Raw genomic sequence first — 57,671 nt, 5'->3', positions numbered from 1 at the left:
TAAAATTATTGAATTCAAAATAAAAAGTTTGTTATCTCTATCAACGGAATCTTCGCATTGGGGTTTTACTATGGCTCACCGTAAAAGGAAGAACATTACTGCTTTTATTAGATAAGGAATTTCATGTAAGCGTATTACTATCCATATTTGTTATAATTAGGTATAATTTTGATGCGGATTCATGTAAGCGGTTTAATAGAATTTGTGAAGGGAACTAATTCATGATGAAAAAATTTAATGTTGGTGTTTTAGGAATTGGGGATATTAGTGATGTTTACTTTAATAACTTAAAGAAGTATGACATCGTTAACGTGGTAGCATGTGCAGGGAGGGATCTTGAAAAAGCGCGTAAAAAAGCAAATCAACATAATATTCCAAAGGCATATGCAACTAGCAGAGAACTGATAGAAGATCCTGAAATAGATATTATTCTTAACTTAACTGTTCCAGAAGTCCACGCTCAGCTAACAATAGAGGCTCTACAAGCTGGTAAACATGTTTATACAGAGAAGCCATTAGGAGCAACCCTTGAAGAGGGTGAAAAAATTCTCGCTTTGTCTCAAGAAAAAGGTCTTTATGTAGGTTGTGCTCCTGATACCTTTTTAGGCGGACGTCTTCAAACTTGTAGAAAAATAATAGATGAAGGGAGAATCGGAGAGGTTATTGGAGCAAGTGCCTTTGTTGTTAGCCATGGTCATGAATGGTTTCATCCAAATCCAGAGTTTTTCTATAAACCAGGTGGAGGACCATTGCTTGATATAGGTCCTTATTATATAACGGCACTCTTATCTTTACTTGGACCAGTAAAAAGTTGCTGTGCTATGTCCAGAAGAACTTTTGATCAAAGAACTATTGAAAGTGAACCTAGACGAGGTGAAACCATTAAAGTTGAAGTAGATACACATATAACAGGAAATCTTGAATTTGTGAATGGCGCTATCGCAACGGTTATTACTAGCTTTGATGTTTGGGATTCAGAGCTTCCTAGAATAGAAATCTATGGTACAGAGGGAACAATTTGCATAAATGATATTGATCCTTTAGACGGACCAAACCTTTTTGGCGGACCTGTTCTTCTAAGAACAAAAGAGAACTACAGATGGAAAGGGCTTCCGAGACAAAGCTCATTCAGCGATTGGGAAGAAGTTCCAGTTATTCATCCGTTTAATGAAATCAGCCATCAAGAGAACAGTCGAGGAATCGGTCTTGTGGATATGGCATATGCCATTAGAGATCAAAGGGAAGAACGGGCGAGCGGAAAAATGGCGTTCCACTCTTTAGAAGTTATGGAGGGATTGCTGAAATCTGCAAAAGAAGGTTGTTTTTATCATGTAAAAAGTACTTTTGGGCGACCTGAACCGTTATCTATTGAGTTCCCTCAAAGTGAAGGATAGACAGCTTATCCGATAACACGGAAAACATGTGAAGCATCCTAATTAATGTTTATGTAAGTCACTAACATTATTACTAGGAAGCCTAAAGTGTTTTCCTTTTTTCATATATAAAGAAAGCTCGCTGATTGGCAAGTTGTCAGGCGAAGACAGAGGCGTAGCTGCACTTTATACTTTATTCCTAAAATTGCTCACTACGTCGAACAGTCTCCCCGCCAGAAATTTATGCTTTCTTAAAGCGCAAGGAAGGATTTATATGCTGAAACAGTTGCACTTGTTAAACACAGTGCTATATAATAGTATGGTCTAAAATTTGTGATTGGTAAGGTGCAATCTTGATCCCGCATTAAGATTGTCATAACATACATGGCAAAATCATTGCCAAATCTAGGTTTGTCTGGAGGAACACAATTTGATCCAAGTAAGTAATGTAAGTTTACGATACGGTGATAGAAAGTTATTTGATGATGTAAATATTAAATTTACGCCAGGAAATTGCTATGGTTTGATTGGTGCGAACGGTGCTGGGAAATCAACATTTTTGAAAATCTTATCTGGTGAAATTGAGGCAAATACAGGCGATGTAATTATTACGCCAGGCGAGCGTCTTGCTGTTTTGAAACAGAACCACTTCGAATATGAAGAGGTTGAGGTTCTGAAAACAGTTATTATGGGTCATACTCGTTTATGGAAGGTTTCTCAAGAAAAAGATGCCATTTACATGAAGGAAAATTTTACAGATGAAGATGGTATGCGCGCGGCAGAGCTTGAAGGTGAATTTGCTGAGCTGAATGGATGGGAAGCTGAGTCTGATGCAGCCATTCTTTTAAAAGGCTTAGGCATTGGCGAGGATCTTCACTATAAAAAAATGGCTGAACTGTCAGGTGCAGAAAAGGTAAAGGTATTGCTGGCGCAAGCTCTATTTGGTAAGCCGGATATTTTACTTTTGGATGAGCCGACGAACCACTTGGACATGAAGGCTGTTCGTTGGTTAGAGGATTTTCTGTTAAACTTTGAAAACACAGTAATCGTTGTGTCCCATGACCGTCACTTCTTGAATAAGGTGTGTACACATATGGCAGACCTTGACTTTTCTCGTATCCAAATTTATGTAGGTAACTACGATTTCTGGTATGAGTCCAGTCAATTGGCACTTAAAATCGGACAGGATGCCAACAAGAAAAAGGAAGAGAAAATTAAAGAACTTCAAGCGTTTATCGCACGCTTTAGCTCAAATGCATCAAAAGCAAAGCAAGCAACGTCTCGTAAGAAATTGCTTGATAAAATTACACTTGATGATATTCGACCATCCTCTCGTCGCTATCCGTTTGTAGGCTTTACGCCAAACCGTGAAGTCGGAAACGATTTACTGCGCGTAGAAGGCTTAACGAAAACGATTGATGGCGAGAAAGTGCTTGATAATGTAAGCTTTACGGTGAATAAAGGCGATAAAATCGCATTTGTTGGCCGCAGTGAAATTGCACATACAACATTATTTAAGATTTTATCAGGAGAAATGGAGCCGGATGCAGGTTCCTATAAGTGGGGCGTGACAACTTCTCAAGCGTACTTCCCACGCGATAACTCTGCTTACTTTGAGAATAGCGAGTTAAACCTAGTAGAATGGCTTCGTCAATTTTCTCCAGAGGATGAGTCTGAAAGCTTCCTTCGTGGATTTTTGGGCAGAATGCTGTTTTCCGGAGAAGAAGTGCTTAAAAAAGCGAGTGTATTATCCGGAGGCGAAAAAGTTCGCTGTATGTTATCGAAAATGATGCTCAGCGGTGCGAATGTACTTCTATTTGATGACCCAACGAACCATCTTGACTTAGAGTCTATTACAGCGCTCAACAACGGTTTAATTAGCTTTAAAGGTACAATGCTTTTCACATCACATGATCACCAGTTTGTTCAAACGATTGCGAATCGTGTAATCGAAATTACGCCAAACGGCATTATGGATAAGCAAACAACATTCGATGAGTATCTAGAAAACAGCGAGTTGCAAAAAACAGTAGAACAAATGTATGCATAGATAGTACAAGATTACAAATCAGAAGAGTGATTCTATCTGAGCTATGTAATTGCAGGAAGGCACCTTATTTATAGGTGTCTTTTTTGCACTGTAGGAAAGTATATATTTCTAGCTAGAAATGATTTGACGTAGTCAGAAATTTTAGGAATACAGTATAAGTAGGGCCTCTGTCTTCGCCCAAGAGCAGGGCTCGCCAATCAACGAGTTTTCTTTGCATGTTCTGAAAGGTATCTATTCCTTTAGCTAAGTAAGTTTGCGCTTATGCCTACCAAACTACAGAAGGTTTATCAGATGAATTTCCCTGCGATTTAAGGAATACATATTATGAGGGTATATGCTTTGATAAGGAGAGGATGGAGAGCGCATGTTGCATAAGGTGGAGGCTGAAATTAACCGAATTGTGAATGTGTTTTTTCAGGATCAATCACCAGATGGATCATGGAACTATCCGTTTGAGACTGGTATCGTATCAGATTGTTATATGATTATCTTATTGCGAACATTGGAAATCAAGGATGAAGAATTGATTAAGGCGTTAGTCGGGAGAATTATGGGCAGGCAAGAACAAAATGGGGCGTGGAAGTTATTTCGTGATGAGGAGGAGGGAAATATAACCGCTACGGTGGAGGCGTATTATGCTCTTCTTTATTCGGGTTATCGAGATAAATACGACAAGAACATGCAAATGGCGAGACAATTTATTTTATCTAAGGGCGGCGTTGCAAAGACGCATATGTTTACAAAAGTTATGTTAGCTATCACCGGACAATCTGACTGGCCGAGTGATTTTCCTGTCCCGATTGAAGTGATACTGCTTCCGGCGTCATTTCCAGTCAGCTTCTTTGATGTGTCTATATATGGCAGGGCAAACCTTATTCCGATTTTAATTCTTGTCCATCATCGATTTAGCATAAAAACAAAGCATGCTCCGGATATATCTGATTTGTTTCAGGAGAGCGAGGTTCTCTTTGTAAAAAATATCGATTGGAATGAAGATCGAGAGTTCAAATGGCAATCTGTTTTAACACTAATGAAACAAGGAATGGGAATATTCCAAAATTTACCGGCGCAGCTCCGCTCGATGGCATTAAGGCGAGCAGAGCAATATATGATAGAGCGAATTGAACCAGACGGAACATTTTATAGTTATTTTAGCTCAACCTTTTTGATGATTTTTGCTTTATTGGCTAGGGGTTATTCAAAAAGTGATCCGATCATCACTCATGCAATTCAGGGATTAAAATCGATGGTTTGTCAAATTAGAGGGGATCTGCACGTACAATATACAACGGCAACTGTTTGGAATACAGCGTTAATCAGTTCTGTTTTGCAAGGAGCAGGAGTTCCTTCTTCAGCAAAGGTGATTCAACAAGCGGATCAATATGTACTTTCCCGTCAGCATTCTAAATATGGAGATTGGGCGATTCGTAATCCCAATACAAAGCCAGGCGGCTGGGGATTTTCAAACATTAATACGATTAATCCTGATGTGGATGACTCAATCGCTGCTCTAAGAGCGATGCGGGTGTTTGCAACAGAACAGGATCCTTATCACGAGTCATGGGACCGAGGGATCAATTGGGTCATTTCTATGCAAAATGATGATGGTGGATGGCCTGCGTTTGAAAGAAATGCTAATAAACCATTTCTTACTTGGTTGCCTCTTGAGGGAGGGGAAGACATTCTGATGGATCCTTCAACGGCTGATATAACGGGGAGGACATTGCAGTTTCTTGGGGATTGCACACTTTTGAACAAAAATCATCAAATCATTAAACGTGGAGTAGACTGGCTATTAAATAATCAAAAAGAAGATGGCTCCTGGTATGGACAATGGGGAAGCTGTTATATTTACGGGACGTGGACTGCTGTAACAGGAATGTCTGCTATAGGTATGCCAGCAGCTGATCCTGCTATTCAAAAGGCGGTGAATTGGCTGCATGAAATCCAGAATCCGGATGGAGGATGGGGAGAATCTTGCAAAAGTGATATAGAAAAACGGTATGTGCCATTAGGGGCAAGTACGCGTACACATACTGCATGGGCGCTAGATACCCTGCTTATGACTTCAACTCAGGTTACGCCTGCAATTGAGCGGGGTGTAAGATTTCTAATAGATGGAAAGCAAGAGGATTGGGCTGCAGACTATCCAAAAGGAAGAGGGGTAGCAGGAATATTTTATATCCATTATCATAGTTATGAATATATTTGGCCGTTATGGACACTAGTTCGCTATAGGCAGAAATATAGTCCGTAACTTAGTTAAATAAAACAAGCATAACTTAGTAGCTATGCTTGGGAACTCTTCATTTTGTATGACTGTTATTTTCGATATCAGTTTCTGGTTGTCCATATAATCCGTTCATGGCTTGCTCATCCATATCCAGACCAATGGCAGCTTCACTTCGATTTCGATGCGGATTTTTATCCTGAGTATCACTCTGTTCTTCTTTTCTAGAGTATGGGTTATTCATAGCTATCACCTCCAATTTTTAAAATGCCCAAACCATGCAATCAGTATGCAAACTTGGCATACTGATCTCAGTAAAGTTCAATGGAGGGGTATGTATAATTTTGAGCATAACAAAAAGGCTTCGGGTGAGGAAGCCTTTTTGTGTAGGGTTATTCAGATAAACAAGGCTGTTCTTTTACCTTATTTAATATTCGCTCGGTTTAATAAGCTAAGCTGAATAACGCATGAATATGTGACATGTAACGAACATTGCTCGCTTCCTTCATTAAAGTTGCTGGAAGTCCTTTGAGCTGAGTGGAACTCGCTCCAATTGTAGCTACAGCATCTTTACGGCCGAGGCTCGCAAGTGTTCCGGAGTTAATTGGGCTAAACTCTTCAAAAGTTTTGTTTTCTAGGTATGCATATAGATTGTAGCCGATTTGTTCTCCCATCTGCCAAGCAATTTGTGCAGTTGGTGGGTATGGACGACCATCTGGAGCAAATAACACAGCACAGTCACCTGCAACGAATACATCTTCATGAGATGTGGATTGAAGATAATTGTTCACAGTTGCACGTCCGCGATTCACTTCAAGGCCAGATTCTCCTACTATAGGGCTGCCTTGTACTCCGCCTGTCCAAACGAAAGTATTCGCTACAATCTGCTGACCATCTTTTAGGTCAACTACATTTCCAGCAACATTTGTAACAGGAAGACCTAATAGGAACTGAACACCGCGTGCTTCTAAGCTAGTCTGTGCACGTTCAATAAGTACATCCGGTAGAACTGGAAGAATTTTTGGACCTGCCTCTACAAGAAGTAACTTCACTTCTTTAGGATCGATTCCGTAGCCTTTAGCAAGCTTAGGAAGCTTGTCCGCAATCTCACCAACAAGCTCAACGCCTGTTAAGCCGCCGCCGCCGATTAAAATAGTAGCATCAGCCTCATTTTTCGTTTTCGCATATTCACGAAGGCGATCCTCGATATGTTGGTAGATGTTGTTAGCATCTTCTACTGACTTTAACACAAGGCTATGTTCTTCAAGTCCTGGAATACCAAAGTAAGCCGTTTTGCTTCCTAATCCGACAACAAGAGCATCGTATGTTAAAGTAGAGCCATCTGAAAGCTTTACCTCTTTTTTATCTACTGAGAAAGAATCCACTTTTGCAATTTTAAGGTCGATATCCTTTCCTTTGAAAAGCTTCTTCAATGGGATAGAGATCGCTGGCTCAGCAATGCTTCCTGCTGCAAGACGGTGCAACTCCGTGATAATTTGGTGTGTTGGGTATTGGTTTACTACTGTAACTTGTGCATCAGCCTTGCTTAAATATTTGCGAACATTTAAAGCTGCTAGAAGTCCGCCATAGCCGGCTCCTAAGATGACAATATGCTTTGACATAGTTTATCCTCCGTCCTTACTGATCAAAATGTAAAAGAATTATTTTTGGATACTTTGTTCTTTGCTAACTTGAAGAAAAGCGTTTACAAAACGGAATAGTTTCTGTACTTGAGGGTCTTTCAGCATTTTTAAAAGACCAAACAGACCAATTACTTCATTGCTCTCTTCAGCACGATCCTTCGCTTCGATAGCAGTAGCTGCAATGTTCTTCACAGTATGTGTTACAGGATCCATAATTTCTTGAATCGCTCCAACTGTATCGCTTTTCAATACTTCATCAGTAGCGACTGATTGGGCAAATTCATAAGACTTAGTCAATATGCCTACAAGTTCAGTCAATTTTGGCAACTGTTCGATTAAAACAGTTAGGGACTGCTGAACCTCTGGTTTTAATAGCTGATCCAGTACATCAAGCTGTTCCAGATTAGCAGATACATTCGGCAATTCTTGTGTTTCTTTTGTTTGAGTCATTGTTCCTGACATATCCGATTCTCCTTTTTAAAAACAATATCGCTTGCATTTGATAATGAAAGAAAAAGACCTATCCCCCGTAGGGCTCCCAAGCTCTTAAGAGTTCGAGATAATTTTTGGTGGTTCAAAAATTTAGAAGCATCAAAATAAATCTTAAAATAAATCTTGCAATAAGTCTACTTTTAAATTTATTATTTCCCGATAAAAATTGAATTATGTCAGATTTTTGAACAAATTGAAAACCTATTGAAAATCGTTAAGGGATACGAAAATCACCTAGCCGTTATTAGAACATAATTTTAATTTAGAGAAAAATGTGCAAGCATATCGAAATGCTTGAGGTGTCTCTTTATATTTTTCCGTATGAACGGATTTATTATTTAGTTTGGATGTTAGTTGATTTTGCACCCCTGTTACATGCCAATCCTCCAGCTTGGTAAATAGTATGCGATAAGTTCTTGATAGGGGGAGCAGACGCCCTGTATATCCAATATTTACCTTAATTAATATAGTATGTTTAATATATAAGATACACGTAACAATCTGTTTTTTACAAAGGTTCGGTGCAGGCGACATTAACGTTTTACAGTCCTTCTACATACAATGGAATCGGAGGATGGAAAGGAGAGGGTGATGGACGTGTCCTGTATGATTCATATTCATTCCATTAAAATCAATAACATGGCCGGCAATTCTTCCCTTAATATTGGTTCAGCTTTTCATAGCAACCCCGCTGCAACGGCTCATAAACAGGCGGATCCAGCTCCTAGTGACCAGTCTCATATAGTCGGGAGTGACAAGAAACGCCGTGAGGAGCTCGTATGGAGAATTGGCGAGGGGTTAGGGATAACGGAGAAACAATAGCGGAAAATCATAGGAAAGAGCAGTGTGGTTTTGAAAAGATACTATCACCTCCTGATGCCCTAATCCAAAAAAAGGCGCAGGAATTTATGTTTGGACGCGACCTTTTTGTGGACTAGCTGCAGAATGATTCGATACATACGGATGATATCAATGTATTCCTAAAATTTCCTAATAGTATGGAGAAAAGAACTTCCTTGTGGAAAGAAGTTCTTTTCTCTTTTACATAGAAAAAGGATGGATGAGACATACTGGAATATACAGAAATTGGATATTTTATACAGGAATAGGAGGGCACAAAATATGAAAGGGAAAAAGTTATTAGCTAGTATAGCTTTAACTTTGGCAGCCAGCCTCGCTTTAGCTGCATGTGGCGGAAACAATGCAGATAAGCAGGAAACGCAGGGAGAGCTAGCTAAAAAGCAAGTGTTGAACCTGTTAGAAGCGTCTGATATTCCGTCGATGGATACTGTAAAGGCGACAGATCAAGTTTCCTTTATTGTAATGAACAATGTAATGGAAGGGCTATATCGTCTCGACAAGGATCAAAAGCCAACACCGGGTGTAGCTGAATCATATACCAAGAGTGAAGATGGAAAGAAGTATACCTTTAAGCTTCGTAAAGATGCTAAATGGTCTAACGGTGATCCTGTAACAGCAAACGATTTTGTGTTTGCCTGGAAGCGTGCGGTGAATCCGGCGACCGCTGCTGAATATGCCTATATTATGTTTGATATAAAAAATGCAAAAGCAATTAATGAGGGAAAAGCACCTGTCGATTCCTTGGGTGTCAAGGCAGTAGATGAGCATACATTTGAGGTGGAATTGGAAAATCCGATTCCTTATTTTCTGGAGTTAACTTCTTTTGCTACGTTTTACCCACAAAACGAGAAATTTATCAAACAGCAGGGGGAGCAATTTGGCAAAAAGGCTGAAACAATTGTTTACAATGGGCCATTTGTACTAACGGATTGGAAAACAGAGCAAGGATGGACTTACAAGAAAAATGTTAATTATTGGGATAAAGACTCCGTCAAGCTCGATCAAATTAATGTTAGTGTCGTCAAAGAACAAGGAACAATGGTGAATTTGTATGAGTCTGGTCAAGTAGACCGCACAGGCTTAACAGCTGAATTTGTGGACAAGTATGCATCTAGCGATGAGTTCCACACATCGAAGGATATGTCTATGTATTTCTTGCGGTTCAACCAAAAGCGTCTTGGGGAAAACACGCCTTTGGCTAACTTGAAGGTTCGGCAAGCGATTAGCTTAGCACAGGATAAAGAAGCATTAGCAAATGTATTGCTAAACAATGGTTCAACAGCAGCTTACTTTTTGGTTCCGGCTGAATTTGTTACAGATAAAAAGGGAAACGATTTCCGTAACATAAATGGAAATATGAATAAAACGAATGTGAAAAAAGCGAAAAAGCTATGGGAAGAAGCAAAGAAGGAGCTTGGTACAGACAAACTTACATTGGAGTTTTTAAACTATGACAGTGACAGCTCCAAGAAGGTCGGCGAGTATTTGAAGGAGCAGCTGGAGAAGAATCTGCCGGGGTTAACGGTAAACATTAAGCCGCAGCCGTTTAAGCAAAAGCTTGATTTGGAAACAAAGGGTGACTATGATTTCTCCTTCTCTGGCTGGGGGCCGGATTATCCAGATCCAATGACATTCATCGATTTGTTCGTAACTGGTGGAGCTCATAATCAAATGGGGTACTCGAATGCGAAATACGATGAACTTGTAGCAGCAGCTAAGGGCGAGCTTCTAACAGATACAAAGGCGCGCTGGGAGGCACTGGCGAAAGCGGAGAAATTATTATTTAAAGATGCAGCAATTTCTCCGTTATATCAAAAAGGTGTAGCTTTCGTACAGCGCCCGTATGTAAAAGGGATTGTAGAACATAATTTTGGCGGTGACTATTCTTATAAATGGGCTTATGTGTTAGAGAAAGAAGAAGCAAAGTAAACAAAAGGCAGAGGACAGATAGGTTGTTCTTTGCCTTTTATATTGCACTTTATCTGGTCTTCACAGCAGTGCAATGCTTTTTCTCACATTTTTTTCTTTTTAGGAATACATATGCAGTAAACCATAGTGAGGAGACTGTATATGTACTCGTACATTGACTTACTTGCCTTAATTGGAGTAGGAAGCGCTCATCCGGGCGGGTTTGCGTTAACGAAGTATTTATTGCAGCATATTCCCGTTCACTCTACAGCTTGTGTATTAGATGCTGGCTGCGGAACGGGACGCACAGCCGCGTATATTGCCAAAACATACGGCTGCTCTGTTACAGGAATCGATAGCCACCCTATAATGCTGCAAAAAGCTGAGAAGCGTATGAATAAAGAAGGTGTTACTGTAAAGCTTGTGCATGGAAGCGTAGAGGAGATGCCTTTTGCATCCCAATCTTTTTCACATGTAATGTCTGAATCAGTCATTGCTTTTACAAATATCAATAAAACGCTTAGAGAGCTGCGCCGCGTTCTTCAGCCTGAAGGTACTGCGGTGTTGCTGGAAATGACTGTAGAACGACCATTATCCACGCAGGAGAAAGAGGATATTGCTTCCTTATACGGCACAAAAGAAATTTTAACCGAGGAAGAATGGATGAGGCAGCTGCAGGAGGCGGGATTCTCGCATGCAGAAATAATGGGAGGCGGAACTATAGAGCAGCAAATGCATTTGTATGCAGACCTGCCTGACTGGGATTTATCGCCGCAAATCGAGCCGAGTGTATACACAGTATGGGCTCAGCATGAAGCGATTATTAGAACGTACGGTCATCTGCTTGGGCATCGTGTATTTCTATGTAAACCTTAGAGTGTTCTTTTGCATTGTTTCGGCTCTTTTTTGTCAGTCTGTCCGTATTTCCCATAAAGAGGGCAGACTGAGCCTGCCCTTTTGCCTAGAAGAAAAATAACGCAGCAAGAGCGATGCCGATAATAAAGCCAAACGCAAATTCGATGACAGCACCTGCACCGAAGTCACATTCATAGTCATAGCCGTAATCGCGGCCGAAATCGTCATAGCCGTTGTAGCCGAAGCCGAGATCGAATGCGCGCGAGTCCATTGGCTCAAGCCATACACTTTCGTCAGTGACGTCTACAACTCGCCCTAGATGGACTTGACCATTAATATCGTGGATGCGGACAACCTTGCCGTGGTATTGGCAGCATAAGCTATAGCATTGCTTAGGATTCATGAGGATCCCCCCTTTTCGTAACAGTATATGAACTTGTACAAGCTTTGCCTGTGCGACTTCACTAGTAAGAAGCTGCCGAACTAGAAAAGAAAGTTTTCTCATATCTTTCAGGGGTGGCGATTCTTTGTTCAGACGAATATCTTCTAGAAAACAGGAAAACCTACCGTTAGAAGAAAAAGGGTAGGAGGAGTTTACAGTGAATGGGTCTGATGTATTTCAAGTATATGAAGTTCCATGGAACGATTTTACCGATGCGCTGCGCAGCGAAATGAAGGAGCAGATTGGCGCTGACATTGTTGACCGGATTGTTTGCGATTTAGAAGACGGCTTTGAAGTATACACATATATTCAGGGGGATTTGGATTTTGATTTGAAAGATGCATTGGAGCGAAAGTATGGCACAGATGCCGCACTTCCAAATGTGTTAACCATTATGCTGTTATCGGAGATTTACAACACACCAGAGGAGAATATTCGTCTTCATGCTGATCATAAGCAAAATCCAGTTGTAGAGGTATACGTGAAACAATAAGAAGCATGAATACGGATGGGTTTGTCTATGAAAGGGACCTGATGGGGGTCACCTTTCTTTTTTGCTCTTCAATTACGTCTAAGCAGAATGATTTTAAGTTTACATAATAAAATTATCGTATATATCATTTCCTGAAAAATACAGGCATGTATCATCAATGAGTTATGTAAATGAATTACAAGATTTAGTGTAGTAGGTGACAGCCATATCTTGATAGTTTATATAGAAAATGTACTTTCCTAAGCTTATTTATGGAGTCTCAGTATGAATTTTAACGAAAATATCTACTGGCTAAGCAAATTTTAGCATGATTTCTTAGAAACGATTTAGTTTTGCGGCTATGTTGGTGTATATCACAGGCTCTTTGTTCGATTTAGAATATATCAGATTATGTAAATACAAAAGCCCTTCAGACCAGTTTAACCAGAGGGCTTTTTTGCATTGTACGAAAGTATAGCATTTTTGAGTGTTTATCATTTTGGATCCGGGTAGTACATCAGTAGAAAAAAGCTTGCTAATTTTTTTGAGGAATTTATATACTTATGTGCGATTGTTCCTGTAAATTGCAGGCCATCTCCTGAAACCAGTTCATGTTGCTCCCCTTCAAGATCAACGGTCAGTTCCCCCTCTTTTATTAATATATACTCTTCTCCTAAATGTGTTTTTGAGTCATGTATGCATCCTGGCTCAAGGCTCACTATGTAAATTTCAAACTTTTTTTCTGGATCATAAGGAAAAAAAGGATAGACAATATACTGTCCTTCATTATCTGTAAGAGTCTCTAATTGTTCCATTTCTAGTGGTTCGGAATATGACTTTACCCCAACCTGTGTTAAAGTGGCTGTCTTACGTACCGGTTTGTATTCTTACAGCTCTTGTAGTAGAGAATTTTATTATTCAAACTGACCATTCTTTAAAAATTAACTGGCCAGTTATTATCGTGATCATCCCTACTCTTTTGATTGCAATCCGAACAAAAAGCTTGTCAATTACTGTCGTTAGTGGTGTCGTTTTAATGGCTGTCTTACGATTTATTGTTTCATAGCAATCATGATAATGTATATAAGCCTCTGATAATAATTTTTAAGTTAATATATATTGATGATAGAGTTTAATATGTAAGCTTTCCGAATTCCCAAAAAAACTAAAATAGGAATTATCATTTCCTGCTATCACTCATTATACTAAAGAAAACTCGCCGATTGGCGAGCCCTGCCTCAGGGCGAAGACAGAGGCGTAGTTGCCCTTATACTTTATTCCTAAAATTTCTCGCCACGTCGAATTGGCTTCCAGCTAGAAATTTATACTTTCTCAAAGTAGAACATAAAAGCCCTTTAGGTTAACCAAAGGGCCTTTAGTATTCTCCTAGATATATTAACTCCCAATAATAAAAAATTATCTCAATTTCACATGCATGGAGTATGCAGGATGCGTTCTTTTTAGTCAATTCAATTATGGACAATAACACCAACTTCTATGAAAATATCCTAAAATAAAGACAAATAAATACGAAAAATAAGTGCATAGTATCAAACGCTATCTACTAAGAAAACTCCTCAAAACATAAGTCATATATCCACTGGGACATCATAGATTTAAACATAGGACTATCCTATGGTAAAGGTGGCGAGCCATCATGAAAAAACAGCTGATAGCCACATGCATCTTATTGTTGTTGTTTTCTCTGTTGCCCATCCAAGGATTAGCAGAGAAGGAGGGACCAAAGAAAAGAGCGGTTGCGCTTGTATATGATGATTCGGGCAGCATGAGAAACGGAAAAGATCGTTGGAAGTATGCGAGTTATGCACTGCAAAGCTTTATTGGATTGTTAGATGAGAGGGATTCTTTTTCATTCATTCCGATGAGTCGGCCTTCCCAGGAAATAACGATGGATCTTTCAAAGGCGAAGAGGCAAGAGGAAATTGACAGCATTCGTCAATGGAATCAGTATAAAAATACACCGTTTACAGCAGTGGAAACGGCGATAGCTTCCATAAAACGACAGGTTGCAGCGGATGCAAATGGCGAATTTTGGTTGATTGTGTTAACGGATGGTGCTTTCAACGAATTGGAGTCGCCCCAAAGTGCGCAATACGATGCAAATAAAAAAAGAATTACTGACACAATGCGGTCTTTTGCGGCGTGGATGGAAGGAAAAAACGCGTCAGTCCATAGCGTTTTAATTACAATGGACCAGGATTTAAGTGCTGAGGAGAAGGCGCAAATGGATGCCTTTCAGCAAATTTGGCAGGATACAATGAATGGGATGGTGCTTACGGCAGGAGAAGAGGATGGAATTATTAAAAGTGTTGATCAAGCAGCAGCATTGATTGCGAATCGAGATCCATTTTCCGGCGCTGAGGATTATGTTCAGGTGAAGCGGGACGGCGAAAAGTTGAAGGTATCGACCCCCTTCCCGCTCAGACGGCTCACGATAGTCCAGCAGACGAACGGGCAGGAACAGCTGCCGCGTCTTGAGGAAGCAAATACACCATCACTTCGAATCGACGGTCCGTTTCAAACGGAGACACCCGAAAATAATATGATTACCGGTTCTATCATTCATGTTGTACCGAAAACCGGAGATGTGATGAAGCCGGGCGATTATGAATTACAGTTTCAAGGAAATGTTTCCTCATCAGTGAGGTGGAAGGTTCTTGCTGAACCTGCTCTTGATTATACAATGCATGTATATAAGAAAGAAGAGAATCGCCTGGTTGAGGCAAAGGATGGGCTGTATGCGGGCAGTACGGTTGTAATCGAGGCAAAACCAAACGATTTGCCTGTAGATGCGCTCTATTTTTCTTCGTCAATTGAGTATAATGGCAATTCTGCTTCTATGAGGTGGAATGAGAAGCGCAAAGCCTTTCAGTACGAAATAAAATTGAGTGCGGCGCCAGTGCGCGGCAGTATCCATATGAATATAAAGGGATTTTACCGGCAGTCAAAAGAGTTTCGTATTACCCCTGTACCGAAGCCAAAGCTTTCTATCGCTGTTCTAACAAATGATTGGAACGAAAGAGTGAACCATTTAACAGAAAGCAAACCGATTATCATCCAACCGCTGTTGAATGGAAAAGAGATGAAAGATACTGAGGTAGCTAGACTTTTAGAATCAGCCTCTGTCACTTTTAATAAACATATAAACTACGAATGGAAGCAGCATGGAAATCAGCTTTATTTATATCCGCGTCCGTATATCTCTGACACGTTAAATTTTACAGATACGGGTTTAGTAGAGGCAACGATTTCGTTACGGGATCCAGCATTCGAGGAGGTAAAACAAAAGGTTACGCTCAGAATCGAGGATGTTTCCTTTTTTGAGAGGTATGCTGTTATTTTTCGTTTTATTATTCCAGTCGGTGCAGCAGCTCTTGTTGTGTTTATCATTTTGGTAGGATGGGTGGTACGGCCGCGCTTTCAAAGGAAGGGATTAATCTATTATGAGTTGGACCAGTCAATCTCTGAGGATTGGATTCACGAGGCGGAGCCGCAGCTTCTTCGCAATCCTTGGTGGCGTCACTATCTAGGGATTCCGTATCGCAGTGAGCGGCGAACTGTCCAATCTATTATCTTCATTGCCAAAAAAGGTACAAAGGCTGTTTGGATTGCGAAGGAGTCACAGGTGGAAGGCATGATGATTGATGGTTCATTTTTAGAGGAGGGGGAGATCGGCAAAGAGCATAAAACCTTGTACCCAAATGAAACGGTTGTGATCGATAAGGGATACGGTAAGGAAGTATACCGCTATGAATGTGACTAAAAGGGGTGTGGTAAGCATGAACATGCAGGTTCCTACAATTCTCATCGGCCTCGGCGGCATCGGCAGCACCATCACTCATAATGTATATGAAAAAATTCCAAGCGATGCAAAGAAACGCGTGGCGATGCACGTGTTTGATACGGATATCCATACTGTAAGCAAGTTCCAGCATATTCGAAAATTCGTGACGCAAACAAGTTCGAGTAAAACACCAAGAGAGTACATTGCGGAGGATCAAACTATTACCGATTGGTTTCCACATGACCCGACGATTTTAGACAAACCGCTTACAGACGGGGCAGGGCAGCTTCGCGTCATTTCCCGGCTTGCGCTGCGGGCAGCAATGAAGGACGATAAGCTAACGAGCTTTTGGCAGGAAATCGAAAAAATTTTTCCAGTAACGACTGACACGACAGAGTATGGGGTCCGAGTTATTATTATTACTTCACTTGCTGGTGGGACCGGATCAGGCATGTTTTTACAAATTGCTTTATATTTACGGGAAATGCTTCGGAAAAAGCTGCATCATAATAATATTCTCATCCGTGGTGCTTTTTTGATGCCGGATGCTTTAGTGAAAACGAGAACAATTAGTGCCAAGGAATATGAATCTGTGCAGGCGAATGGCTATGCATCGTTAAAAGAGCTTCATGCTATTACGCTTGGCTCAACAGGGGAATTATCCCAGCGCGGCGGCGTGACAATTGAATTGGAATATCGTCCTGATCAAGTAGATGAAGAGGGGCGCACCAATCATATTATTACGCAAAAGCATTTGCCATATAATTATTGCTTCTTATACGACTATGAAAATTTGCATGGTCATCATTTACAAAGTCTCTCAGATTATATGGAGCAAATGACAAATACGATTTACTTGCAGCTGTTTAGCCCTCTTTCCTCTAACCATTTTGCGCAAGAGGATAACCAAATTCAGCAGCTCGCCGATTCGAACGGAAAGGCGCGCTATTGCGGGGCCGGGGCGGCAAGGATCATTTATCCGTATGAGCATGTGCTCGAATATAGCGCGTTAAAATGGGCGGTGCAGGGGCTCGATGAGTCATGGCTTCATCTTGATAAGCTGTATGAGGAAAAGAAGCTGCGCTATGAGCAGGATGTGCGCCGCGGCATTCAGCGCGAGAAGCCGGAGCGCGGCAAAAGCTTTTTAGAGGATTTAGAGCATTTAGCAAATCGGCCGGAACGTGCCCATCCGTTTTATCGGAGCATTTACCAGGAAACACGTGAAGGGGCAGAAGCAGGCAAAAGCGGCCTCTCAAAAACAAAACAGTTTTTAGAAGCAGTTGAGAGCTATATTCAGCGTACAATCCAAAAAGATGAGGAGCTAAATCGTCTCCAGCGGGAATGTAAAATTTCGACAGCAAAGCTAAAGATACAGGATCAGATAAAGGGGGAGGTTGCCCGTCTGGATCATGCGGTACGGCTATACGCGTACAGCATTCCGAGTCGTGTGCATGATCATGTTACAACACTTGTGTACGATATGATGGAGTCTGATCAGTTTTCTCCAGTCGGGTCCGAGGGGCAGTCCTATCAGCTGAATACATGGTTTTTGAAACGTCCGTCTCCTGTCCATCCGGTAGCTGCGCGGTTTATGCTGTATGAAATTCGCAAGCTGCTCTCAGAGCGGATGAGACGTCTGCAGGAAAATAACGAACAAAAGCGGACAATGATTCAAAACTATGATAAAAAATTTAATGTTGGAAATATTGATGGGACTGTGACTGCAGTGCGGCGCATTGAGCTGGCAGAGCAGCAAGGGTGGTTTGGTAAGTTGTTTTATAATGAGCAGAGAGCCTTTCGTAAGGAGTTTCAGGACATTATTACGCAATATGTACACAAGCTGAACGAGTACCGAAAGGAAATGCTGCTTGAGCTTGTCTATCAATCGTTATATCAGGCGATTGATAAGATGATTAAGCATTGGGAACGCTTTTTTGATAATTTATATGAGACGAGGGAAAGCTTGCTCTTAGAAATTCAGAAGCGTTCAAAGGAGTTTGAAGGAAAAACAAATCCGACGAATGTGTACGTACTCGCTGAACAGGATATGCAGGAGAAGGTGTGGAAGCAAATTTATCAGAGTGTAGATAACGGACTGCTGCCGCATGAAATTTCTAGTGAAATTTATTTAAGCCTATATCGCGCATATTGCCAAGAGGAGAACGGAGAAGAGAAGATAAAGGAAAAGGTTGAGGACTTTTATCGCATCCATATTCTCTCCTATTGCCGGAAGGAGCTGCGTACGCGTTATCGGGATAAATTGGATTTTACCATTATTGAGGCGCTGCGGAAAGAAGCGGACTTTTATAATGAGGATCGGGAGGAATATGTAAAAAGAAAGATTGACGACCTTGTACATTTAGCGAGTCCGTTTATCCCGAAGGTTCCGCATCATCGTGAGCTGCAGTATTGGGGCATCCATCCGAATGTAAGGCGCGATGTGAGCGATGAGCTGCTTCAGCAGGTGTTTCAAGAGAAGGAAACAGTCGATGCTGCATTTTCACCATATGAAATCATTTGCTACCGCGCTCATTACGGCTTGTCTCTTCAGGATTTCCCCAAGCTGTCGTCAGGGCATTCGCATAATGGGTATGAAGATAGCAAGGGGGACTATTTTCAGGCATATTACCGCCGCATTAACAAGCTGAACATTCGGAAATCAAATTTAACGCCGCATCTTGATAAGTATTGGCATTTACCAGCGTTTATGCCGGATTTGAACGCCACCCAAACGAAAATGGATTATGAAAAGTGTAATCGCGCTTATTTGTATGCATTCATATATCGCTGGATTAGCCTCGTAAGGGTGGAGGAGCAATTTGTCTATCAATATAACGGAGTTGGGCGCAGCTTTCTCATTCAGTCGATGGGGAAAAATGTAACATACGAAGGCTATAAGCTGCATCGGGCCCTTTTGCATAATCCGTTTATATATGAAAACATCATTACCCGCTTTGAACAAGAGCATGAAAAAGCGCTGCAAATGGGAGGTCATTTGTACACACATCCGTTTTTAATCGGAGCACAGGATGTACGATGGCTGAAAAAGGAGTTTATCCATAATATACTCGATGTTGTGTTGATGTACGGAAGCGAAGCAAAGCGGGATGGGACGCTCGAGGAAACATCAGATGAACTGCTGCGATTATTGCTTGATGAGATTGTACAATACTTTAAAGCTTATTACGGGGCAGGCGCCGAAGCAATGGCGAGAAAAGAAGCAGCAATTTTTACGGAGCAGTTATGGAATCGTTCCTATGCAAAAGAGTTTGTCGATGAAAACAGCGCTTCCTATAAAAAATGGATTCATATGCTTGGTGTGCAGGAGGAGATAGTAGAAGAAGAAGAGGAACTTGCATAAAAGCAAGTCTGTTTTGCCACCCTTTTAGATAGAACAACTGAAAGAGGGTGTTTTGTATGGCGTTAGATGATGATAACAATATGTATCTCGGCGGCAGCTTTAATACAGGTCTATTAAATAGTGTTGTGATTCCAAGTGCAATAGATACTAAATTTGGCTTAAACCATGATGCGTATGATGTATATGTAAATGAACGATATATCGGGAAGAAAACACTGCTTGTGCAGGGGGAAAGCATAGGTGATGTAGGGGACTTCTTGCATAGCCGAGGCTTTACTGGGTTCACCACCTCCCTAGATGGAGATCACTATCAAATCCGTACAGAGGGGGATGACGAGCAGGAAATTGTTAATCACATAGAAGTATATCTACAAAACCGATAGCATACAGGATATTCCTGTATGCTTCTTTTTGTGGTATAGTCGTTAGATGCGCAAAGGAGGGGATTGGTGTGATGTGGCTATATATAATCGCCGTGAATATCTTGGCGTTTTCTTTCATGGGAATTGATAAAAGAAGAGCAAGAGCAGGATTGCGGCGCATCCCCGAACGAAGCTTATTTATGACGGCGATAGCTGGTGGAGTATTTGGGATATGGATCGGTATGTACACATTTCGGCATAAAACCCGCAAACGGGCATTTGTAGTTGGAGTGCCTCTTCTTGCCCTTCTTTTTCTAGTCATTGTATTGCAAATGTAAGGCGCATCATTTTTCTTACGCAATATATTTCGCTATAATGAATGCGATGATACTTAGGAGGGATGATGTGTGGAGCAGTCTAAAAAGCAGGAAGTGATTCAGAAGCTGACATCGATGCAATATAAGGTTACACAGGAAAATGGTACAGAGCCACCGTTTCAAAATGAATTTTGGAGCCATAAGGAAGAAGGACTGTACGTGGATATTGTGTCAGGAGAGCCACTGTTTAGCTCGTTAGAAAAATATGATTCCGGCTGTGGTTGGCCGAGCTTTACAAAGCCGCTTCATAATGAACGGATTCAGGAAAAACGGGATCTTAGCCATGGAATGATTCGTACGGAAGTGCGCAGTGCAGAGGGAGACTCTCACTTAGGCCATGTGTTTAACGATGGACCGCGAGATCAAGGCGGTTTACGATACTGCATCAATTCAGCAGCGCTCCGTTTCATTCCGAAAGCAGAGCTCGAGAAAGAGGGCTATGGAGAATATAAAAAGCTGTTTGAATAAGAAAAGCGGACATCGCCCTGAAAAGTTATACTTTATCTTGTAAAGAAAACTCGCCGATTGGCGGGCCCTGCCCTTGGGCGGAGACAGAGGCGTAGCCCTACTTATATTGTATTCCTAACATTTCCAACTACGTCGAATGGCTTCTAGCTGGAAACCTATATTTTCTTAAAGCATAAGAAAATATAGGCACGGCATGCCTTTGCTCCCGTAGCAAAACAACCCGGGTGATTCTGGCCCAGTTGATTCATGAAGTCTTCCGCATGTTCTCCCTCCACTAAAGGCACTTTTTCCTTTATGTGGGGGGAGGGTACTTTATGGAAGGAAGTGCTAGGAAGAGATGTATCCTACTATAACAGATGAAGAGAGTCAGCAAAGAAAAATCGGAGGAGCATAATGGGGAGACAAATAACAAAACAGACAGAAGGTATTTTATACGCTGGTGGAGCATATTTTATATGGGGGCTTTTGCCGTTATATTGGAAGCTTGTACAAGATGTGTCGGCTGAGGAGATTTTAGCGCAGCGTGTATTTTGGTCTTTTATTTTTATGGTGGTTGTTCTGCTGTTTACTGGGAAGTGGGGAGAGTTTATTACGCAATGTAAGAAGCTTCTGCAACAGCCTAAATCTTTCATAATGTTAACTATTGCATCTTTACTAATTAGCATCAATTGGTTCCTTTACATTTGGGCAGTTAATCATAATCATATTATTGAGACTAGCCTTGGATATTACATTAACCCGCTTGTTAGTATTTTGCTAGGGATGGTCGTGCTAAAGGAACGGCTTAATGTGTGGCAGATTGTTGCGGTGTGCCTCGCAGCGGTTGGTGTTGCCATGATGACACTTCGGTATGGTGCCTTCCCTTGGATTGCGCTTACGCTTGCGTTTAGCTTTGGCTTGTATGGCTTGGTGAAGAAATTGATAAACTTTGATGCATCAATTGGTTTAACGTTTGAAACGATCGTTGTTACACCATTTGCACTTCTATACTTAATTAGCCTGCAGATGAATGGGGAAATTGCATTTGGAACGGTCTCTCCTTCTGTTACTCTTTTATTAATAGGAGCAGGGGCGGCAACAGCTGTACCGCTATTATATTTTGCCAAAGGAGCAAAATTAATTCCGCTCACCTTGATTGGGTTTTTGCAGTATATTGCCCCAACTATTAGCCTGTGCATCGGAGTTTTTTTATATGGGGAACGTTTCACAAGTGCGCATGCCGTTGCATTTGGTTTTATTTGGGCAGCACTTCTTACGTTTTCATTTGCTAAAACAAAATTCATGGTTAAGAGACAACCGAGGCTTGGCAAGTAAAAACGGATCAAGATGTCCTAAACATGTAAAGGAAGGTATTTATAAGCTGATGAAACACCCTTTTCTTCCGTTTCAAGACAATGGAAGAAAAGGGTGTTTTTTGTTTAGAAAGAAACATTTGCTATTTTCTCTGTCAAATACTATCATAAGAGGAAAAGTTTTTCGTTGAGAAGGAGGCGTTCCATGGAACACTTGCTTGCCAATGGGCCATTAGTTTGTGCAGTACTTGCGTGGTTTTTGGCTCAATTTGCAAAAGTAATACATGTATTAATTAAAACGAGAGAGGTTAACTTCGCAAAGTTTTTTGCCTCGGGCGGTATGCCGAGCTCCCATTCAGCTACTGTAACAGCTTTAGCTACAGCCACTGGTATTGAACATGGGGTTGATAGTTCTTTGTTTGCTCTGACGTTTATTTTTGCGATTATTGTTATGTATGATGCATCCGGTGTTCGGCTGGCCGTCAGTAAGCAGGCAAAAATTCTTAATGATTTTTTTCATGGGAAAGCAAAGAATTATAAACAATTGAACGAACTAGTTGGACATACGCCGTATCAGGTCATTGTCGGAGCGGCTCTTGGGGTTGTTGTCGCGGGATTTTATTACTAAAGCAGCTCACAGTTAGAGAAAGAAAAACAAGAAGGCCATGCCTTCTTGTTTTTACTTGTTTTTCATTGGCGGCTTGCTCTTCATGCGTTCGTCTGCTGCCTTAGAACGCTCCAATGCTTCTAAATCATCTTGATCGGCCAATTCACGTGAAAATTCAATATCGCGCCCGTCAGACATCTTACTTTGTGAAAAGTTCTTTTTTACCATCATCAACATCTCCTTATTATATGAAATGCAAATATAGCTTTTGTAAAGCTGCTTTGTTTTATGTTCTGTTTTATCAGAAAAAAGAAGTCTTGATGAAGTTATCTTTCTGCTGTTTGTGCATGTATAAAGAGAATAGGTGGGGGAAAGGTAAGAACGGAGGTGAATGAGATGGGAAACAAAAAAGCTGATCCATCCAAATCAAAGCTGAATTCTGCTCATGTGGAAGGTCAAGGCACAACAAATACAGAAACAGGCACGATTAAAGCGGATTCTTCTCGCCATCCGAAAAAGCAGCCGTAAACTCACAGTATATACTGTGGGTTTTTTACTGTAGTTCTCATTAATCTGTTGAATATAACTGATAAACATTATTTTTAAAAAATCCCCCTTTTAAAAGCGGGTTTTTATACACATTATAGGCTTTTCGATTTTAAGGGGGATATAAACTAGGAAAATAAAGAAGCTAGGGAAGCTGTTTACAAAACGATTAACTGGTGGTTGGACAAAGGAATTGATGGATGCCAAATTGATATGATTAATCACATTAAGAAGGAACCAGGATTCCCCAATTTGCCAAATCTAAAACAATTATATGTTGTTCCTTCATGGGATTATAGGATGAACGTTGAGAGAATCAACGACCTTCTTTCTGAGTTAAAGAAAGAAACATTTTCGAAATAGACATCATGACTGTCGGTGAAGCAAATGGAGTGAGAATTGATTAAGCTGCTGATTGGGTTAGCGAGGAAAAAGGGAAGTTTAATATGATTTTCCAATTTGAACATTTAAGCTTATGGGATAAAAGTGAAAGTGGTGCAGTAGACCTTGTTACATTCAAAGCTACAGCTGTAAAAACTACTAATGGTGCAATTGGGGTAGATGTGAATGGAAAACCAGTTCAGAGTGTGTTAGAACTGGCGAAAGAGTCAGGGAGATCAACAGGACTTGTTACAACAGCTCAAGTGACAGATGCAACTCCGGCTGCTTTTGGCGCTCATTGTATGTTCCGGTTTTGTTTGGTGTAAATTCCATAGACTTTTGTACTAGAACCGTATTAACAATTTCTTAATAAAACATCAACATATATCTAATGAATATAGGCTATATTCTACTAGATAAACAGATGTTACAGTCCTATTTAATCTACGAAAGGTGAGGATAATTCATTGAGCCTGAATATTAAAGATATAGCTTTGCATGCGGGAGTGTCCAAGTCCACGGTTTCACGTGTGATTTCAGGGAAGGGTTACACTAGTCAAAAGTCAAGGGACAAGGTATTAAATGCAATTCAAGAACTGCAATATAAACCAAATGGTATAGCTAGGGCCATGGTTTTACAGCGTACCAATAATCTTGGTGTTATTATTTACCGACAACATTATCCAATTGCTTCGCATCCTTTTTACGGGAAAATATTGGATGCTATTCTCAAAAAAGCAGAGCAGCTTAATTATTCTGTTTTTGTAATGACTGATAAGGAAATGTCCCTAAATTCTGCTGATTTTATGTTGGAAAAGAGAGTGGATGGACTTATTCTTATAAGTCGTCTTAATCAAGAAGTGATTGGTTATATTGATAAATTTAATGTTCCTTATTTGATTGTAAATGGTACAACAGATAAGGATGACATCATTCAAATAGTGAATCAGGACCATCAGGGAGGACAACTTGTAGCGGATCATTTAAGTCAATTGGGCCATCATAGAATTGGAGTTATTGCGGGTCCCCAGGAGCATCGCAGTCATAAATTGCGTCTTCAAGGTTTTTGTGAACGTATACTTGAATTGGGAGGAGAAATTTCAGAGGAAGATGTATATTTTTCTCCTACTTCAGCATTTGATGACGGTTATAAGAGTATAGCTGCCAATTGGGATCGTTTTTCTGCCAAGAAACTAACGGCTATTTTTGCTACAAATGACATGCTGGCTTTAGGTGCAATGCAGTTTCTGCTAGGGAAGGGATGGAAAATCCCGAACGATATAGCAGTAGTTGGATTTGATAATATCGATTATGCCAAGATGTCTTATCCTCCTTTAACAACAGTACATGTTGACAAGGTAAGGATGGGAGAAGAGGCGGTTGTTTTATTGGATGGTTTAATCAGGAAAGAAGATATTAATCCTCTATATATGGAATATGAACCAAAGCTTATCATTAGAGAATCTACTAAAGGACTGAACTATGAAAAGTGACTGGACGATAGACCGTGATTATTGGTGTATCGTTTATGCAGCCTATTAAGCCTATTATAGCAGGTGTAATTATAGGGGGTTATTACTCAGTGAAGTCAGTGCAAATGATTGTATTGTAAAGTTGAGTTAAAAACCCTTTTACATTAACTTAAGACTCTCACAATAAATACTAAACATTGGGCATGTATATTAATAACCAGATAGAGAGGGAACGAAATTTAGATTTTAGTAGAAATACTAAAGCCTCCACATAGGTGGTTCTTATCTGGGAACGTTCCCACATTTTCTTAAGCTATATAAACAAAATGGTAGAGGTGGAAAAATGAAGAAGGTTACAGCAGGTGTATTGTCCACGGTAGTTCTGGGAATGGGTATTTTAGCTGGATGTACAAATGGAAATGAGTCCGCAGCAAGTCAAGCAAAGGAGCCTGAAGTTGTTACGATTAAAGCTCAAACAGCTGGGGCGGAAATAACTAGGGTAGATAATCTAGTAGCAGCTTCTGAAAAGTTAAATAAAGAGTTACAAGATCAAGGGGAAAATATCGAAGTTAAGGTTGAAACAAATAGTTTTTCTGGTAGTTGGGACGATTATGCAAAGCAATTTATGCTAGCCTTCCAAGCGAAAAAGGAGCCGGATATTTATGCGACAGGACATGAAAATATTGGGTGGTTAGCTGATGGACATTATATTCTCTCTTTAGATGATTTGAAAAAATCAAAGGAATATAAAGATGTAGTCCCAACTCTTTGGAAGGCAGCAGAGTATAAAAACCATATATGGGGTGCCCTGCAAGATACTGAAGCACGTCCTGTTTTTTACAATAAAGATATTTTAAAGAAACTTGGCTGGAGCGATGAACAGATTAATAGTCTTCCAGAAAAAGTTAAGCAGGGAGAATTTACACTTGAGGATATGACAAATTTGGCTGAAGAGGCAAAGTCTAAAGGAGCAGCGCAATTCGGTATTGTTCACCGCCCGGTAGAGGGTCCGGATTTTCAAGCATTGGCTTATGATTTTGGAGGAAAAGTATACGATGCTTCTGCAAATAAGATTGTATTCGATAAGAAGGCTGTTGCAAAGCAATTGAACTACTACTATGAAATTGCACAAGAGCAATTAATCCCAGATAATTTAACTTCAATTCAGTGGGATAATATCCATAAAATGGTTGTGAATGGACAAACATTATTCTATTATGGAGGAATTTGGAACGTATTTAACTGGAGCCAAGGTAATTTCCATGATCAATTAGGAAAAGTTGATGCTAAGTGGGTTAACGAACACTTCGGTATGATGCTTATCCCTGCAGCGGAGAAGGGTGGAAAACCACTTACTCTTTCTCATCCGTTTGTTTATACAGTTTCAGCACATACAAAGCACCCAGATTTAGTAAAGCGTTTATTGGAGCTTGTAGCTGATCCGGAACTTCAGGCTGATCATGCTATAAAAACAGCCCACTTGCCTGTAACAAAGAGCGGCGAAGAAAATCCGGACTTTAAGGCGGATATAACATTAGGGAATGTGGCATACATGTCTGATTATACGACGTTCCTTCCAAATAGCAATGGTTTCCCAAAATATTCAAAAGCTGTTTTCAGTGCGATTCAAGCTGTAGAACTGGGCAAGAAGAAGCCTGAGGAAGCTTTAAAAGATTTAGAAGTACAGCTGAAAAATGATTTAGGAGATCAATTGCAAATTATTGAATAAGTTAAGAAACGTGAAAACAGCCTGCTTAGTCTGTGAGGGGCTGGGCGCTGGAGCTGGATATGCTCAAAATGTATAAATTCTTTAAAGAAGTGATACCTAGCAATCCTATGCTAGGTATCAACTTTTCAAGGAGGTCTAATAGTGGGTACTGTTTTAAAAAGGTGGAAATTGCCTGCCATTATGTTAGGTCCGTTTGTGATTTTGATTTTCCTGTTCTTTTTTCTTCCCGTCATATTAATAGCAATTATAGCGTTTACGAATATGGATTCAGCCATGAATTGGACCTTTAATGGTTTAACAAATTTTCATAAGCTTGTGACTGACCCTAATATTGTTCAAATTATTAAGAACACTGTTTTATATCTCGGTTTTACGCTATTAATCAATGTAGGTTTTGGTTTGGCCCTAGGCATTCTTACTACTTATTTCGTCCAAAAAGAATCTGTCGGTCTAGTTTTTCGAACAATTTGGATGTTGCCAAGGATCTCTCCGCCAGTTGTATATGCATTGCTTTGGTTATGGTTTTTTGATCCAAGCGCCTATGGTGTGTTAAACAGTTTAAGGGCTCTTGTTCATATGTCACCTGTTGATTGGTTAACAACCCATCCGATGACAGCAATTATTTTAGCAAATGGGGTCATCGGGGCCTCTTATGGAATGATTATTTTTTCATCTGCTATTAAATCTATTCCACGTGATTTATTTCAGGCTGCGATGGTGGATGGAGCGTCTCACTGGGCAATTATCAGGGATATTATTGTCCCAGCTGTCCGTTGGCCGTTGATGTTTGTAACGTTGTGGCAATTTTTGTCATTGCTTACATCGTATGAATATATTCTCCTTTTGACAAAAGGAGGACCGTTGTTTGACAGTGAAGTATTGGCGTTATACTCCTTCCACAGCGCCTTCAAAAATTTTGAATTTGGTTATGGGGCAGCCGTTTCCCTTGTTCTTGTTATAGTTGCTTTGCTGTTCTCTTTTGTTATGTGGAAATTTTTTAGAATGGAAAAAATGCTCGATTCATCAAAAATTGAGTAGAGAGGGAGTTGCTAAAATGGAGGCAACAGGTTATCAAAAGCTAACAATACCCACAATACATCCCGTATCCAAATGGAAAAAGCGAATTCCTTATTTGGTTGCTTATGGAATATTAGGGATTACAACTTTGCCAATCATTCTTATGTACGTATGGCTGTTATTAAGCTCATTTTCTAAGAAAATGAAATTTGGTTTTATTCCTACTTCATTTACATTGGAGAACTGGAGCTTCTTATGGTCCAATGTGGAGCATGGAGGAAGCGAGCTTCCGAGTATTTGGACAGCTACATGGAATTCTTTTGTGTTCGCCGGTTCTCTTACCATATTGGAAGTAATTATCGGAATTATGGCTGGGTACGCGTTAGCTCGAATTAAGTTCACTGGACGCCAGACGATAATGAAAATGACGTTACTTTTACATGCTTTTCCTAGTGTGGCTTTGCTTATTGCTGTATTTTACATCCTTAATTTTATGGGATTGTTTGATTCTATTTGGGGAGTTGTTCTTGTAAAAACGGCTTTGCAAATTCCAATGACAGCTTGGATTGTAAAAGGATTTTTTGATGACGTGCCTTGGGACGTAGAATGGGCGGGAATGATTGATGGCTGCAGTCGCTTCCAAGTATGGTACACCATTGTGATCCCGCTTATTAAGCCTGGCATTGCAGCAATCAGCATTTTTTCTTTTTTATCGGGATGGTCTGAATTTCTATTATTATATACGTTTACTGTTAGTGATAATAACGTTACATTGGCTTCTTATCTCCAAAAATTAATTAGTGATCCTAATATGATTAATTACGGATTATTAAGTGCAGTGTCACTATTTTATATGCTGCCAGTCTTAGTGTTTTTCATTTTCACACAAAAATCGTTAATGCAGGTAAGTGCCGGGGGAGGAAAGCGGGTATGAAAATAGAGCTAAGGAATCTTACTAAATCATTTAATAACAAAAGCAATACGATTAACAATTTGAATTTAACAATTGAAGATGGTGAATTTGTTGCTTTACTTGGACCAAGTGGTTGTGGAAAATCTACAACCATGCTAATGATAGCAGGTATTTATAAGCCAAATAGCGGTGAAGTATATTTTGACGGCCAAATAGTAAATGATTTAGAGCCAAAAGACCGAAATATTGGAATGGTGTTCCAAAGTTATGCTTTGTATCCGCATATGACTGTTTTAGATAATATCGCTTTTCCTTTAAAGCAGCAGAAAGTAGCGAAAGAAGAACGGTATGAACAGGCGAAACAGGCTGCTGAAATGGTTCAGCTGGGACATCTATTAGATCGCAAGCCAGGTCAATTATCAGGGGGGCAGCAGCAGCGTGTTGCCTTAGCGCGTGCAATTGTAAAAAAACCAAAGGTGCTTCTGTTGGATGAACCATTATCCAATTTGGATGCCAGGCTGAAAATTGAAATGAGAGAAGAGATTTCCCGCATTCAGAGGGAATTAGGCATCACGACTATTTTAGTTACCCATGACCAGGAAGAAGCCATGACAATGGCACATCGTATTGCTGTTATGAAGGAAGGACATTTAATTCAATATAGTAATCCTATGGAGCTATATAATAAGCCTAAAAATTATTTTGTTGCTCAGTTTGTAGGTACGCCTCCGATGAACTTCTTAAGAGGAACGCTATCTTCAGTGGATAAGAAATCCAACGTTCGTATAAATGAGTTAATAATTGATGTAACTGATACATTATTAGATTCCTATGCAGGAGAAAAATCGCAGGACGTAAATGTAGGGATTCGACCTCATGATTTGAAGCTAGAGAATGATGGCGATATTTGTATTGAGGGTACTGTAAGCTTAATCGAATCTATCGGACATTCTCAAATGGTTAATGTGAAGGTTGGTAATGAATATATTCGTTGTTTTGTTGAACCAAATATTAAATTGGAATATGGAAGTGCAATTATGTTGACTGCTAACATTGAAGCTATTCATTTGTTCGATGCAGCTACAGGGGAAAGCTTAAAGAAGCATAATGTTGAGACATTCATCTACAATTAACAGAACAGAAATAAAGGATAGGGTGAATATGGAGGTAGTACAACATAGTTTAGAGCAGAGTTTATGTAACTCCGCGATTGAATATGCTAAGCACGCGGGTGTGCTAATTGGGGATCGTTTGGGAAATATGGGAAAGGTTGAACAGAAAAAGAATGCTTCTGATCTTGTAACGGAGGTTGACAAGTTGAGTGAGGATTATATCCGTCATAAGATTCAAACGGAGTATCCCAAGCATTGGATTTTGTCAGAGGAAGACTGTGGTCAGGCGGATTCCTATGAAACTTTTAAAAGTCATAAAACAGGGTATGGCTGGATTGTTGACCCAATTGACGGCACGACTAATTTTATTCACGGGATTCCGCATTTTGCGGTATCCATAGCGGTTGTGAAGGATGGAGAGCCTATCATTGGCGTTGTATATAATCCAATGACGGATGAGTTATATAGTGCAAGGAAATCATTTGGAGCCTATAGAAATGGGCAGCGTATCCACGTAGGAGACGAATCTGTATTAGCCGAGGCGGTTGTGGCAACAGGGTTTCAAGCGAGCGATTTTAAAGCAGGGTCGCGGGTAGTCAAACAAATCGATGCATTGGCTGGAAAAAGCAGGAACATTCGTATGCTAGGAGCAGCAAGCTTAGATTTATGCTTCATTGCGTCTGGCAGGATAACTGGATTCTGGCATGAGGGTCTTAATCCTTGGGATACAGCTGCGGGAATATTAATTCTAGCTGAAGCAGGTGGAAATAGTACCGATAAGGAAGGGAACCCATATTGCCTGTTCCATGATTCCTTAGTCGCGTCTAACGGTAAAATACATGATGAATTCCTAAAGACAATAAAGCCTTGAAGGATAGGTGGTACAGTTGAAAAGACCATTGATAACAGCTCATACTGGATGTATGAATACGAGGCCGAATTCAATCGAGTCCGTGATAGAGGGAATAAAGGCAGGGGCAGATATTATTGAAGTAGATATTCGAGCAACAAAAGATGGGGTTATCGTTCTAGCACATGATGAGCATATAAGTACAGAACATGGTGTTAAAAGAATAGCTGATTTGTCTGTTGAGGAATTGAATAGTTTTACAAAGGATGCCCCTATCATCAAGCTACAGGAAGTTTTAACGTTTATTCGTGAAAGTCATCGAATCATAAATTTAGATGTGAAAGAAGATCTTGCTATCGATCCTATGATCAAAATTATTGAAGAATATAACATGAAGGACTATTCCATCATTACTGGATGTGAGAAAGATAGGGCATTGCACCTAAAGAAACATTACCCAACCTATCAAGTATTATTGAATGCAAGTATGAGCTTGTTTAACCAAAGGAAAGAGAATTATGCCGATTTCGTAAAAGAAACGTATCAGGATGCAATAGCCGCTTCATGCTGTGGAATTAATATTAATTATCACTTATGTCAAGAAGAATTATTGAATGTTGCCGCTAGACGCTGCCTTCCTGTTTTAGTGTGGACCGTGGATGATTCGCATGTAATGGAAAAGTTTCTAGACATGGGAGTGCACTCTATTACTACGCAAGAAGTAAGAATATTGACGGAGCTAAGAGATATGCGCATATAAGTGGAATGGTTAGGGGGGACAGGCATTGATTGATACATTTTTGTATGAATTTAAACAAGGAAACGAAAAAATCACTGATTTCGTAAAGGAAAATAAACTTTCTGGAATTGATTTGTACCAGTTGGCGATTATGCAGCTTGAGCTATTAAAAAAAGCGGATCCGAATCATCCTTCTTATGTATCACGTCAAGCGGAATTCTATCATTTAGATGGCAATTTACGTAGAGCTGGACTGCGATACAATGAGGTGCTGGAGATGGACCCGCTTCTCCCTCTTACAAAAGATGAAGAGAGACTAATTGAAAAATTTTGTCCTATTTTCTTCATTACCCCCAAAGAATGTTTCCCGCTCAAGGATATAGTCGCAGTGCATCATCCAGTAAAACCATTGATTGGCTATCATTTGTTTTGGGAAGATGACTATGATTTTCCAGATGACTATGAACCATGCGATCATGAAGAGGTTTGGGTGGAGTATGACCAGGAAAAAGAAGAAGTGACAAATGTTATGTGTTGGTTTCATTCCCGTGTACTGGAATCGGAGGCAGCAGTAGAAGAAGCACATGCCAATCAGCAGCGGGCGATCATTCGTATTGAATGGGGCAAGCATGGGTCATTACTTTGCGGGTGGGAAAGTATGCAAGAACCGTTAACAGGGGTATTTTTACCAACATGGTTAAGAGAAACTTATGATCATGTGAAAAGTGGAGGTAGGGTATCTGATCATCCGTTAAAGAAATTCTGGCCTAAAGGATTTGACGGGACTTTTGAGGAATACATTGACTTTTCAGTTTTAATAGATCCATTGGAATTATTGCGGAAAAAGCCTCTTCTTTTCAAGACAAGATGGGTAAACGCAGCTATATTTACCCATGCATTACTTTACAATTTTCATCCTAAAATGGAGTGGCCAGATCGATTTTATCAGTCCATAGCACAAGAACTCCAAAGTGATACAGGACTATAGTATAAGTAGGATTAAGTAAGTAACCATTTAGTAAATCAATTCCGATAGTTTTTGAAATGTTTTGTGTGCAGTTTTCGGATTTAAACATTTGCTCCAACAATAAGAATTTGGTTTACATAGAACCAAGGAAGCGGTTGGTGGAAACATTTTCAGTTAAAGAGCTTACATGATGCTAAATAATTCTTTTAGATAGTCCTAATCAGCAGGAGCGATTCCAAAAATATTGAATGTTCCTGCTAATTAGTTTTAGCAAGAGTATAGGTTTTTATGGGAATGGTCTTAGAGCTGCTAACGTTAATGTATGTTACAGCAAACTCCATCACAGGCTAAAAATATCATGCTACCCATGTTTAGTTTTTCTTAGAATAAAAAGGTCCGTTTTCAGGAAGGTTGTAAACTTTCGGAGTAGTGGGACAAGATGATAGAAGCTTGATGGAAGAAACTTGGATTTTTAGATTGCTTTTATTTATTACCTAACCAGACGCAGAAGGGGCAACAAGGGAGAGGAGAAGATAGCCTACATGATTAGCCATGGTATATATGCTTAGGTCTTCTAGGAATTTAATTTAGTTTGTTTGAATGATAATTCATAAATAAAAAGTAAAATATAATCAAATATATTAATGTAGTAATGGTAGTACATATTTTGTTGGAGTTACCTCATCCCCCTTAGAAGAATTTATATATACCTATTATGATTAATAAGCAACTCGGGAGAAAACGCAGTTGGTGCACCCATTTTAGATTTGCAAACTTAGCTCCTGCTAATACTCCTAAATAAACAAAAGTTCCACTCATTATGGCAATGATGATTGGTGTTAATGCAATAGGATAACCCAAGAAGGCAGCTCCAATCCCTGCACCAAAAGCATCTAGTGAGAGTGCTGTGCCTAGCATAGCCGCTTCCCTAATAGAAATCCATCCTGATTGGTCAACATCTGCTTTCATCGGTGTTTCCAAGATTTCAATTATAATTCTTAAGTTTTTGAGTTGAATGGTTTTTTTGGCAGGTTGCTTTCTAGTTATCTGAGAAAGCGAAGCTACAATGGTTTCGTTTATATCCTCATTGTTTGTTTTATAAAAATTATAAAGAGTCCAAAAACCTAGAACGATTAATAATAATCCTCCCAGCATTTGTGCAAAATGTGGAGAAATAAAGCGAGATATTCCGTGGCCGATGCTCATGGATATAAAGAGAACTGTTCCGGTAATAATCATAATTGTAAAGAGCGAACGTGTAGGAATTAAAATTTTTCTAACACCATACGTGAAGCCTACCCCAAAACTATCGATACTCAATACAAACCCTAAGAAAATAATTAATACAAGCAGAGATAACATAAGTATCCCTCCTTTTGTCAAATAACGGCTGATACCCATCTTATGAAAACTTCACAAGGTATATGCGTGTACTCCCTCTAGAATCACCTGTTCTAACAAATGATTCTGGTGCGGAAATTTCATATTAGTTCTTAATTTGTAAATTTTCATATAAACATGATTAAAAAACGTGTAGTATGTAGAACAATGTTTAAATTAGAGCGTTTTGGACAAATTTTAATTATGACATTTTCTTTTAAGGTGGGCGTTTACAGTGGAAACAACGAGTGCAACGGCAAAAATAAAACATCTAGAAGATCCTGTAAACTATAACAATCGTGAGTTAAGCTGGTTGGCGTTTAATCAACGTGTATTAGAAGAAGCGATCGATGGACACAATCGTTTATTAGAACGATTTAAGTTTCTTGCGATCTTTAGTTCAAATCTAGATGAATTTTTTATGGTCCGTGTGGCCGGCTTAAAAGATCAAGTCGAAGCAGGATTTAACAAACCGGAAAATAAAGCTGGCTTGACTCCAAAGGAACAATTATCGCTTATATCCAAAACAACACATGAGTTGGTTAAATTACAATACAACACTTATAAACAATCTCTTCTGCCTAAGCTAGAAAGTGAAGGTGTTTCAATCATCACGATTAGACAAGCAAGTGCAGACCAATTTTCATTTTTGGAAACATATTTTAAAGAAGAGATTTTCCCTGTGTTAACTCCAATGGCTATTGACGCGTACCACCCTTTTCCAATGTTGCTGAATAAAAGTCTAAACCTAGCGATTAGTATTGAAAAAACTACAGAAGAGGACAGTCAAATCAGGCAGTCAAGCAGTAAGTTAGTAATTATACAAGTTCCAGGAGTATTACAGCGTTATGTTGAATTGCCAACTCAGTCTGAAACAAGAACGTTTGTCCTGCTTGAAGACGTCATTGCTGCTTTTATCTATAAATTTTTGAAAGGGTATACGGTCAAAAGCGTTACACCATTTCGCATTACGAGAAACGCTGATATGACCATTCATGAAGAGGGAGCACGCGATTTACTTCGGGAGATTGAAAAAGAGCTAAAGAAACGAAAATGGGGTACTGAAATTCGAGTGGAAATAGATGGCCGGAATTATGATCAAAATGTATTGGAATATTTACAAACAGAACTGGAAATTCATGAGAAAGATACTTATATCATTGATGGTCCGCTTGATTTAACATTTTTGTTTTCTTTTTATAAATGTATTGAAGCAACACATGAATACCTTGTCGATGAAAGACTGATTCCGCAGCGACCGAAAGATTTAGCATCCGATGAAGATATTTTTGAGAAAGCTTTAAAACGGGATATATTATTTCATCATCCATACGAATCGTTTCGGCCAGTAGTCGATTTTATATCTGAGGCTGCGGAAGATCCGGATGTTCTAGCTATTAAACAAACATTGTATCGTGTCAGTGGTGACTCCCCAATTATTAAAGCATTAAAATGTGCGGCAGAAAACGGAAAGCAAGTTACAGTTCTTGTTGAGTTAAAGGCTCGATTTGATGAGGAGAATAATGTCCATTGGGCAAAAGAGCTTGAACAAGCAGGCTGCCATGTTATTTATGGAATGACTCATTTAAAAACACATAGTAAAATTACTCTTGTTGTACGTCGGAAAAACGGACGGATTGAACGCTTTGTCCATTTAGGAACAGGAAACTATAATGATGCAACAGCAAAAATTTATACAGATCTAGGATTGATTACATCGGATGAAAAATTTGGTATTGATGCTACAAACTTCTTTAATTATTTAAGTGTATTTACTGAAAAACCGGAATACCATCATTTATCAGTGGGACCATTTAATATTCGTAAAGATTTTATTGCATTAATTAATGAAGAAATTGCTTTTCATAAAAAGCATAAAAATGGTCACATTATTGCGAAAATGAATGCGTTAACAGATAAATCGTTAATCATGAAGCTATATGAAGCTTCAAATGCTGGTGTGAAAATTGATTTAATTATACGAGGCATTTGTTGTTTAAGACCAGGCATCAAAGGAGTTAGCGAAAATATTAAAGTTCGCAGTATTGTTGGCCGCTTTTTAGAGCATGGCCGTATGTATTATTTTCATCATAATGGTGAGGAAAAAATTTTTTTATCATCAGCTGATATGATGACGCGAAACATGGAAAACCGTGTAGAAATTTTATTTCCCATTTTAGATTCACGTTTAAAGAAACGAATTCAAAATTGGCTATCGCTGATGTTAGCGGATAATGTAAAAGCCCGTGAGCAAGATTCCGAAGGAAATTATCATTATGTAAAGCGTGCAGAAGATACAATAGTTAATAGTCAATTGGAAATATATAACATGATATACAATGCTACACGATCTCATCAGAAAAAGCGGATAAAAAAGTGCCTGCGAGGAAAATGCTGATACCATTAAATCTTTCGAAGTGAGAGACTCCTGGGGGTAGTTTTTTCATTTCTTTAAAAGATATATGTCAAAACAGTTGAAAAAGAACGGTCACGTATTAAACGTTTGCACATAGTAAAATAGTACAGCTGTACTAGCATTTTTTTCTTTGGACATACTAAACAAAAACTAAAGGAGGAATTGTTATGCTTAAAGGTGCACCATTATGGTCAGGAGTTGTAGCCGGCGGAATTTCGCAGGTTGAAGATGTCCAATCTTATATACAAGGGGAGAGAGATGGTAAATACCTGGCTGCCAGTACAGTAAAAAATGTAACAGGAGCAGCAGGAATTATGGCCGGGGTAGAATATGGCGCAATAGCAGGATCGATGATTCTTCCCGGAATCGGTACAGTTATTGGCTCAATTGCCGGATATATGGTCGGAAATCGAATCGGAAGCTCGATTGGAGCTACGGCTGGAAATTTACTATTTAACAGAAACCCTGAACAGCAAGAACAATAAATAATTCAAACAGGGAACTCCAAAAGTAGAGTGTGTTTCTTGTGAGGAGTTCCTTTTTCTGTATGTCTAGTGATTATAAAAAAGCTAATCGTTCATTAAACTGAAAAATGAGAAGACAAACGTTGCAGTTGTAAGCATAAAAGAAAGAGCCTAACTTTGAATCAGTCTCTTTAATATAATTTTTGTTCAATCTCATGTAATTTCATTTGAATGGAATGATCGTCTAAAACATTATAGGCAGTAAACTCTTGGTTAGGAGCCGGCTCTATATCGTCAAATAAGCCTGTAGCAACAGCTTCCTTTGGAGTTTCCATTGCCAGTTTTTTTGTATCTCTTTCTTCGAAACTGTAATTGACCGTTTCATCATCAAATAAACCTCTAACAGAATCTTTTGCAGTATCCATTACCTGTTCCGTTTTTGCAACTCCCTCTTCAAAACTGTGTTTAACCATATTGCCTCCTTTTTTGACCATTTGAGTCATATCAGGCAGCATCATCGTTTTCCTTTCTGCTTTTGCTTCTTCTACAAACGTCCCTAACTGCTGTTGTAGGCCAGTCGTGAGCCCTTTCATTTGATCTCCCAGTGCTATCGCTGCGCCTGCCCCTTTAACCAGCAGCTTTCTAGTTCCTTTTCTTGCCTCTGGAGATACTGTTAATATAAGCACTGCAGAACTGACGATTAGACCAACTGGATTACTAAAAGAAAAAAACTTTTTAAGCATAATTCAACCTGGTTCACAAAACTTACTAAAAGTTACAATTCAACATCGAACTTACAAGCTTTGCATCTCCTTTCGGAAACGTGTGCCTCACAGGATTCGCACACTAGAGGACCGCTCTCGCTCAGTCAATAAGGGATATTCTTGTTCCTTATTATAGGTGTAACCTATCTCTATAAAGATAACCGCAACCTTCTTCACGATGTTCCAGTTAAACGGTAATCTTATTATACATCCTGTATCCACAAGCTATCAATGTCTTTTGTATAATTCTTCCACTTTTAGTGTTGTTTTGCAACCAGTCTTCACCTCCTTGATAATGCGAATTTTACCCAAATTTGGTTACATTTATTTTCATTATCTACAAAAAGTGTGTTTTTAATCATGAATATAATACAAAAAATCCGTCTAAAATATTATTTGTATAAAAAATTAGGATGGCAAGAAGGGAGGTGGCAAGAGAATGCATGAAATATCGTTTAAACCGCGATCTTTTCATATTCTCCCTGGCAGAGCTAGATTTGAACTATTTGGATTACAACATAACCCTGAGATAGCTGAGAAGTTTGAAGAAATTTTCTCTTCTATTGAGGGAGTCACATCTGTTTGTGCAAATAGCGATTCAGGGAAAGTATTGTTAGTGTTTAATGAAAATAAAGTAAGTCTAAACGTTCTTTTGTTATTTATCAAAAAATTTGAAGAAGTTTTGTTTAAGAAACGACACATAACTGAGGAAGAGACTGCACTTGGAAATGAAGAAGAACATGCTGTTATATACAGTGAAGTTGCTGCAACCGCTGAAAGTGCAATCGCACCTTCTTATTTTGAATCTATTCCGTATACAAAAAATACGGCTATAGATGAAGAAAGAGTTCCCTTGCCGCTTACTTTATCGATAGCGGGACTGGGGATTTTAGGAGTTAAGCAGTTATTTTGGGGAAGGTCTGCTTTGGCAAGACATCCTCTTCCTTTTTTCCTTAGCAGTGCGATAGCAATTGGTACTGGATACCCCTTTTTGAAAAAAGGGTTGCATAATATGCAACAAAAGAAAAAGCTGAATGTAGATTTATTACTTGGTGTCAGTTCGTTAGGATTGGCGCTCGTTCGGGAAAACTTAGTTGTTTTAGCCGGCATTAGTATTCTCCAATATTTAAACTGGAAACGCAGACAGGTGAAAACAGATCTATTAGACCAGCCATGCGTATCGCCTCAGATTGAAGCTTACAGCCGACGCGCAAGCAGATTTGGTTTAGTCGCGGCTGGGGCTAGTTTTGCGTTGACAAGAAATCCTATGGCTGCACTAGGTGTTTTATTGGCAGCTAATCCTCGTCCAGTTTTAACCTCCACCGAGTATGCTTGGAAGCAAGCAGAGCATGTTGCAAGGGAACATGAACAGTGTATCCCGGAGAACGGATCGATGTATCAGTTATCACAAACAAAAGCGGTTGTATTTGAAGATGCTTCTTTAATTGCTGATAACGGAACAATAAGACAAGAAGCGGCAGCGTTATTTAAGCGATTGCGTCCTGGAACTATAATAGATGCTAAAACCAATCAGAATGATGTAAATCTAGAAGACTTATCAAGCTTTTTAGCAAAACATTTTAATCTGGAATTTAGAGAAATAACCAGACCTTTCCCAGCCCAAAGGGATGAAATCTTATTTGTTACAGATGATGTATCAAATGGAACAGAAAATATCTTGTCTTTTTACCCTTCTATAAGAATCGGGCAATTGCCAGAACTTGCAAAAAGTTATCAGCATGCCGAACAGCTGGATAATCTTGTCCATACAAATGCAAAAATAACATCTTTATGGAATTTGATTGGAACAGCAATTGCTGCACCGCTATTTGTAGCTGCGCCGGTAGTTAATTTGATTGCGGACACGTTAACGCTAAGCTTCTTAACAAAAATAAAAAAATGGACGGAGCAGCATATCGGGGCAGGAAAACAAGCGAAAGGGCAAGCAAGAGGGAATGGCGAAGGAAAGGCGGATGGCCATCCTTGGCATGCAATGGATGAGAAGGAAATTCTTCATCTTCTGAAAACGGATGAACTATATGGTTTAGATGAACAGCAAATCAAAACAGCTATGCATACCTATGGTTCGAATAAAATCCAGACAAAGCAACGACCTCATTGGATAAAAAGCTATCTAGCCCAATTCAAGGAGTTTACGACGATTATTTTAGGGACAACCGCTTTATTAAGCATCGTTTCTGGACATGTATTTGATGGAGCCGCAATGGGCTCGATTCTTTTGTTAAATGCTGCGATTTCGACGATGCAAGAACGGAAAGCGGAAGGTGCTGTTGAAGCGATGACCCGCTTCGTACCGCCAAATTGTCATGTAATTCGAAAGGGAGAGAAAGCAGAAATACCTGCAGAAGACCTCGTTCCAGGCGATGTTGTAGTGCTCGAAGCAGGAGACCGTGTTCCTGCCGATTTGAGATTAATTCAAGGATGGAATCTGGAAGTGAATGAGTCTTCTCTATCAGGTGAATCGCTGCCTGTTAGAAAGACTGCTGGAAAGCTTTCGAAAGAAGAGGCTCTTTCTGACCGGATAAACATGCTGTATATGGGAACGCATGTAACGAGGGGGAAAGCTCTCGCGGTTGTTGTACAAACAGGAAGAGATACTGAGATAGGTCATCTTATGTCGCTATTAAGTGAGGAAAATGATACAGAGACACCATTGCAAAAACAAGTGACTTCCATTAGTAAAACATTTATGAAGGGTGCTTTAGCAGCAGGTGCTGTTGTATTTGTTGTGGGTTTGCTTAGAGGAAACCCAATTTCACAAATGGTTACTACTTCTTTGGCTTTGACGGCATCGGCGATTCCTGAAGGACTTCCGATGACGATTACGATTGCTTTAACTGCTGGTATATTCCGCATGGCAAAGAAACAAACTTTAGTCCAAAATTTATCTTCTTTAGAGACGTTAGGAAGAACAACGGTTATTTGTTCGGATAAAACAGGAACACTAACGAAAAATGAAATGACCGTCAAGAAAATAGCAACGATTGATACTGAATTCCATGCAACTGGAGATGGATATGCCCCAGAAGGAAAGATTATTGATAAAAATGGAGTAGAAAAAAAATCTAAGGAACTGGATAAGCTTTTGGAAATTGGATTATTGTGCAGTAACACTTCATTGCATTTTGAAAATGAACGCTGGGGAATCAAGGGAGACCCGACTGAGGGTGCCGTTGTGACATTGGCTGCAAAACGCAATTTCCATTTGGAAAATCACAAACATTGGAAGCGCATTCACGAAATTCCTTTTGATTCAAGTTCAGGCATGATGACAGTTGCGTGCAAGAGTGAAGAAGACAAAAGAAAATGTTTTGTTATGTCAAAGGGTTCAGTGGAAAAGATTTTGAACTGTTGTACCCATTATCAGCAACATGGACAAAGATACGTGTTGACAGATGAAATAAAGGAGGCAATTTTACAGCAAAATGAAAAATATGCTGAGCAGTCTCTCCGTGTTTTAGCGTTTGCGTATCGTCCAATTGATCATAACGGCGAAGATACTTGCTTCGATGATATGAATGATAGATTAATCTATGTTGGCATGGCCGGTATGATAGATCCTCCAAAGCCTGATGTAGAAAAGAGTATCCGTGAAGCTCTAGAATTAGGAATTAAACCAATTATGATTACAGGCGACCATCCTGTTACTGCATTGGCCATTGCAAAGCAAATAGGAATTTGCAACGGAGGAAAGAAAGTTGTCGTCGGCAACGAGCTAGACCGGATGTCGGATGAGGAGTTAAGAAACATCATCAACGATATTTGTATCTTTGCAAGGGTCACTCCTGAACATAAGCTTCGCATTGTCACGATGTTACAACAACAAGGACATGTTGTGGCAATGACAGGAGACGGCGTAAATGACTCTCCTGCTATAAAAAGGGCAGATATAGGAATTGCAATGGGGCAAACCGGTTCACAAGTAACAAAGGAAACAGCAGATATGGTTCTAAAGGAAGACCATTTTGGATCCATTGTAGACGGAGTAAAAGAAGGAAGAACCATCATCGGAAACATTCGTAAAGCGCTCGGGTGTTTATTGAGCGGAAATTTGGCTGAAATTATTGTGACGGGTGCCGCTGTAATTGCGGGAATGCCGCTTCCGATTGTACCAATTCAAATCCTAGTAATGAACCTCTTAACAGATGCGCTACCTGCAATGGTGTTGGCTGTTAACCCGGGCAACAAAGCAAAACAGACAAAACGTCAAGAAATTGTGGATGCATCCCTATATAAGCAAGTTGTTACACGTGGAGTGCTATTAGGGGCGGGAGCCTTAAGTCTGTTTGCGTTAAGCTTAGGCCGCGGATCTTCTTTAGCTACAGCTCGAACAATTGCATTTGCAACGTTAGTAGCAGGTCAATTAATCCAAACTTTCTCATGGAGACAAACAGGATCCAAAGAAAGCCTTCGTGATTGGTCAAAAGATCGTTTCTTAGTAGGCGCACTAGGAGTTTCTTGGCTCGCATTGTTATCAACTATTTATATTGGCCCGCTGCATGGTGTATTTAGCACAGTTTCTTTACCGATTATTTCATGGGTTCCAATATTAGCGGTTGCGAGCAGCGCCGCAATTGTAGCAAAGCCGGTTGTAAATATGTTAACTCGTAAAAAAACAAATAGGATTGCACTTCAGGCAGCTGCATAGGTATAAAAAGGAAAAATTTGACCAGACTAAAATAATAACGTTTTTTGTAGGAGGAATATAATGGTACAAAGAGGTATACAGAGAGTGATCGTAGGATCTGCTCTTGTCATCGCTACATCAGCCTTGTTACCGATAGCTAAAGAAGTGTTAAGACCTGTTGCAAGAGATTTATCAAGACAAATGAAGTTTCTTCTTGTATCAGCAAAAGAAGGGATTGAAGATGTCGTTGCCGAGGTTAAATTTGAACGAATGAAGGCACAACTCGATAAGGATATGTTTATCGATTGCGAGGTAGAAATAGTAGAAAGAAACGAAGCGATGTTTCGTTAAAATTGTATATTCGAGAGGAGGAATCGTATGAACGAACAAAATGACATGATTTATCATTTAAGACAAGCACTTTCTCATTTGGACCAAGCGCTGAATATGACTATTCAATCACTGCGTGAACGTCCAGAATTTAAAAAGAGCGCGGGCGCTATTTGGGAAGAATTCTTAGGAACATTTTTTGGAAAGGTTCGGGCAAAAGGGAAGGAGAATAACATCAATCTGTTAAGTCTCATTTCGTTTCCAAAATTAAGGAGATTTTAATTTAAGACTGACTCAAATGGTCAAAAAATGTGGCCTTTTGGAGTCAGTCTTCTCTTTTAAAAGGATTTGGGAATGTGTCTATCAACTCAAAATCCCTTGCCCCACTTCTGAATAATTAAGGTTTCTACCCTTTTTAACTTAACATAAAAAAGGAGCAAGTATCGGCTTTTAGTTTATAGATATTTTTAATTGCTTTACTCCAAAAATTGTTAATATTTCCTCTTTTTTCTGAATACTTTAAAAGTAGCGAAAAAATAGGATGAGAGATGAAACATTCAATATTTTGTATCTTCAAGCGAGACATGTCAATCAGCTAATTACGTTAGAACACAAAGGGTATCTGCCAGAGTGTCAAAATGATCGTACACTTACGAAGTTGAGTCTTAAGGTCAGCTATGGAGCAAGAGGTTTTATCCGATTCCCCTCCGTTTATAGCTTGTCTCGTTACACCACATACAACAATCCTTCTGAAAGCTCCTATATATAAATGAATTCCTTTTCAATACGTTCGTGACCAAAGTAACAGCTTTTGAACTGGATTTATTATATAGTATAATGATTCGTAATATTAGGTATTCCTTATAATTCGTTGTGAAATGAAGTAGGTACAGAATAATAGGGGGGAGAAACATGAGGAAAGGTGATACTGTTTTTTATAATGGGAAACACTATATAGTTGTTCACATATTTGATAATGGATTTGTAGAAATTGGAATTCCTGAGCTCGATAATTGGTTATCAGTTGAAATTGTTCCAATTGTAAAGATTGAGCACATCGTTCGGAGAAAGAAGAAACTCACAAAAAAACTCTAAATATTCACAGATTGGGCGTCTCATTTTTTTGATTGAAAGTGAAAAGGTCACGCCTTATGAGGAATTTATGGAAGTGGTTTGAGCCAAAATCCATTTTAAACTTTTCTAAATGAATGATTCATCTGTGTAAGGGCAATGAGCTGTCTTACCTATGGAGTGTATGAGCGGATTTTGCCAGATTATAAGCAAATTTATGATTAGAGCGCTGGAGAGCAAGTGAGCGGTCATTATCGCCAATTTGACAAATCGTACAGCAACGTATCAATACGAGGGAATTATACTCTCCTCTGATAATCTAGTACTTCAAAACTATCTGATAGAAGAGCGTGAATCTATGGTTTCATTCGACTTAAGACCGTATGAACGTATGTATATGGTCTAAATAAAAAGCAAGGGGGTCTCCTTGCTTTTCATTGTTGGGTATTGATGCGGACTACGCCGCCTTGTTCAAAATGATCTGCTTCTAGCAAATCAACAATTACGCGTGCTACATAGGAAGGGGAGAGCAATTTTCCTTCTTTCTTTAGAGAAAGGAAGCGATCGATATGGATAAAGTCTTCCTTGTCTGTATTCCGAATTTGTTCTTGCATACTTGTGTCTACAACGCCAGGAGCAAAGGATAGGATTTTGGTCGGATAGGTTTTTCCTTCCTCTTCAAGTGCGACGCAGCGAGTAAACATATCAATGCCAGCTTTTGTTGTACAATATGCACTCCAACCAGAATAAGGATTTTTACCAGCTCCTGATGAAATGTTAATGATGCGTTTTTCTAATGGCGCATCCTTTGTGCGTTTTAAAAACTCGGAAATAAGCAGCATTGGTGCAAGGAGATTTACTTCAACATTTTGAACAAGCAGTTCATTCTCGGCACGCTCTACCGGTTTTATCGGGTCGAGCATACCAGCATTGTTCACGAGATAAAGATCAGATGCACTATCTAAATCCATAGCAGCAAAAATTTCCTTCATTACTTCTTCTACATCTTGCAGATTATGTAAATCAAAGCTAAGCGGATAAAATAACACCCCTGCTTGCTTTGCTGTTTCTTCCAACAACGCATTTCGATGACGAGCGACTGAAAACACAATGACACCCTTTTCCAGCAGCTGTTTCGCAATAGCCTCCCCTAGACCGCGGGATGTTCCCGTAACAATTGCATATTTCATCAAAAATCACCTCCTCTATACACAAACATAACATTAAACGAATGAAGTGTAAATTCGGAATATTCTATAAGCAAATGAACGGTTTAAATTTAGTGAGGAATGGAGGCCTTGAAATAAGAGAAAGGTGCATAAATTTTATGGCAATAAGAAGGTCAGCCGTTTGAGGCTGACCTTCTTATTGTTCTTGGAGGCTGTTAACAGTAACTGTCTGCTCCTGCTCTGGATGAGAGATAGGATAAATACGTGCTGTCCCATCCTGCTCATTTACATGTTGAATCATGACCGGCGTCCCTTGAAATGTAACGTGAACAGTTTTTCCCGTTTCAGCAATTTCTTTTGCGCGTGCAATATTCATGAACCTGTCCTCCTGCTAAGTTATTTTTCTTAGCATGGCATAGAAACCAGTATGTTATGCTTATTCTGCACTGTAAAAAACGATAACTTTTCAGCCGGAAGTGAATTTGACACAGTTAGAAATTTTAGGAATATAATATAGATGCAAGTACATCTCTGTCTTCGCCCAAGGGCGGGGCTTGCCAGTCGGCGAGTTTTCTTTACACTGGAGGAAAATATAAATTTCCAGCTAGAAGGTCATTCGACGTAGCCGGAAATTTTAGGAATACAGTGTAAGTGCAACTACGCCTCTGTCTTCGCCCAAAAGCAGGGCTCGCCAGTCGGCAAGTTTTCTTTACACTGTAGAAAGGTATAAATTTCCAGCTAAGAGGTCATTCGACGTAGTCGGAAATTTTAGGAACACAGTGTAAGTGCAACTACGCCTCTGTCTTCGCCCAAAAGCAGGGCTCGCCAGTCGGCGAGTTTTCTTTAGAACGTAAGCATAAGAATATTGGAAACAGGCAGTTAGCAGGTTACCTGTTTCCAATATTTTTTATATGTTTCTACTGCCATGACCATGAAATGACGTGTAAAATGAAGAGAGAAGGTGCAGATGGGGATATATTGGAGCTGAGCAGATGGAGCAATTAAATAAATTCGTAGAGAGAATCGAAACAACGCTACTAAAGGGAGTTCGTCTAGAAAGCGAAAATCCGTATGATCCAGTTGTTGTTAAGCACACTCCAACTGGATGGAGCTGTATAGGAGCAGGAAACTATGCGGCTGTGTTTGCATACCAAGGAAATGAAGAGTGGGTTGTGAAAATTTATGCTAGGGAACAAGAAGGACTGAAAAAAGAAGCAAAGGTATACCGTAAGCTAGGGGGGCATCCTGCTTACTCTGAGCTTATTTATCAGGGAGAGCAATACTTAGTGTTAAAAAGGCTCAGGGGTATTACTTTATACGAAGCGGTTCATAAAGGGATACAAATTCACGAGAGTACTATCCACGATGTAAATGAAGCATTACAATATGCTAGAGAGCGCGGACTCACCCCTTGTGATATCCATGGGAAAAATGTGATGATGAATGAAGGGAAAGGGTATGTAGTTGACATCTCTGATTTTTATAAGCCTGGCGAGGACGAAAAGTGGAATGATTTAGTGAAAGCTTATTATAAATTCTATAAGCCATTTTTTTATAAATATTCTATACCAATCCCTGATTTTGTATTGGATGCTATACGGCACTCATATCGATTTTATCGAAAATGGAGAAAGAAAAGAAAGCAAGTGCAGTTGTATAAAGGATAAGATGTTTCCTTGCTTGTATGAACAAGTCCTTATAATAAAATAATCCTCTCCGATGTGTGTTGGAGAGGATTATTTATCTGTAGGGTATAAGCAGTGTTTGTGTTGTTATTCAAAGTTATCGGTAAGGAATCTCACGGGCTAAATATTCTCCTATTAGATCCTTAATATAAGGAGCTTCTTCTTCCTTGAAGAAAATCATAATGCCTTCTTCGGATTCTTCCCCATTTTCCTTTGTCACAGTATTGCGAAGCAGAACGCCGTCTCCTGTTTCTGGGACAATGCCAAGTTTATAATGAATGTTATACTCTATATCTCCATTAGGAGAGTGCTCTTCAATGTGAGCATATTTATCATTTGTAATCCACTCAATAGAATCATTCTCTTCGACGTCTTCTTCAAAATCATCATCATAGTCATCAAATTCTTCAGGATCATCATCATAGTCATCAAATTTTTCAGGATCATCATCGTAGTCACCAAATTCTTCATCTTCTTCATCGAAATCCGCATCTTCCATTTCATCCAAATATTCATGAAAAGCATCATGGATGAATGCGAGCATTTCATCTAAATTCCCAAACAGAGCCTTTGTTTCAAAAGCAGTATCCTCTTCAGAATGATAGCAATAAAATTCTTGATTGACTGGATCAAAATGGATGAGACAAAAGCTTTCCTGTTCACCCTCATCAAAACCGACAGCAACTGAGAAGATAAACGAAGGATGCTTTGTTGTTGTGTCTGTATCAAATACAATATTAAGTTCATCAAAGCCCTCGCATACGCCAGGAAGGCTTTGTCTTACTGCGTGTTCCATTCTATAAAACCATTCTAAGCTCATATGATCTCCTCCTCGCTATAACGACTACCCCTAAAGGTTTCCCATGTAAGGCCAAAACATGCTATTTACTTAGAAAAATACAAATAAGAGGAATAAAAAAAGGGCAATCACAGAACACTATGATTGCCCTTTTTTATTAGCTTGCTTGTTTTTTGCCTGCGTTAGCCCCGTTTAAGTTGCTGTGTCTGCGTCCGTATACGAAGTAAATAACAAGACCGATAACCAGCCAAATACCAAAGCTAATCCAAGTAACTGCAGGAAGCTGCAGTACGAGATATCCACAGAAGAGAACTGCTAAAATTGGAACTAACGGAACGAGTGGAACCATGAAGCCTCGTTTTAAGTTAGGTTGTGTTTTACGTAGTACTAAAATACCGACGGAAACCATAATAAACGCGAACAAGGTTCCGATGTTTGTTAGTTCCGCTAATTTGCTAAGAGGAAGTACTCCCGCAAAGAATGAAACAACTAAACCAATTAACCAAGAGTTTACCAATGGGGTTTGTGTTTTTGAATTTACTTTAGAGAACACTTTTGGAAGTAATCCGTCACGGCTCATTGCATAGAATAGACGAGTTTGTCCATACATCATAACAAGTAATACTGTTGTAATACCTGTGATTGCCCCTAGAGAGATAAAGCCTGCTATCCAATCTTGACCAATGTAATTTAACGCAAAAGCCACTGGATTTTTTACACCAAGCTCAGTGTAAGGGACAATCCCTGTTAAAATTGCAGAAACGACAATATATAATATAGTACAAATTGCCAAGGAGGAAATAATTCCAATTGGCATGTTACGCTTTGGATTTTTAACCTCTTCTGCAGCAGTTGAAACTGCATCAAAACCGATATAAGCAAAGAATACGGTTGCTGCACCTGTTGCTACACCGGAGAAGCCAAATGGCATAAATGGTGTCCAGTTGTCTGGTTTTACATACCATACACCTACGCCGATAAATAAAAGAACAACTGCTATTTTAATGATTACCATGATCGTATTGAAACGTGCTGATTTTTTTGCGCCTTGTGTTAATAGGAATGTCATAACAAAAACGATTAAAATAGCTGGTAAATCAATAAATGTACCCTTTTCTGGATTATATGCACTTGTTAAGGCTGTTGGGAAATGGATACCAAAGCCTGCAAGCAATCCTTGGAAATAACCGGACCAACCAGCTGCAACAGCTGAGGCTGCAACACCGTATTCCAAAATTAAATCCCATCCTAAAATCCAAGCGATCAGCTCACCAAACGTCGCATAGCTGTAAGTATAAGCGCTTCCAGACACTGGCACAGAAGAAGCGAATTCTGCATAGCAAAGAGCCGCAAATATGCAAGCCAGACCTGAAAGAACAAATGAGAGTACAAGTGCAGGTCCAGCGTGTTCAGCGGCTGCAACTCCTGTTAGTACGAAAATCCCCGTACCAATAATGGCACCGATTCCGAGCATCGTTAAATCGAATGCTCCTAGTTCTTTTTTGAGTCCTACACCTTTATTGTCAGATTCTTTAAGAAGAGTCTGAATAGACTTCTTTCGAAAAAGACTCATATAAATCACCTTCCTAGTTTGCTGAAAAAATTATGTCGAAATATTTTGTTCGCAGAAGTGATTGTATAATGGATATGACAGTTTGTAAAGTTTAAATATTAAAAAAATTATAGAAAGATATGACAAATTCTTTAAATTTATATATAAAGCAACCGAAAAATATAAGGGGTAATTGTTAGAATTTTAGATATATTCTTAACAAGACTAGTTCTTTAAAAGGTTGATAGAATGAGGAAATAAAAGGAATGGAATTATTAGAATAGTTTTTTGGGATCTGGGGAATAGCGGGATAAAAACTTATTTTTATTATTTTAGGAAATAGATGAAGGTTGGATTTATATTGTATGCGGATAAAAGAAAGGCGAAATAGATTGCAACTGCATTCCATTTCGCCTATCGCTTCATTCAGAGCGGCTGAGTCCAGCTTGGAAGGCTGCAAGGTGATTAAGGGAAGCGTGTCGAATGGTTGTCATCGCTCTTTGGACATCTGCAGGGATTCCGGGAGTCTCAAGAAGTTTAGTATACATTGAAATGTGATCTGTTTCTTTCTCGATGCCTACTCTAAAGGCTGCCTTTAAGGATGCTGGCGCTTCTGTAAGATTGGCAGCTTGATTTTTAGGGACAGGGACCTTGTAGGCTTTAAATAACGGTAGTAAGGTTTCAATATGTGATTGCTCGGCCTTTTTAATACGCACAAATGGTTTGACAGCCCCGAATTTTTGAATGACTGCGTCACACCTTGCCTGTGCTGCATATTCATCCTGAAGTGCGTATGTTAATGCCTTTTTTAATGTAATGGAAGAGTCTTGCAGTGCCCCCTTTGCTCCTAGGTTTTGGAGCGTATTTGTTTGAGCGGAAACAGTGTAAGATACTGTAAGGAACAAAATGGAGGCAATCATGCAGCTGATATACTTAGAAACCGAAGTTTTCATGACAAGAAAATTCTCCTTCCGTACTTGTATTACGAATAGCTTATACAATATTTGTAACAATATACAGATAGTATGAACGAAGGATAAAAGATGGTTTTCATTCTTTCAATTCTATGGTATTGTAAGACAATAACGCAAAGGAATGAGAATATTGACACAATTGACACAATTCGAAAATGTAACTATTTCAAAGAAAGCTAATGTGTATTTTGAAGGAAAGGTAACAAGCAGAACAGTAGTGTTCCCTGATGGTACAAAAAAGACATTGGGTATTATGCTTCCGGGAGAATACGAATTCTCTACTTCTGTGAAGGAAGAGATGGAATTCGTAGGAGGGACTTTAGAATATAAGTTACAAGGCCAAGATTGGCAAAAAATCGAGGAGAGCGGCGTATTCTATGTGCCTGCAAACGAGACATTTCTATTGAAGGTTTATACTGTTGCTGATTATTGCTGCTCATATATAAGTGAATAATTATCCATTAACCATGTAACAAATAGAGGGTGTCTCGAACTTCGGGACACCCTCTATTTTTAGTACACGAAGAGTGGGTTTTAAACTAACATACTGATTTTAGATGCTCGATGAGTTTTCTTTAGGTAGATGATAAAGGCTTGTTTCTTTCTTTTAGAATATCTTGAATGATTTCGATGTGAACGGCAGCCCAAGCTTTCTCGTGAAAGTGAAGGATCACGCTAATGGTTAGAAGGAGGATGTAAATAAAAGAGAAGCCAATGACAATTAAACCTCCGTAATTAAAAAGAAATTTTTGCAGTTGATTGGAGAATACTAACAAAATTAACGGTCCCGATGACACAAGGATAGGGATAATTCCTGAACCATTCTTTTCTTTAATCATACGATAATAAATTTTTTTTAACATACGGTCATCAATGGTACTATAAAACTTTTGGATTTCATCAATTTCTGTAAGTTCTTGGATAGATATAAACTGTTGGTCCTTACTCAGTGTTGTTTTTAGTTTTAGATAAAATCTATGAGCATCTCCGCGTGTTGCAAACATATTCAATCCTCCATTATTAAGGAATTCTTAATAGAAGATTTTGCATGAGAGCTGCTTTTTATACGTAGCTGAGGTATTTTAAGATAGGCTGCCTTAGCAGGAGTTGGTAGAATCTAGCTCATAATGCGGAAAAATGGATGTAGGAAAGGCTGGTTCACCATTCAGCCTTTCGCTATAAAGCTGTTCGGTTAAATGTTAGAATATTTTCAAGAATAAACCTCCCGGCTCTCTCCACTCCTCGCTTATTAAGCTCTCGAAATAAACTTTTATAGTCACTGGCAGATAAATCGCCACCAGTATAGCTTTTTTGCAGATAGTCTAATAATTCCGTTGTATGTAAAGGTACTCGTTTGTTCATGAGTATAAATTGGTGTATAAAGTCTTGCAGTAACACTATTACTCAACCTCCATATAACATGTTTAATATACAAAAATCATACCATGGAACCGATTACAAATTGATTATTTTGAAAATTCAAACTTGCGACATTTATCAACAATATCCTAGTTTATTTTTTTGCACTTTAAGAATGATGGGATTTGCTCAAGTAGCCAAACATCAGGAAGTAGAGCGGTATTTCTTAAGGGGAAAACAAATTGTCCAAAAGCATATGGACTTCTTTAGTGAGATTTTAAAGAAAGAAGACCTTTCTGCTCCTATGTCTTGGGATACAGCTGTTAGTAATTCTACAATAAGTCCCTTTTCAGATAAGTTGATGATGTTTCATGTATCCGCAATGACGGCAGCTGGAATAGGGAACTATAGAGTAGCTATGTCTGCAAGTCCAAGGCGGGATATTGGAATGAGATATGCATCCTTACTTCCTGAAGTTTCGTTATATGCAGAAGCTGGGGCTAATATTATGATTGAGCATGGTTGGTTAGAGGAATCGCCCCAAACAGATGACCGGGATAAGCTGGCAAAGGAATAAATAGTGCACGAATGCAAGCGATAAAGCCTGCAGTAAAAATCTGAGCTATTGATACTAATCAGATTTTTACTGCATAAGGTATGAATGCAGTATCGTTAAATTGTAGATAGCAGATGAATTCTTTTTGCTAATTAGTTAACATAGTGTATAATACCTTGTTGGTATAAAGGAGGGGCGGGACAAATGAAAAACAGAACTTCTATTATGATTAGCATTATCCTTGCGATGTTAGTTGCGTCTATGGATTCTACTATCATGAATACGACTATGCCGATTATTGCAAAGGAATTAGGGCGATTTGACCTATATGCGTGGTCATTTGCGTCATATATGATTTTTTGTACAGTTCTTTCGCCAGTTGCGGGAAGAATTTCTGATTTATTCGGAAGGAAACAAGTATTTGCATCGGGAATTATTTTATTCTTAATTGGTTCGCTTTTGTGTGGATTAGCTCAAGGTATGATACAACTGGTTATCTTCCGTGCTATTCAAGGAATCGGGGCGGGTGTCATGATGCCATTCCCTGCGATTATTGCAGGAGATTTATTTCCGATTGAGAAGCGTGGGAAGATTCAAGCCTTTTTTACGGCAATGTGGGGGCTCTCTGCGATATTGGCTCCGATGCTTGGTGCCTTCTTTGTAGAGTATATGACATGGAGATGGATTTTCTTTGTCAATTTGCCGATTTGTATTTTGTCTATTGTTATGCTGCTGCCGTATAAAGAGGTGTATACACCGAAAAAAGCAAGTGTGGATTATCTGGGTGCCGCTTTATTTGCGATTGGTGTCAGTCTGTTGCTGCTTGTGACGGTATTAGAGAGCGAGCAACTTTTATATGGGATTGCAGGAATTATGATTCTCGTTATCTTTTATTTTTATGAGAAAAAGCAAACGTCTCCTATTGTCCCGATATCGATGATTCACCACAAAACGATTAAGTGGATGAATATTAATGGATTCGTAGGATGTGCTGCTTTATTTGGTACATCCAGTTACATCCCTTTGTTTTTGCAGAGAATGGCCCATCAATCGATTTTTATGAGTGGTGTAGCGTTACTAGGTATGTCACTCGGCTGGATGGTGGCTGCTGTACCGGCAGGGAAATGGATCCTCAAATATGGATACCGTATGCTGCTTATTATTGGCAATGTTTTACTTGTTATGTCTGGTATTATGCTCGCTCTGCTGCAAGAAGGAAATGGCTTCTGGTATGTATTTATCGCTATGGTTGTTCAAGGGATTGCATTTGGTCTAATCTCGACCGTCAGCGTCATTGGTGCACAGCAATTTGTAGCACCGCATGAAAAAGGGATTTCGACGTCTTTCCTAATGTTCTCTCGTAATATCGGTACCGCGATTGGTGTAACAATTATGGGTGCTTTCCTGACAAAGGCGTCCATTTTTATGGAAGGTATGCACCATTTGTTTGTATTTGGGTTTGTAGGAAGTTTGCTTGCGCTTTTAACTGCATTCTTTATTCATGATAAATCGCATGAAGAAACAACGAGCGTACAAGTGGTGTAATAGATAAAAAGGATGAAAGTCACAGGCAGGTATGATTCACTCTATACTTGTTTGTGACTTTTTGTATGACGAAAAGGTGAAAATGAATAACGGCTCTTTTATAATCTTGACTACCCAATAACTGTTTTGTGTAATACATTAGATATACTAGAAGTGGCATCAGCAATTGGATTTATATAAATTGGTAATTGCAACCATTTTTTATTGCTTTTTGGCCGTGAATCCTGAATTTTTACATAAGTTTCATGTGAAAGTGCATGATATTAAACTTTATTAACACAGGGACATAACGTGTCCAAGGATTGCTTGTTATGCCCTCTTATAATATAATTTCACTTGGGAATATTAAGAAAAAACAGTTGTTTTTCTACATGACTTTTTTATGTTTGCTTTTGGATTTATAAATTTTTATCGATCCGCTCTCTAATTAAAAAACTCGGCTGAAACAATACCTTCTCATCCTTTCTTTACAGGTATGAAAAAGTTTGATAGAAATATCTTCGAGTTTTTGAGTCATGTTAAATGGAACGGAGGTCATATGAAGTTTAAGACAAAGCTATATGTTGGACTAGGTTCTATATTTGCCCTAATTATAATCCTTTTAGGCATTCTATTGAGTATGCTTAATCAATTAACTGTAAATATGAATGTTGTAGTGAATGAATTGTCTGATAGGGTAAAGCTCACTTCAGCTATTCAGTATGAGACGAATAATATGGATAAAGAATTGCGTGAGGTTGCATCTCATCCTCCTGAGGACATTCGTCCGAAGATTATAAATGATTGGGAACAATCTCGCCTGAATATCAACAAGTCCCTTGCTTCCCTTCAGGAGATAGATAAACGTGAGAAGTCTCAGGAATTAATCGCAAAGTTTAACACTCTGTATCAAGCATATGAAGGCATTGGTCAGCAAGTTATCACCCTTCAAAAGGTTGATCCCAATGCTGATTTGGATACATTGTTATGGGGGGACTTTAAGCTGACGCAACAACGTATGCTGCAACTCGTAGATTTGCTTCATACGTTGCAGGAACAAGAAATGAAAAATGAGCTTTATCGAACTCGACAAACATATAACTTAGCTGTTCAGGTGATTTATGCTTATGCCATCGTAGGGTTTTTAATCGGTTTAGGAATCGCCCTTTGGTTAATAAGAGGCATGATAAGGAATCTAAATCGAGTGACATCAGTGATGACGAGTGTTTCCGAGTATCAAGGAATGCGGTTTCCTCGGATTGAGGTTACTTCTAAGGATGAAATTGGCGCGATTTCCGAAGCTTTTAATGGTATGGCCCAATCCCTAGAGGAATATATGGAGCAGGAGCAGGAATTAAAGAAAAAGGCGGAGGAACATAGCTGGTTAAAGTCAAGGATTGCAGAAATCACTGCTATATATCCTACGGTAGAGGATTTTCAAACATTGGCGAAGTTATTTATTGAAAAGATTACACCGATGGTACGAGCCCAATATGGTACCTTCTATATTAACGAGGGAAGCGGCGAACAGCAGTATCTGAAAAGAATGGCTTCGTACGCATTTATTCCTGACGCGGCTGAGTTCGATGGCTTTCATTTTGGAGAAGGATTGGTAGGTCAATGTGCTATCGAGAAGAAGCCTATTTTAATTACGGAAGTGCCTGACGATTATATGAAAATTACCTCTGGAACTGGTAGGGCAGCGCCGAAGAATATTTTGATCCTTCCTGCTGAGTTTGAAGACGAGGTCGTAGCCGTCATTGAGTTTGCTTCATTTGAGCCGTTTAGTGACCTTGAGCAGCTATTTCTTCATGAAGTTATGAGCCATATTGGAATTACGATTAATAGTATTGGAAGCCGTATGAAAGTGAGAAATTTGCTTCATGAATCACAGGTTCTAACTGAAGAAATGCAGAGCCAATCTGAGGAACTGCAGATGCAGCAGGAGGAACTAAGAACAATGAATGAGCAGCTTGAGGAGCAGTACCAAAACTCAGAACAGAGGAAAGAGGAGCTTGAAAAAATCAGCAGAATGCTCGAGGAAAAGGCTCAGCAGCTTGTCCTTAGCTCCCAATATAAATCTGAGTTTCTGGCAAACATGTCTCATGAGCTTCGAACACCGCTTAATAGCCTGTTGATTCTAGCTCAAATGTTGGCAGAGAAAGATTATGCAAATCTTACATCTAAGCAATTAGAGTATATTCAAACCATTTATTCATCTGGTAATGACCTACTCCATCTTATCAATGATATTTTAGATTTAGCGAAGGTGGAAGCAGGAAAAATAGAAGTAATTCCGACTGCTGTAAGACTTCAAGATGTGAAACAGCTTGCTGAAAGACAATTTTTACCATTAGCACGTCAAAAGGGAATCCGTTTTTCAGTGCAGCTAGATGAGGACGTACCAGAAGTACTTTATACGGATGAGCATCGACTTAATCAAGTTTTGAAAAATCTATTATCGAATGCTTTTAAGTTTACAGAAAAAGGGAGTGTATCTTTAATCATACACAAGGCTGTTAAAAAAGGCTCGAAGGATAGATTTTCTGTGGAACAAAAAGATTCAGCATTAGCTTTTTCAGTAATTGATACCGGAATTGGTATTCCAAAAGAAAAACAAGCGCTTATTTTTGACGCCTTTAAACAAGCCGATGGGACTACTAGCCGCAAGTATGGCGGTACCGGATTAGGGCTATCGATTAGTCGAGAAATTGCTCAATTGCTGGGTGGATTTATTGAAATGGATAGTGAAGAGGGAGCAGGGAGTTCTTTTGTCCTATACCTTTCAAACTATGAATTAAACAGTCATGGAGAATCCCTATCTGCAAGAATGGAAGTTGCAGCGGGTCAGATGGAGCAGGAGATTTCTTCAGTTGAAAATAAAGTGAGCGCCTATCCGTATGAGACAAATGAATCTAATACAAGTGGAAATGCCTTGATGAGAGGGAAGAAGATTCTAATTGTGGACGATGATATGCGGAATATATTTGCCTTAACAGCAGCACTGGAAGGATATGAGATGGAAGTTTTATTTGCGGAAAATGGCGAGGAAGGAATTGAGGTTCTACAGGAAAATCGTGATATAGACTTGCTTATGATAGATATTATGATGCCAAAAATGGACGGATTTGAAGCAATGCGCTTAATTCGAGGCATGAGCGAGTTTGCAGAGTTGCCAATTATCGCTTTGACGGCTAAGGCTATGAAGCACGACAGGGAACAATGTATTGAAGCAGGAGCCTCCGATTATATTAGTAAGCCAATTAATTTAGATCAGCTATTCTCTTTAATGCAAGTATGGCTATATAGATAGGTGGGGACGGCTATTACAGATCAATTTAATAAAATCAGAGACAATCATCATAGTGAGCTGGAAAAAATAGAGATAGAGCTATTGTTGGAAGGTATTTACCGTTATTATGGTTTTGATTTCAGAAACTATGCCTTCCCGTTCCTGCAAAGGCGAATTCTGCATTGCATGGGAGCAGAGAAGCTTACAAGTGTATCAGCATTGCAGGAAAAGGTCTTTCGTGATTCTGCAGTAATGAAAAAATTGTTTGCTGAGTTCTCTGTGAATGTGACAGAGATGTTTCGTAATCCTTCCTTTTTCTTGGCGCTTCGTACAAAGGTGCTCCCTATGCTGAGAGAGTGCAACAATATCCGTATTTGGCATGTTGGTTGTGCCTCAGGAGAGGAAGTGTACTCTATGGCAATTCTTTTGCATGAAGAAGGGCTGTATGAGAAAACAACTATTTATGCAACTGATATGAATGCGAAGGTTTTGAAAAAGGCTAAGCAAGGGACCTTCCCTTTAGAAAGAATGCAAACTTATACAAAAAATTATTTTCAATCCGGAGGGAAAAGAGCTTTTTCAGAGTACTATACAGTGCAGCAGGAACAAGTAATTTTTCAGCCATTTCTTAGAGAAAATATCGTGTTTGCTCAGCATAATGTTGTGACGGACCATTCATTTAATGAGTTCCATATTATTATTTGCCGGAATGTTATGATTTACTTTAATAAAGTTTTGCAAAATCATGTACATCGACTATTATACGACAGTCTAAGCGTATCTGGTTTCCTTGGACTGGGTGAAAGAGAGGAAGTTCAATTTACGAGCTATGCAGACTACTATAACGAATTTGACTCGAAAGAAAGACTATATCGGAAAATCAAATAGTGTAATAACTTCTAAGAAAGTGAATATCTTAATGGTTGATGATCGACCAGAAAACTTGTTAGCTCTAGAGGCAGTGCTTACATCTCCTCATTATCACTTAGTTAGCGCAAGCTCTGGAGAAGAAGCGTTAAAGTGTTTGTTGCAGAAGGATTTTGCAGTTATTTTACTGGATGTACAAATGCCGGGATTGAATGGATTTGAAACTGCGAAATTAATTAAGAAACGAGAAAAGTCCAAGAATATCCCAATTATTTTTATTACAGCTATCAGCCAGGATATGGAGCATGTTCTTCAAGGCTATTCCGTTGGAGCTATTGATTATATTTTTAAACCATTTTATCCAGAAACGCTCCAAAGAAAAATAGAACAATTTGTAAAAATACATCAAAATCATGAACAAATCAGGATGCAAAGTGAAGCAAAGCGTTCCGTCGAACTTGAGGAAGTGCATAATAAATTAGATATAACAACTCTTG

At 39.3% G+C, this 57,671-nt stretch carries 51 protein-coding genes and 2 pseudogenes (1 of these 53 only partly in view); 38 read left to right on the top strand and 15 right to left on the bottom strand.

Annotation, left to right across the window (positions count from 1 at the left end; translation table 11 throughout):
- Positions 1–221: 221 nt before the first annotated feature.
- The 3 genes from AAHB12_RS12170 to shc all read left to right on the top strand — a co-directional run bounded on the left by AAHB12_RS12170 (position 222) and on the right by shc (position 5,680).
- Positions 222–1,394, top strand: coding sequence for a Gfo/Idh/MocA family protein (locus AAHB12_RS12170; protein ID WP_342045499.1), 1,173 nt, complete (start codon positions 222–224; stop codon positions 1,392–1,394).
- Between the two features lie 409 nt (positions 1,395–1,803).
- On the top strand, positions 1,804–3,423 hold the full coding sequence (locus AAHB12_RS12165) for an ABC-F family ATP-binding cassette domain-containing protein (RefSeq protein ID WP_342045498.1): 1,620 nt from the start codon (positions 1,804–1,806) through the stop codon (positions 3,421–3,423).
- Between the two features lie 364 nt (positions 3,424–3,787).
- Positions 3,788–5,680, top strand: coding sequence for a squalene--hopene cyclase (gene shc, locus AAHB12_RS12160; RefSeq protein ID WP_129729608.1), 1,893 nt, complete (start codon positions 3,788–3,790; stop codon positions 5,678–5,680).
- Positions 5,681–5,729: 49 nt separating this feature from the next.
- On the opposite strand, the gene AAHB12_RS12155 is transcribed toward shc, so the two are convergent.
- The 3 genes from AAHB12_RS12155 to AAHB12_RS12145 form a co-directional block, all read right to left on the bottom strand.
- Positions 5,730–5,897 (bottom strand): DUF4021 domain-containing protein, encoded by a 168-nt coding sequence (locus AAHB12_RS12155; RefSeq protein WP_129729606.1) that lies wholly within the window; start codon positions 5,895–5,897, stop codon positions 5,730–5,732.
- Between the two features lie 199 nt (positions 5,898–6,096).
- Positions 6,097–7,275: an NAD(P)/FAD-dependent oxidoreductase gene (locus AAHB12_RS12150; protein ID WP_342045496.1), complete on the bottom strand. Its 1,179-nt coding sequence runs from the start codon at positions 7,273–7,275 to the stop codon at positions 6,097–6,099.
- 39 nt (positions 7,276–7,314) lie between these two features.
- Positions 7,315–7,746, bottom strand: coding sequence for a DUF1641 domain-containing protein (locus AAHB12_RS12145; RefSeq protein WP_246040301.1), 432 nt, complete (start codon positions 7,744–7,746; stop codon positions 7,315–7,317).
- Between the two features lie 633 nt (positions 7,747–8,379).
- On the opposite strand from AAHB12_RS12145, the gene AAHB12_RS12140 reads away from it, so the two are divergent.
- The 3 genes from AAHB12_RS12140 to AAHB12_RS12130 all read left to right on the top strand — a co-directional run bounded on the left by AAHB12_RS12140 (position 8,380) and on the right by AAHB12_RS12130 (position 11,433).
- Positions 8,380–8,610: a hypothetical protein gene (locus tag AAHB12_RS12140; RefSeq protein ID WP_342045495.1), complete on the top strand. Its 231-nt coding sequence runs from the start codon at positions 8,380–8,382 to the stop codon at positions 8,608–8,610.
- Positions 8,611–8,910: 300 nt separating this feature from the next.
- Positions 8,911–10,578 (top strand): peptide ABC transporter substrate-binding protein, encoded by a 1,668-nt coding sequence (locus AAHB12_RS12135; protein ID WP_342045494.1) that lies wholly within the window; start codon positions 8,911–8,913, stop codon positions 10,576–10,578.
- A 141-nt stretch (positions 10,579–10,719) separates the two neighbouring features.
- Entirely contained in the window at positions 10,720–11,433 is a 714-nt protein-coding gene (locus AAHB12_RS12130; RefSeq protein ID WP_129729596.1) for a class I SAM-dependent methyltransferase, read from the top strand.
- 85 nt (positions 11,434–11,518) lie between these two features.
- Here AAHB12_RS12130 and AAHB12_RS12125 read toward each other — a convergent pair whose 3' ends face one another.
- Positions 11,519–11,917: a hypothetical protein gene (locus AAHB12_RS12125; RefSeq protein WP_342045493.1), complete on the bottom strand. Its 399-nt coding sequence runs from the start codon at positions 11,915–11,917 to the stop codon at positions 11,519–11,521.
- A 94-nt stretch (positions 11,918–12,011) separates the two neighbouring features.
- Here AAHB12_RS12125 and AAHB12_RS12120 point away from each other — a divergent pair, with 94 nt between their 5' ends.
- Positions 12,012–12,347, top strand: a complete 336-nt coding sequence (locus tag AAHB12_RS12120) for a hypothetical protein (protein ID WP_129729592.1) — start codon at positions 12,012–12,014, stop codon at positions 12,345–12,347.
- A 473-nt stretch (positions 12,348–12,820) separates the two neighbouring features.
- Here the strand turns inward: AAHB12_RS12120 and AAHB12_RS12115 are convergent, their stop codons facing one another.
- Positions 12,821–13,141, bottom strand: coding sequence for a cupin domain-containing protein (locus AAHB12_RS12115; protein ID WP_342045492.1), 321 nt, complete (start codon positions 13,139–13,141; stop codon positions 12,821–12,823).
- Between AAHB12_RS12115 and AAHB12_RS12110 the strand changes: the two are divergent.
- The 8 genes and pseudogenes from AAHB12_RS12110 to AAHB12_RS12075 form a co-directional block, all read left to right on the top strand.
- Positions 13,132–13,392: pseudogene (locus tag AAHB12_RS12110) on the top strand (AzlD domain-containing protein); the annotation flags it as partial. The gene AAHB12_RS12115 and the pseudogene AAHB12_RS12110 overlap by 10 nt on opposite strands.
- A 591-nt stretch (positions 13,393–13,983) precedes the next feature.
- The gene (locus AAHB12_RS12105) at positions 13,984–16,110 is read left to right on the top strand and encodes a vWA domain-containing protein (protein ID WP_342045491.1); all 2,127 of its coding nucleotides are present in this window, start codon (positions 13,984–13,986) and stop codon (positions 16,108–16,110) included.
- Positions 16,111–16,126: 16 nt separating this feature from the next.
- Positions 16,127–19,492: a tubulin-like doman-containing protein gene (locus tag AAHB12_RS12100; RefSeq protein ID WP_129729584.1), complete on the top strand. Its 3,366-nt coding sequence runs from the start codon at positions 16,127–16,129 to the stop codon at positions 19,490–19,492.
- A gap of 56 nt (positions 19,493–19,548) precedes the next feature.
- A complete protein-coding gene (locus tag AAHB12_RS12095; protein WP_342045490.1) occupies positions 19,549–19,875 on the top strand; it encodes a hypothetical protein in 327 nt (108 codons plus the stop codon).
- A gap of 71 nt (positions 19,876–19,946) precedes the next feature.
- A complete protein-coding gene (locus AAHB12_RS12090) occupies positions 19,947–20,192 on the top strand; it encodes a DUF1294 domain-containing protein (RefSeq protein WP_379949284.1) in 246 nt (81 codons plus the stop codon).
- A gap of 69 nt (positions 20,193–20,261) precedes the next feature.
- Entirely contained in the window at positions 20,262–20,699 is a 438-nt protein-coding gene (gene msrB, locus AAHB12_RS12085; RefSeq protein WP_205650971.1) for a peptide-methionine (R)-S-oxide reductase MsrB, read from the top strand.
- 393 nt (positions 20,700–21,092) lie between these two features.
- Positions 21,093–22,013, top strand: coding sequence for an EamA family transporter RarD (gene rarD / locus AAHB12_RS12080; protein WP_342045489.1), 921 nt, complete (start codon positions 21,093–21,095; stop codon positions 22,011–22,013).
- Positions 22,014–22,196: 183 nt separating this feature from the next.
- Positions 22,197–22,619 (top strand): divergent PAP2 family protein, encoded by a 423-nt coding sequence (locus AAHB12_RS12075; protein ID WP_342045488.1) that lies wholly within the window; start codon positions 22,197–22,199, stop codon positions 22,617–22,619.
- Between the two features lie 51 nt (positions 22,620–22,670).
- Here the strand turns inward: AAHB12_RS12075 and AAHB12_RS12070 are convergent, their stop codons facing one another.
- A complete protein-coding gene (locus AAHB12_RS12070; protein WP_129729668.1) occupies positions 22,671–22,826 on the bottom strand; it encodes a YfhD family protein in 156 nt (51 codons plus the stop codon).
- 168 nt (positions 22,827–22,994) lie between these two features.
- Between AAHB12_RS12070 and AAHB12_RS12065 the strand changes: the two genes are divergently transcribed.
- The 10 genes and pseudogenes from AAHB12_RS12065 to AAHB12_RS12015 all read left to right on the top strand — a co-directional run bounded on the left by AAHB12_RS12065 (position 22,995) and on the right by AAHB12_RS12015 (position 32,345).
- Positions 22,995–23,126 carry a YuzL family protein gene (locus AAHB12_RS12065; RefSeq protein ID WP_129729577.1) on the top strand — a complete coding sequence of 44 codons (132 nt, stop codon included), beginning with the start codon at positions 22,995–22,997 and terminating at the stop codon, positions 23,124–23,126.
- Between the two features lie 150 nt (positions 23,127–23,276).
- Positions 23,277–23,824: pseudogene (locus AAHB12_RS12060) on the top strand (alpha-amylase family glycosyl hydrolase); the annotation flags it as partial.
- A gap of 168 nt (positions 23,825–23,992) precedes the next feature.
- Positions 23,993–25,018, top strand: a complete 1,026-nt coding sequence (locus AAHB12_RS12050; RefSeq protein WP_129729575.1) for a LacI family DNA-binding transcriptional regulator — start codon at positions 23,993–23,995, stop codon at positions 25,016–25,018.
- A gap of 322 nt (positions 25,019–25,340) precedes the next feature.
- The gene (locus AAHB12_RS12045) at positions 25,341–26,726 is read left to right on the top strand and encodes a sugar ABC transporter substrate-binding protein (protein WP_129729573.1); all 1,386 of its coding nucleotides are present in this window, start codon (positions 25,341–25,343) and stop codon (positions 26,724–26,726) included.
- A 141-nt stretch (positions 26,727–26,867) separates the two neighbouring features.
- Positions 26,868–27,764: a carbohydrate ABC transporter permease gene (locus AAHB12_RS12040; RefSeq protein ID WP_342045487.1), complete on the top strand. Its 897-nt coding sequence runs from the start codon at positions 26,868–26,870 to the stop codon at positions 27,762–27,764.
- Between the two features lie 16 nt (positions 27,765–27,780).
- On the top strand, positions 27,781–28,677 hold the full coding sequence (locus AAHB12_RS12035) for a carbohydrate ABC transporter permease (RefSeq protein WP_342045486.1): 897 nt from the start codon (positions 27,781–27,783) through the stop codon (positions 28,675–28,677).
- Positions 28,674–29,789: an ABC transporter ATP-binding protein gene (locus tag AAHB12_RS12030; protein WP_129729567.1), complete on the top strand. Its 1,116-nt coding sequence runs from the start codon at positions 28,674–28,676 to the stop codon at positions 29,787–29,789. Before AAHB12_RS12035 ends, AAHB12_RS12030 begins: the two co-directional genes overlap by 4 nt.
- 28 nt (positions 29,790–29,817) lie before the next feature.
- The gene (locus AAHB12_RS12025; RefSeq protein ID WP_342045485.1) at positions 29,818–30,639 is read left to right on the top strand and encodes an inositol monophosphatase family protein; all 822 of its coding nucleotides are present in this window, start codon (positions 29,818–29,820) and stop codon (positions 30,637–30,639) included.
- Between the two features lie 16 nt (positions 30,640–30,655).
- Positions 30,656–31,378: a glycerophosphodiester phosphodiesterase gene (locus AAHB12_RS12020; RefSeq protein WP_129729563.1), complete on the top strand. Its 723-nt coding sequence runs from the start codon at positions 30,656–30,658 to the stop codon at positions 31,376–31,378.
- A 25-nt stretch (positions 31,379–31,403) separates the two neighbouring features.
- Positions 31,404–32,345 carry a tetratricopeptide repeat protein gene (locus AAHB12_RS12015; protein WP_342045483.1) on the top strand — a complete coding sequence of 314 codons (942 nt, stop codon included), beginning with the start codon at positions 31,404–31,406 and terminating at the stop codon, positions 32,343–32,345.
- Positions 32,346–33,014: 669 nt separating this feature from the next.
- On the opposite strand, the gene ytaF is transcribed toward AAHB12_RS12015, so the two are convergent.
- Positions 33,015–33,686, bottom strand: a complete 672-nt coding sequence (gene ytaF, locus AAHB12_RS12010) for a sporulation membrane protein YtaF (protein ID WP_342045481.1) — start codon at positions 33,684–33,686, stop codon at positions 33,015–33,017.
- A gap of 253 nt (positions 33,687–33,939) precedes the next feature.
- On the opposite strand from ytaF, the gene AAHB12_RS12005 reads away from it, so the two are divergent.
- Positions 33,940–36,102 carry an RNA degradosome polyphosphate kinase gene (locus AAHB12_RS12005; RefSeq protein ID WP_342045480.1) on the top strand — a complete coding sequence of 721 codons (2,163 nt, stop codon included), beginning with the start codon at positions 33,940–33,942 and terminating at the stop codon, positions 36,100–36,102.
- Between the two features lie 185 nt (positions 36,103–36,287).
- A complete protein-coding gene (locus AAHB12_RS12000) occupies positions 36,288–36,605 on the top strand; it encodes a hypothetical protein (RefSeq protein WP_129729555.1) in 318 nt (105 codons plus the stop codon).
- Between the two features lie 170 nt (positions 36,606–36,775).
- On the opposite strand, the gene AAHB12_RS11995 is transcribed toward AAHB12_RS12000, so the two are convergent.
- Positions 36,776–37,327: a hypothetical protein gene (locus AAHB12_RS11995; RefSeq protein WP_342045478.1), complete on the bottom strand. Its 552-nt coding sequence runs from the start codon at positions 37,325–37,327 to the stop codon at positions 36,776–36,778.
- A 460-nt stretch (positions 37,328–37,787) separates the two neighbouring features.
- Here AAHB12_RS11995 and AAHB12_RS11990 point away from each other — a divergent pair, with 460 nt between their 5' ends.
- The 4 genes from AAHB12_RS11990 to AAHB12_RS11975 all read left to right on the top strand — a co-directional run bounded on the left by AAHB12_RS11990 (position 37,788) and on the right by AAHB12_RS11975 (position 43,421).
- Positions 37,788–42,017 carry a cation-translocating P-type ATPase gene (locus AAHB12_RS11990; protein WP_342045477.1) on the top strand — a complete coding sequence of 1,410 codons (4,230 nt, stop codon included), beginning with the start codon at positions 37,788–37,790 and terminating at the stop codon, positions 42,015–42,017.
- Between the two features lie 60 nt (positions 42,018–42,077).
- Complete coding sequence (locus AAHB12_RS11985; RefSeq protein WP_129729551.1) at positions 42,078–42,347, top strand: DUF5132 domain-containing protein; 270 nt, start codon at positions 42,078–42,080, stop codon at positions 42,345–42,347.
- Positions 42,348–42,374: 27 nt separating this feature from the next.
- Complete coding sequence (locus AAHB12_RS11980; protein ID WP_129729549.1) at positions 42,375–42,608, top strand: hypothetical protein; 234 nt, start codon at positions 42,375–42,377, stop codon at positions 42,606–42,608.
- A gap of 630 nt (positions 42,609–43,238) precedes the next feature.
- Positions 43,239–43,421: a hypothetical protein gene (locus AAHB12_RS11975; protein ID WP_129729547.1), complete on the top strand. Its 183-nt coding sequence runs from the start codon at positions 43,239–43,241 to the stop codon at positions 43,419–43,421.
- Positions 43,422–43,831: 410 nt separating this feature from the next.
- Here the strand turns inward: AAHB12_RS11975 and AAHB12_RS11970 are convergent, their stop codons facing one another.
- Together AAHB12_RS11970 and AAHB12_RS11965 are read right to left on the bottom strand one after the other, a co-directional pair.
- A complete protein-coding gene (locus AAHB12_RS11970; RefSeq protein WP_129729545.1) occupies positions 43,832–44,587 on the bottom strand; it encodes a (S)-benzoin forming benzil reductase in 756 nt (251 codons plus the stop codon).
- A 175-nt stretch (positions 44,588–44,762) separates the two neighbouring features.
- Positions 44,763–44,942 carry an H-type small acid-soluble spore protein gene (locus tag AAHB12_RS11965; RefSeq protein ID WP_342045476.1) on the bottom strand — a complete coding sequence of 60 codons (180 nt, stop codon included), beginning with the start codon at positions 44,940–44,942 and terminating at the stop codon, positions 44,763–44,765.
- A 616-nt stretch (positions 44,943–45,558) separates the two neighbouring features.
- On the opposite strand from AAHB12_RS11965, the gene AAHB12_RS11960 reads away from it, so the two are divergent.
- Positions 45,559–46,233, top strand: coding sequence for a serine/threonine protein kinase (locus AAHB12_RS11960; RefSeq protein WP_342045475.1), 675 nt, complete (start codon positions 45,559–45,561; stop codon positions 46,231–46,233).
- A 115-nt stretch (positions 46,234–46,348) separates the two neighbouring features.
- Here the strand turns inward: AAHB12_RS11960 and AAHB12_RS11955 are convergent, their stop codons facing one another.
- The 3 genes from AAHB12_RS11955 to AAHB12_RS11945 all read right to left on the bottom strand — a co-directional run bounded on the left by AAHB12_RS11955 (position 46,349) and on the right by AAHB12_RS11945 (position 49,555).
- A complete protein-coding gene (locus AAHB12_RS11955) occupies positions 46,349–47,071 on the bottom strand; it encodes a hypothetical protein (protein WP_342045474.1) in 723 nt (240 codons plus the stop codon).
- A 136-nt stretch (positions 47,072–47,207) separates the two neighbouring features.
- Entirely contained in the window at positions 47,208–48,623 is a 1,416-nt protein-coding gene (locus tag AAHB12_RS11950; RefSeq protein ID WP_342045473.1) for an amino acid permease, read from the bottom strand.
- 401 nt (positions 48,624–49,024) lie between these two features.
- Positions 49,025–49,555 (bottom strand): hypothetical protein, encoded by a 531-nt coding sequence (locus AAHB12_RS11945; protein WP_342045472.1) that lies wholly within the window; start codon positions 49,553–49,555, stop codon positions 49,025–49,027.
- Between the two features lie 160 nt (positions 49,556–49,715).
- On the opposite strand from AAHB12_RS11945, the gene ppnP reads away from it, so the two are divergent.
- A complete protein-coding gene (ppnP, locus tag AAHB12_RS11940) occupies positions 49,716–50,030 on the top strand; it encodes a pyrimidine/purine nucleoside phosphorylase (RefSeq protein ID WP_129725890.1) in 315 nt (104 codons plus the stop codon).
- A gap of 121 nt (positions 50,031–50,151) precedes the next feature.
- Here the strand turns inward: ppnP and AAHB12_RS11935 are convergent, their stop codons facing one another.
- Together AAHB12_RS11935 and yppF are read right to left on the bottom strand one after the other, a co-directional pair.
- Entirely contained in the window at positions 50,152–50,580 is a 429-nt protein-coding gene (locus tag AAHB12_RS11935) for a hypothetical protein (protein ID WP_129725789.1), read from the bottom strand.
- A gap of 172 nt (positions 50,581–50,752) precedes the next feature.
- Positions 50,753–50,974: a YppF family protein gene (yppF, locus tag AAHB12_RS31770; protein WP_379950254.1), complete on the bottom strand. Its 222-nt coding sequence runs from the start codon at positions 50,972–50,974 to the stop codon at positions 50,753–50,755.
- Between the two features lie 64 nt (positions 50,975–51,038).
- Here yppF and AAHB12_RS11930 point away from each other — a divergent pair, with 64 nt between their 5' ends.
- The 5 genes from AAHB12_RS11930 to AAHB12_RS11910 all read left to right on the top strand — a co-directional run.
- Complete coding sequence (locus AAHB12_RS11930; protein WP_342045471.1) at positions 51,039–51,512, top strand: DUF3231 family protein; 474 nt, start codon at positions 51,039–51,041, stop codon at positions 51,510–51,512.
- Positions 51,513–51,695: 183 nt separating this feature from the next.
- Positions 51,696–53,036 (top strand): MDR family MFS transporter, encoded by a 1,341-nt coding sequence (locus AAHB12_RS11925; protein ID WP_129725795.1) that lies wholly within the window; start codon positions 51,696–51,698, stop codon positions 53,034–53,036.
- Between the two features lie 538 nt (positions 53,037–53,574).
- Positions 53,575–56,328 (top strand): response regulator, encoded by a 2,754-nt coding sequence (locus AAHB12_RS11920; RefSeq protein WP_342045470.1) that lies wholly within the window; start codon positions 53,575–53,577, stop codon positions 56,326–56,328.
- Positions 56,329–57,195, top strand: coding sequence for a CheR family methyltransferase (locus tag AAHB12_RS11915; RefSeq protein ID WP_246040107.1), 867 nt, complete (start codon positions 56,329–56,331; stop codon positions 57,193–57,195). It abuts the gene before it with no gap.
- Positions 57,196–57,226: 31 nt separating this feature from the next.
- A protein-coding gene (locus AAHB12_RS11910; protein WP_342045469.1) for a PAS domain S-box protein crosses the window boundary here: on the top strand, positions 57,227–57,671 show its 5' portion. It continues 1,529 nt past the right edge of the window; the window shows 445 of its 1,974 coding nt (coding positions 1–445); the start codon lies at positions 57,227–57,229; its stop codon lies beyond the right edge, outside the window.

It is taken from the genome of Bacillus sp. OTU530 (genome assembly GCF_038440375.1).
The sequence above is the reverse complement of the archived record's forward strand: the minus strand, read 5'-3'. Positions and strand labels throughout refer to the sequence as shown.

Bases quoted from the DNA above. Each gene is read 5' to 3' on its own strand.
- AAHB12_RS11925 (WP_129725795.1), top strand. From the start codon at position 51,696: ATGAAAAACAGAACTTCTATTATGATTAGCATTATCCTTGCGATGTTA.
- AAHB12_RS12140 (WP_342045495.1), top strand. From the start codon at position 8,380: ATGGACGTGTCCTGTATGATTCATATTCATTCCATTAAAATCAATAAC.
- AAHB12_RS12000 (WP_129729555.1), top strand. From the start codon at position 36,288: ATGCTTAAAGGTGCACCATTATGGTCAGGAGTTGTAGCCGGCGGAATT.
- AAHB12_RS12170 (WP_342045499.1), top strand. From the start codon at position 222: ATGATGAAAAAATTTAATGTTGGTGTTTTAGGAATTGGGGATATTAGT.
- ytaF (WP_342045481.1), bottom strand. From the start codon at position 33,686: ATGTTATCTCTGCTTGTATTAATTATTTTCTTAGGGTTTGTATTGAGT.
- AAHB12_RS12150 (WP_342045496.1), bottom strand. From the start codon at position 7,275: ATGTCAAAGCATATTGTCATCTTAGGAGCCGGCTATGGCGGACTTCTA.
- AAHB12_RS11950 (WP_342045473.1), bottom strand. From the start codon at position 48,623: ATGAGTCTTTTTCGAAAGAAGTCTATTCAGACTCTTCTTAAAGAATCT.
- AAHB12_RS12125 (WP_342045493.1), bottom strand. From the start codon at position 11,917: ATGAGAAAACTTTCTTTTCTAGTTCGGCAGCTTCTTACTAGTGAAGTC.
- AAHB12_RS12065 (WP_129729577.1), top strand. From the start codon at position 22,995: ATGGGAAACAAAAAAGCTGATCCATCCAAATCAAAGCTGAATTCTGCT.
- rarD (WP_342045489.1), top strand. From the start codon at position 21,093: ATGGGGAGACAAATAACAAAACAGACAGAAGGTATTTTATACGCTGGT.
- AAHB12_RS12090 (WP_379949284.1), top strand. From the start codon at position 19,947: ATGTGGCTATATATAATCGCCGTGAATATCTTGGCGTTTTCTTTCATG.
- AAHB12_RS12045 (WP_129729573.1), top strand. From the start codon at position 25,341: ATGAAGAAGGTTACAGCAGGTGTATTGTCCACGGTAGTTCTGGGAATG.
- AAHB12_RS12135 (WP_342045494.1), top strand. From the start codon at position 8,911: ATGAAAGGGAAAAAGTTATTAGCTAGTATAGCTTTAACTTTGGCAGCC.
- AAHB12_RS11965 (WP_342045476.1), bottom strand. From the start codon at position 44,942: ATGAATATTGCACGCGCAAAAGAAATTGCTGAAACGGGAAAAACTGTT.
- AAHB12_RS11990 (WP_342045477.1), top strand. From the start codon at position 37,788: ATGCATGAAATATCGTTTAAACCGCGATCTTTTCATATTCTCCCTGGC.
- AAHB12_RS12145 (WP_246040301.1), bottom strand. From the start codon at position 7,746: ATGACTCAAACAAAAGAAACACAAGAATTGCCGAATGTATCTGCTAAT.
- AAHB12_RS11995 (WP_342045478.1), bottom strand. From the start codon at position 37,327: ATGCTTAAAAAGTTTTTTTCTTTTAGTAATCCAGTTGGTCTAATCGTC.
- AAHB12_RS12155 (WP_129729606.1), bottom strand. From the start codon at position 5,897: ATGAATAACCCATACTCTAGAAAAGAAGAACAGAGTGATACTCAGGAT.
- shc (WP_129729608.1), top strand. From the start codon at position 3,788: ATGTTGCATAAGGTGGAGGCTGAAATTAACCGAATTGTGAATGTGTTT.
- AAHB12_RS11960 (WP_342045475.1), top strand. From the start codon at position 45,559: ATGGAGCAATTAAATAAATTCGTAGAGAGAATCGAAACAACGCTACTA.
- AAHB12_RS12130 (WP_129729596.1), top strand. From the start codon at position 10,720: ATGTACTCGTACATTGACTTACTTGCCTTAATTGGAGTAGGAAGCGCT.
- AAHB12_RS12030 (WP_129729567.1), top strand. From the start codon at position 28,674: ATGAAAATAGAGCTAAGGAATCTTACTAAATCATTTAATAACAAAAGC.
- AAHB12_RS12075 (WP_342045488.1), top strand. From the start codon at position 22,197: ATGGAACACTTGCTTGCCAATGGGCCATTAGTTTGTGCAGTACTTGCG.
- AAHB12_RS11980 (WP_129729549.1), top strand. From the start codon at position 42,375: ATGAACGAACAAAATGACATGATTTATCATTTAAGACAAGCACTTTCT.
- AAHB12_RS11945 (WP_342045472.1), bottom strand. From the start codon at position 49,555: ATGAAAACTTCGGTTTCTAAGTATATCAGCTGCATGATTGCCTCCATT.
- AAHB12_RS11920 (WP_342045470.1), top strand. From the start codon at position 53,575: ATGAAGTTTAAGACAAAGCTATATGTTGGACTAGGTTCTATATTTGCC.
- AAHB12_RS12035 (WP_342045486.1), top strand. From the start codon at position 27,781: ATGGAGGCAACAGGTTATCAAAAGCTAACAATACCCACAATACATCCC.
- AAHB12_RS11955 (WP_342045474.1), bottom strand. From the start codon at position 47,071: ATGAGCTTAGAATGGTTTTATAGAATGGAACACGCAGTAAGACAAAGC.
- AAHB12_RS12070 (WP_129729668.1), bottom strand. From the start codon at position 22,826: ATGGTAAAAAAGAACTTTTCACAAAGTAAGATGTCTGACGGGCGCGAT.
- AAHB12_RS12095 (WP_342045490.1), top strand. From the start codon at position 19,549: ATGGCGTTAGATGATGATAACAATATGTATCTCGGCGGCAGCTTTAAT.
- AAHB12_RS12100 (WP_129729584.1), top strand. From the start codon at position 16,127: ATGAACATGCAGGTTCCTACAATTCTCATCGGCCTCGGCGGCATCGGC.
- AAHB12_RS11935 (WP_129725789.1), bottom strand. From the start codon at position 50,580: ATGTTTGCAACACGCGGAGATGCTCATAGATTTTATCTAAAACTAAAA.
- AAHB12_RS12025 (WP_342045485.1), top strand. From the start codon at position 29,818: ATGGAGGTAGTACAACATAGTTTAGAGCAGAGTTTATGTAACTCCGCG.
- AAHB12_RS12115 (WP_342045492.1), bottom strand. From the start codon at position 13,141: ATGGAACAATTAGAGACTCTTACAGATAATGAAGGACAGTATATTGTC.
- AAHB12_RS11985 (WP_129729551.1), top strand. From the start codon at position 42,078: ATGGTACAAAGAGGTATACAGAGAGTGATCGTAGGATCTGCTCTTGTC.
- AAHB12_RS12105 (WP_342045491.1), top strand. From the start codon at position 13,984: ATGAAAAAACAGCTGATAGCCACATGCATCTTATTGTTGTTGTTTTCT.
- AAHB12_RS11970 (WP_129729545.1), bottom strand. From the start codon at position 44,587: ATGAAATATGCAATTGTTACGGGAACATCCCGCGGTCTAGGGGAGGCT.
- AAHB12_RS11975 (WP_129729547.1), top strand. From the start codon at position 43,239: ATGAGGAAAGGTGATACTGTTTTTTATAATGGGAAACACTATATAGTT.